Genomic DNA, 56,743 nt, shown 5'->3' on the forward strand with positions numbered 1-56,743 from the left:
TTGCGATGTTGGCCATGCTGGCCGCCGTGGACGAGGAATGGAGCCTGATGTTCCTCTGGCTTGTTGTCGCTTTCGGCGTCGATGGTATCGACGGACCATTGGCGCGGCGCTATGACGTGTCGGTCAACGCCCCGCAATATGACGGCGTGCTGATGGATTTGATCATCGACTATCTGACCTATGTGTTTATCCCGGCCTATGCGCTGTTCAAATCAGGGCTCATGCCGGGTTGGACCGGGTGGTTTGCCATCATCGTCATCACCTTCACCAGTGCGATCTATTTCGCGGACACACGGATGAAAACTAAGGACAACAGCTTTTCGGGTTTTCCGGGGTGCTGGAACATGCTGGTGATCGTCCTTTTCGCCACGCAACCGAATTTCTGGTTCATGCTTGCGCTGGTCACGGCGCTGGCCGTGGCGATGTTTTTGCCGCTGAAGTTTATCCACCCGGTCCGAACCGAACGCTGGCGCTGGATCAGCCTGCCTTGTGCCCTTGCCTGGACCTTCTTTGCCGGTTGGGCAGCCTGGGTCGATTTCCACCCGGAAAGCTGGGCGCATTGGGGGCTGGTCGTGACCTCGATCTATCTGCTGGCAGCAGGCATCGCCCAGCAGATCATTCCCGAACACGCTGCGGGTTAAGGCACGACGCCTACCTGGACCACCGCGTCAAGGCGTCTTCGTCATCCGCCTTGGCATCCACCCATCCCGTCGACCCGTCGCGCTGAAATTCCTTCTTCCAGAAGGGCGCGCGGGATTTCAGGTAGTCCATCAGGAACTCGGCCGCTTCGAAGGCTGCCACCCGATGACGCGCGGCCGTGGCGACCATCATGATCTGCGCACCGGGGCGCAGCGGGCCGAAGCGATGGATCACCAGACAATCGGCCAGAGACCAACGCGCCGTCGCCTCGTCAACGATGGCGCTGATCGCATTTTCGGTCATGCCGGGATAGTGCTCGATCTCCATCCGGTCCAGCGTTCCGGAATCGTCTCTCACGACCCCGGTGAAGCTGACCACAGCGCCGATATTCTTGCGGTCGTTTGCGAAATCCGAAAGTACGGTCCCCGGATCAAATGTGTCGGCTTGCACACGGACGGTCATATTAACCACCCGTCATCGGCGGAAAGAACGCCACCTCGCGCACGCCAGCAAGCGGCGCGTCGAAATCGGACAGTTCCTGATCCAGCGCCACGCGCAGGGCTGACAGATCCTTGAACGCTTCGGCATAACGCGGCTCGCGCGAACGCAACTCGTCCACCAGTCCTGCGACTGTGGTCGCCGTTGTTTCGACCTTTTCGCGCGGCTCGCCGATGCGCTCGCGCACCCAGGCGAAATACATGACCTCAACCATTGTCGGGCTCCTCTCGTAAAAACGGCATTGCCTTGCGGAAATAGTCCCACCCCGTGATCACCGTCAGCGCGCCGGCAATCCACAACAAGGTGATGCCAAGCCAGGCAGACCAACGCGCGGCGGCCTCATAGAACAACAATCCGATGTCATCGGAAATGGTGCCGTTGAATATGCCGTCGATGGTCGCCTGATCCATTCCCTGCATTCGGTCCAGAAGGCTGTGTTGGAAGATCCCGGTCGAAAACAGGACGGCGATGGCCACCATCTGCACAGTGGTCTTCCACTTTGCCAGATCGGTGACCTTCAAGGCACGCGCCTTGTCGCCCAAAGTCTCGCGCAGACCCGACACGAACACCTCGCGATAGATGATCAGCGCCGAGGGCAACAGGATCCACGGCGTCACCCCGGCATATCCATTGATGACCAGAAGCGCGATCAGCACCATCGCCTTGTCCGCAATCGGGTCCATCGCTGCGCCAAACAGGCTTTCCAGCTTCCATGCGCGGGCAAGATATCCATCAAGATAGTCGGTGATCGAGGCGACGATGAACAGGATCATCGCATACCAATCTGCCCAGGGACGCGCGAAATACAGAAACATCAGGGGCACCAGAGGTGCCGCGATCAGACGCGCGATGGTCAGGATGTTGGGCAGGTTCCATTTCATAGGTTTCTCCTTACCCTGTCAGCCCTTGGCATGGAAGAAGCCATAGATGGTTTCGGCCATGGTTTCGGATATTCCATCGACCGCCTTGAGGTCGTCCAGCCCCGCGCGGCTGACGGCCTTGGCGGACCCGAAATGCCCAAGCAGCGCGCGCTTGCGGGCGGCGCCGACGCCGGGCACTTCGTCCAGCGGCGTCGCGCCTTGCGCCTTGGCCCGCTTGGCGCGATGGGTGCCGATGGCAAAGCGGTGCGCTTCGTCGCGCAGCCGTTGGATGAAATACAGAACCGGATCATTCCTTTTCAACGCGAAGGGACGCTTTTTCCGTCGATAAAACTCTTCTTTGCCTTGATCGCGGTCGATACCCTTCGCCACACCAACCATCGGGATATCGGTCACGCCCAGGTCTTCCATGATCTCATGCACCGCGCTGACCTGCCCCGCGCCGCCGTCGATCAACAGAAGGTCGGGCCAGTGTTCGCCTTCGCGATCCGGGTCTTCCTTCAGCAGGCGCTTGAAGCGGCGGGTCAGAACCTCTTTCATCATGCCGAAATCGTCGCCGGGGGTCAGATCGTCGCCCTTGATGTTGAACTTGCGATACTGGCTTTTCATGAAGCCTTCCGGCCCGGCCACGATCATCGCGCCGACCGCATGGGCACCTTGAATATGCGAGTTGTCATAAACCTCGATTCGCTTGGGTGGGCCGTCTAGGTCGAAAACCTTTGCAATCCCGTCCAGCAGCCGGGTCTGCGTTGCGGTTTCCGCCATCTTGCGCCCCAGACTTTCGCGCGCGTTGCGCTGCGCGCTTGCCACCAGCTCGGACTTCTCGCCGCGCAGGGGAACCGAGATTTCCACCTTGCGGCCCAGCTTCCCGGTCAGCGCCGCGGCCATCAGATCCTGTTCGTCCAGCGGGTCGGACAGAAGGATCAGACGCGGCGGGTCTTTCTGGTCATAAAACTGCCCGACGAACGCCTGTAGCACCTCGCCCGGTCCGGCCCCTGCCCCGGTGCGTGGATAGAAGTCGCGGTTGCCCCAGTTCTGATGCGCGCGGATGAAAAACACCTGCACGCAGGCCTGCCCCCCTTCCATGTGAAGCGCGATCACGTCCGCTTCGGCCACGCCACGCGGGTTCACGCCCTGCGCCTGCTGCACTTGCGTCAGGGCCCGGATACGGTCGCGCAGGATCGCAGCCTTCTCGAACGCCATTGCATCAGATGCCGCCTGCATCTCGGCGGCCAGATTTTCCTGCATCTTCGTGGTACGGCCTGACAGGAAATCCTGCGCCTCGCGCACCAGCTTGGCATAGTCCGCTTCGCTGATTTTACCCACGCACGGACCCGCACACCGCTTGATCTGATACTGCAAACAAGGCCGCGTGCGGGTTTCAAACATTGTGTCCGAGCAGTTGCGCAGCAGGAACACCTTCTGCAACTGGTTCAGCGTGCGGTTCACCGCATCCGCGCTGGCAAAGGGGCCGTAATATGCGCCCTTTTCCTTCCGTGCGCCACGGTGCTTCTTGATCTGCGGAAACGCGTGCCCGGTGACAAGGATGTTCGGAAAGCTCTTGTCATCGCGCAGAAGCACGTTGAAGTGCGGCTTCAGCTGCTTGATCAGGTTTTGTTCCAGCAGCAGCGCCTCGGTCTCGGTCTGCGTGGTCAGAAACATCATCGACGCGGTCTGGCTGATCATCCGCGCAATGCGCGCGGAGTGCCCCGTGGGCTTTGCATAGCTCGACACACGCTTCTTCAGGCTGCGCGCTTTGCCCACATACAACACCCGCCCCTTGGCATCGAGCATCCGGTAGACGCCCGGCGAATTGTCCAGCGTTTTCAGATAGGACTGGACGACTTCATGCCCCACCGGAACCACCGGTTTGCCCTGCCCATTCGTGGTGTCTTCACCGTTCATCTGACCGCCGCCCCGATTCTTTCTGCGCCTGCAATCTTAGCGCCCTGAACACAAGAGGAAACCTGCCCACAATTTCTGTGGATAACTCTGAGGAAATGTTTTGACCATCACGGAAAATCCCTTGTATTCAGCCCGCTTCGCCAAACTGCCTATTTTTTAGGCGGCTACGTAAGTCATTGATAAATATATAAAGAATTGTAACGCTCGTGTAAATTCATGAAATCATTGCAAAAAATACGGTCTTGACCCAGCGGCAACTTCACAGGTGCACAACTTTTTGCTGGCGCATCTGTTCCCTGTCATCCCACCGGTGTTCAGAGGTCTTCGACACCGCGTATATCCGGCGTCTGCCAGGCCAGATGCTGACCGCCATCCACCGCGATCATCTGCCCGGTGACGGCGGGTGCATTCAGGAAAAACGCCAGGGCGGCGGTAATGTCCTCGACATTTGCGCCGCGTTGCAAAAGCGACCCCGACCGCTGGCCTTCAAAATGGGACTGGCTTTGCCGGGCACCGATCAAGGTGGTGCCGGGTGCGATGCCATTGACCCGCACATGGGGGGCCAGGGCCTGCGCGCCCGTTCGCGTCAGAGACCAAAGCGCGTTCTTGGCAAGGCTATAGGTCATGAACTCGGGCGTGGGCTTCTGCACACGCTGATCCAGCATGTTCACCACCAGCGCTTGCGCCCGGCTTTCGCCGGTGTCGTCGCGGGTGGCCCGAGGCGCCTGCGCCGCAAAGGCTTGCATCAGAAAAAACGGCGCGCGCAGGTTGGATGACATATGCCTGTCCCAACTGTCCTGCGTGGCGCTGGCCAAGGTGTCGTATTCAAAGATCGAGGCATTGTTGACCAGAACGGTCAACGGGCCGCCCAGAGCCTCGGCGGCGCGGGGGACCAGGTTTTCAACTTGGGACATGTCCAGCAGGTCCGCCTGTATGGCCACCGCCTGTCGCCCGATACTCTGAATGTCCCGAACCGTATCGGCAGCACCATCGGCAGAGGTCGCATAATGCACCGCCACATCACAGCCCGCACGGGCAAGTTCGATCGCCATTGCACGCCCCAGCCGCGCGCCTGCCCCGGTGATCAATGCGCGAGGTTGGATCATCAGGACATCCCCAGAACGATCATCACATAGACAACATAAAGCGCCGACAGGACGATGCCCCAGACGCGCCCCATGTGCCATTTCAGGAACACGAATGGCGCCAGCAGGACAGATGCGCCCAGCATCACCCACAAATCGAATTGCAGGATACCGCGTTCGACCGGGATTGGGCCAACCAGCGACGCAACGCCAATGATGGCCAAAAGGTTGAACATGTTGGACCCGATCACGTTGCCCAGGGCAACCTCGGCCTGGTTGCGAAGCGCGGCCATGACCGTCGTCGCCAGTTCCGGCAGCGAGGTGCCCAACGCCACCAGCGTCAGCCCGATCACCGTTTCAGACACACCGAAATGGCGGGCAATATTGGTCGAGGCATCCACCAGAAGATCCGCCCCCAAGGGCAGGCCGATCAGACCCAGCACAAGAAACAGAATGACCTTCCACCACGGCATGTCCGGGTCGGCGCCCTCGATCTCTTCCTCATCGTCACAGCAGGCGTCATTGGCAACAGCCGCGTGGTTCGTGCGCCGATGTGACAATGCCACACGAAACGCCGAGCTCAGCATCAGGCCCAGTGCCGCCAACAGCACAAGCCCCTGCATCCAGGTGATCACGCCGCCCATGCACAGGATGATGAACAACACGCTGGCGCCCATCATCTGGATATAGCTTTTACGCGTGTCGCAGGTGGCCGTGGACAGGCCCGAAATCAGCGCCGGCACCCCAAGCACCAGCAGGATATTCGCGGTGTTCGACCCGACGACATTGCCCATGGCAAGTCCCGGCACACCCTCGATAATCGCCTGGACCGAGATCAGAAGCTCCGGCGCCGAGGTGCCGAAGGCCACAATGGTCAGCGACACAATCAGCGCCGGGACCCCAAGGCGCAACGACATATTGACCGCCCCACGCACAAGGCTGTCGCCAGACAGCAACAGGATCAGAAGGCCAAGCGCGGCAAAGATCAGATCCAAAGCTCAGCCCTTTCCGTTGCAATCGCAGGGGGATTTCCCCAGCCGATACCGCCCGCAGCGCGGACATTTCATTGATTCAATGCGCCGCTGTCCGGGGTATCTGAGCTTTCCGAACATCGCCAACACACCCATGGCAACCAGAAACAGAACGACAATCTTGATGACCATTCAAAGACCAAAGCGCGCAAATTCCGCCCGCTCCTCTATGGCCGCGATCGCGTCTGCGCCAAGCTGCAAGCCGAACCGGCTGATGAAGGGACGGCGCGGGCCATGGACACGGAACCGCACCTTGTCGCCGTATTTCTCTTTCATCTTGGGAACGACGTGGCCGATCCCGTCGATCAGGCCCTTGTCAATGGCGGCGTGCCCCAGCCAGATATCGCCGGTGAACAGGTCTTCGTCTTCGGGCAGCTTGCCCATGCGGCGGGTTGTGACTTGCGTCTTGAAGGCGGCGTGAATGTCTTCCTGCAACGCCTTCAGGCGCTTGATGTCATCCGGTTTTTCCGGCTGGAACGGGTCCAGCATGGATTTCGATTTTCCTGCGGTGTAAACGCGACGCTCGACTCCGATTTTTTCAATCAGGCCCGTCAGGCCGAAGCCTGCCGAAATCACCCCGATGGATCCGAGAATGGAGCTTTCGTCGGCATAGATTTCATCTGCTGCGGTCGCCAGCCAGTAACCGCCTGATGCGGCCACATCTTCGACGAATGCGTAGACGGGGATCTCTCGTTCAGTCGCAAGCCGGCGCACACGGGCGGCAATCAGGCTGGATTGCACCGGGCTGCCGCCGGGCGAATTGATCACCAACGCCACCGCCTGTGGCTTGCCCTTGCGAAACGCCCGCTCGATCACCGGGGCAAGCGCCGCATCGTTCAGTTGCCCACGCGCACCCGTGGCGATCACACCCGACAGGCGGATCACCGCGACCAGCGGCGGCTTCTTGATAAACGGAATATAGGTCGTCATGGCTGTCATGTAGATGGCACCTCCGGCTCAAACAAGGGAGAGGGGCGACGCACATTCCCCCTGTTGCAAATCATCCATCATCAACTGCGCAACCGATAACCGGTGCGGAAGATCCAGCCGATGGTGGCAAGGCATGTCGTCATGAACACCGCAATCGCAAGCACCGACCAGCCCAGCGACACATCCGCCATGCCGAAGAACGCCCAGCGGAACCCTGAGATCAGATAGACCACCGGATTGAACAGCGTGATCGTCTGCCAGACCGGCGGCAGCATCGAGATCGAATAAAACGACCCCCCCAGAAACACCAGCGGCGTGATGACCAGCAGTGGCACCAGTTGCAACTGTTCGAAGTTCTGCGCCCAGATGCCGATGATGAACCCCAACAGCGCAAAGCTGATACAGGTCAGCACCAGAAACGCCATCATCCAGACCGGATGTGCAATGGTCAGATCGACAAAGAAATGCGCCGTGGCCAGGATGATCAGGCCGATCATGAAGGCCTTGGTGGCAGCAGCCCCTACATAGCCGATCACGATTTCGAAGAACGAAATCGGGGCAGACAAAAGCTCGTACACCGTGCCGATGAATTTCGGAAAATATATCCCGAACGAAGCGTTTGTGGTGCTTTGCGTCAGAACGGTCAGCATGATCAGGCCGGGCACGATGAATGCGCCATAACTGACCCCCTCGACCTGATCGATGCGCGAACCGATGGCGGCCCCGAACACAACGAAATAAAGCGAAGTGGACAGGACGGGCGACACGACGGACTGCATCAAGGTGCGGAAGGTTCGCGTCATTTCGAACCGATAGATCGCGGCAATCGCGTTCCAGTTCATGCAGCATCCTCCTTCACAAGATCCACGAAAATGTCCTCAAGCGAACTTTGGCGCGTCGACAGGTCCGACATATGCAGCCCCGCCTTTCGCAGATCGGCCAGCAAAGCCGTGATCCCGGTGCTGCCCGCTTGCGCGTCATAGCTGTAGACCAGCCCACCATCACCCGATACGGTCAACGGATACGCCCGAAGGCCTTCGGGCACCACCTCAATTGGTGTGTCCAATTCAATCAAAAGCTCTTTTCGACCCAGCCGCTTGATCAGCGCGGTCTTGTCCTCGACCAACAAAATCTCGCCTTTCGAGATCACCCCAATGCGATCCGCCATGGCTTCCGCTTCCTCGATGTAATGGGTGGTCAGGATGATGGTGACGCCGGTCTGCTTCAGCTTGGCCATGATCTCCCACATGTCCTTGCGCAGCTCGACATCGACGCCTGCAGTGGGTTCGTCCAGAAACAGGATCTGCGGGTCATGACACAGCGCCTTGGCGATCAGGACACGGCGCTTCATCCCGCCAGACAACGTCATGATGCGATTGTCTTTCTTATCGTGCAGACTGAGCAGTTTCAGGATTTCCTCGATCCGCGCATCGTCACGCGGACGCCCGAACAGCCCGCGCGAAAAGCGCACGGTGTTCATGACGGTCTCGAACGGCTCCAGATTGATTTCCTGCGGCACCAGCCCGATCAGGTCGCGCGCTGCACGGTAGTCTTTCACGTGGTCAAACCCGCCCACGGTGATCGTGCCCGAACTGGCCGTCGCAATGCCACAGATGATCGAAATCAGTGTCGTCTTGCCCGCACCATTGGGACCAAGCAAAGCAAGAATTTCACCCTGTTCGATCTCAAGATCGACACCTTTCAGCGCCTCATGCCCACCGTCATAGGTCTTGGTCACGCCACTGACATTCAGGATCGTGCTCATACTGTCCCCCTGTGTATCCGCAGGCCGTTTTGTTGCGCAACTGCTCGTCGCGGACCAAGCCCTTCAAATAAGCAACCCGGCGGCCCCTTCAAGACGCAAAAGCCGAACTTTTGTCTCGACCCCGCCGGCTCCTGAAAATCCGACGAGCTTTCCACCCGCACCCATGACGCGATGACAGGGGACAATGATCGGAATCGGATTGGCCCCGCAGGCGCGTCCAATCGCCTGTGCAGAATGGCCCGTTACCTCGGCAATCTCGCCATAGGTCATGGTCTCACCATAAGGGATCGCGGATATGGCATCACAAACCGCGCGCTGAAAATCCGAGCCCTCAACACAGATTGGCAGGTCAAACTGCGTAAGACGTGTGTTGAAATAGGCGCGCAGCTGGGCAATCGCCTCGGCCAACAGGGGCGTCTCTTCGCCGACCGGATCTGCGCCCCAAACAAGACGGGTAATTGCCCCGCCCTCTTCCACAACACTCAAACGCCCGACCGGGCTATCAACGACCGCGATATTCATCACCCCACCTTGCGCGCGCACCATCCGCGCTGCAATCCGCGTCTTGTCAAAAAAGGGGCACCAAAGCGCCCCTCTTTTTCTTGTCACAAATATCCTGGGGTGAATGCGCTCTGCGCAGAGGGGCAACGCCCCTCATCCCCTAACCCAATGCCTCGTCGCATCGACCGCAAGTGCCCGCATGATCATGGCTGCCCACATCCGGCAGGATTTTCCAGCAGCGCTGGCACTTCTCGCCCGTGGCTTTTTCAAACACAACGCCCACACCTTCGACTTCCGGCAGGCGGAAGGCTTCGGACGGCAGCGGGTCGTTGGTCAGCGACACGGCCGAGGTGATCGTGATATCCGCGAAGTTCACAGATTTCAGGGCCGCCAGCACATCCGCGTCACGAACATGCACCACAGGCGCGGCTTCCAAAGACGCCCCGATCACCTTGTCACGCCGCTGCACCTCCAGCGCAGCGGTCACGACCCGCCGGACCCTGCGGACACCCGACCATTTCGCGGCCAGGGGTTCATCCAGCCAATCGGCAGGTGTGTCGGGGAAATCGACCAGATGGACCGAGCTGTCATCGCCCGGGAACCGTTCCAACCACACATCTTCCATGGTGAACACCAAGATCGGCGCAAGCCAGGTGGTCAGGCGATGGAACAGGATGTCCAGAACCGTGCGCGCGGCGCGGCGATTCAAGCTGTCCACCGCATCGCAGTAAAGCGCATCCTTGCGGATATCGAAATAGAAGCTGGACAGGTCCACAGTGGCAAAGGTGAACACAGCCGAGAACACGCCCTGGAAATCAAAGGTCTTATACCCTTCGCGCACCACGTGATCGAGTTCCGCCAGACGATGCAGCACCCAGCGCTCCAGCTCGGGCATGTCGGCTGCGTCCACACGCTCCGCCTCGTCAAACCCGTGCAGGTTGCCCAGCATGAAGCGCATCGTGTTGCGCAGTCGGCGATAGCTGTCCGCCACACCTTTCAGGATCTCTGGCCCGATCCGCTGATCAACCGTGTAGTCCGTCTGCGCCACCCACAGGCGCAAGATGTCCGCGCCATATTGCTTCACGACCTGTTCTGGCACGATGGTGTTGCCCAGCGACTTGGACATTTTCATGCCCTTCTCGTCCAGCGTGAAGCCGTGGGTCACGACGTTTCTGTAAGGCGCATGCCCCTTGGTGCCGCAGGCTTGCAGAAGCGATGAATGGAACCAGCCGCGGTGCTGGTCGGTGCCCTCCATATAAACATCCGCGATGCCGTCCGGCGTCCCGTCTTCACGGTCGCGCAGAACGAACGCGTGCGTTGAACCGGAATCGAACCAGACGTCGAGCACGTCAAAGACCTGCTCCCACTCATCCGCGTTGTGGTCATTGCCAAGAAACCGTGCTTTCGCGCCGTCAGCATACCATGCGTCCGCGCCTTCTGCCTCGAACGCCTCGGCGATGCGGGCATTCACGGCGGGGTCACGCAACAGGAAGTCCTCGTCCGTCGGCAGCGCACCTTTTCTGGTGAAACAGGTCAGCGGCACGCCCCAGGCGCGCTGGCGCGACAGAACCCAATCGGGCCGCGCTTCGATCATCGAGTAAAGCCGGTTGCGGCCCGACTGCGGCCACCATTTCACCAACTGGTCGATGGAATTCAGCGCCCGTTCACGGATGGTCTTGCCCATCTCGTCCTGCCCGTCGCCAACCTCGCGGTCCACGCTGGCGAACCATTGCGGCGTGTTGCGATAGATGATCGGCGCTTTCGAGCGCCACGAATGCGGATAGGAGTGTTTGATCTTGCCACGCGCCAGAAGCCCGCCAACGGAGGCAAGCTTGTCGATCACCGCCTTGTTGGCATCCCCCTCGCCGCCCTTGCGGTTCAGGATAAAGGTGCCGCCAAAGAAGGGCAGATCGGAGCGGAACGACCCGTCATCCATCACGTTATAGGTGATGACCTGATCCAGCATCCCCAGATCGCGATACAGCTCAAATTCCTCCATCCCGTGCGACGGTGCGCAATGGACGAAGCCTGTGCCTTCCTCGTCGGTTACGAAATCGGCGGCGCGGAAATCGCGCGGCGCGTCCCATTCGCCATTCGCCCCTTCAACCCCGGCCAACGGGTGGTGCAGTGTCATGCCGGACAATTGCGCGGGCGTGACATTGCGCACGCGGCGATACATGTCAGGTTCCAGCCGGGCACGCGCCATCACGTCTGCCGCCAGCTTGTCGGCCAGGATGAACCGGTCCCCCTTGGCGGCCCAGCATTCCTCGGGGCAGTCGGTGACTTCATAAAGCCCGTAGTCGAAGTTTTCGCCGAACACGACCGCCTTGTTCGACGGGATCGTCCACGGCGTCGTGGTCCAGATCACCACATGCGCGCCGATGAAATCTTGCGCGGCTGCAGCCTTGGCCTCTGCCACCGCTGTTCGGGTCTCATCGGTTTCCTCTTCATCCGACAGCACCAGATCGGGCAAGCGGAAGTCGGTGACTTTGAACTTCACCCAGATGGCGAAGCTTTCCTTGTCATGATATTCCACCTCGGCTTCAGCCAGCGCAGTTTTCTCGACGGGCGACCACATCACGGGCTTGGACCCCTGATACAGCGTTCCGTTCATCAGAAACTTCATGAATTCTTCGGCAATCACGCGTTCGGCGTGGAAATCCATCGTCAGATAGGGATTGTCCCACTTGCCGGTGATGCCCAGACGCTTGAACTCGTCACGCTGGATGTCGATCCAACCTTCCGCGAACTTGCGGCATTCCTGGCGGAAATCGACCACGTCGACCTCGTCCTTGTCGCGGCCTTTCTTGCGGTATTGTTCCTCGATCTTCCATTCGATGGGCAGACCGTGGCAATCCCAACCGGGCACATAACGGCTGTCAAATCCCATCATCTGGTACGAGCGCACGATCATGTCCTTGATCGTCTTGTTCAGCGCGTGACCGATATGCAGGTGGCCGTTCGCATAGGGGGGGCCATCGTGCAGCACGAAGGGTGGGCGGTCACCGGCGGTTTCGCGCAGGCGGTCATAGACGCCGATTTTCTCCCACCGGGCCAGCCATTCAGGTTCGCGCTTGGGCAGGCCTGCACGCATCGGGAAATCGGTGACGGGAAGCGTCAGGGTGTCTTTGTAGTCGGGGGTGTCGGCACACATCTGTCCGGTCCTTTTCAGGCGGTTGTCGCAATATGGGGGAAGGGGCGGCGCGGATATCCAAACGCCTTGTCCCGGCGGCTCATCTGGATCAGAGCGCCGGGCATATAATTCGAATAATGATGGCCTGTGCGTGCATCATTGGGGCGTTATAGGCGCGTGGTTCGGCGGCGTAAAGCCTTGGTGGCCTGTCGACCTGTGCTGTTTTGTCCTTGCCGCGCCCCTTGGCCGACTTGCGTTTGTCGAGTATTTTACTCGGAAAAGAGGGCGCACAATGTCACAGACAGCTTCGAAGCCAAACCCACTCAGGCTTTTCGACATCACTCCGGCACAGATCGACCGGGTTCTGGCCGTGTTTTATGCGCGGATCAGGCAGCATCCCGAGCTTGGCCCCGTTTTCAACGGTCACGTGGGCGTTACGGACGATGAATGGGCCGCGCATATCGCCCTGATTTCAAGGTTCTGGCGTGGGGCTATCCTGCGGGAGCCCGGTTACGACGGCAATCCGATGCGGGTGCATATGCAAGCAGGCGATGTGAAGCCAGCGCATTTCGACCCGTGGCTGGCCTTGTTCGAAGAGGTCACAACAGAGTTGCTGCCACCGGATACGGCGCGCGCATGGATCATGCTGGCCTATCGGATCGGGCGTGGGTTGCGGATGGGTGTCGAAGACCTGTCACGGCCAGCGCAGCACGTGCCAAAACTGGGCTGACCCGACTGGATCAGACGCTCAGCTTCCGAACAGCCCCGTCAATGCGCGTTTCACGATGCCGGACACGCTGGGCCGTTTCTTCGGCCCGAAGGGCAGCGGGCGGCAGACCTCAAGCGCCGCAACCCCCACGCGGGCGGTGAGCGCGCCGTTCACCACTCCTTCGCCAAACCGGCGGCTGAGCTTGGACAGCATCCCGCCCCCGGCCAGCGACCCGATCATATCATCGCCGACAGCCACGGCCCCTGTCGCGACAAGATGCGCCATCACCGCGCGGGTCAGGCGCCAGCCGCCCAACACGCCGGACCGGCCACCATAGATTTCCGCGATCCGGCGGATCATGCGGATATTGGCGGTCAGAGCGGTGACGACATCTGCAAGCGCTATCGGTACGATGGCCGTGACCATCGCGACCTGACGGGCGGCGGCTTCGACCTCTTTGATCGCGGCGGCGTCAAGCGGGGCCAGAAGCTCGCGTTCCGTCACTGCGAACAACGCATCCACGTCGAAGGCGTCGGCTTCGCGTTCGGCCAGTCGGTCCAGCCCCCAACGTGTGTCGTCGCGCCCGCGATAAAGCTGTTTGAGCTTGTCGACCACGCCGCGCGCTTCGGTCAGGTCGTTGTGCATCATGGCCGCTTCAGCCGTGTGGTGCAGGGTATCGACGCGGCGCAAACGGGCAAAGGCCACCCATTCTTTCAGCGCGATGACCAGCAGAACCAGTATGAAAGCAGCCACCAATCCCAAAGCAGCATAGCCCAACACTGGTTGGCGGGCGATCAGGCCGGTGACGAAGTCATAGGCCGCAACGGACAACACAAATCCCATGATCGCCATCAGAAGCGACCAGAACCAGCGCGCCAGACGCGAGCGTTTGCGGCCCGCGAAGCTGATCGCGCCCTGCATCGCAGCCCCGGTGGCGTCCACCGCGGCGACCTCGGGCACTGGGGGGGCGTCCGCTGGCGAAATCGTCTGCGTGTCGTCCAGCTCGATCAGCACGGGTCCGGATTTGGGCGTCTTTGGTGTGCGCATCAGGCGGCTCTCCAACAAAAGCGGATGTCTGGAAGGTGTTCGTCATTGCCTGCTCCGTCTGTGCGGAACGCCTCGGTAAAGCCTTCGCGTCGGTAAAACCGGCAAGCCCCTGCATTGGCTTGAAACGTGTAGAGCGACAATCGTGGAACTGCGGCTTTGGCATCATCCAACAAGGCTTTCCCGATCCCGTTTCCCCGCGCGGCGGGGACCAGATAAAGCGCGTGCACCTCGCCCCCGTCGCGCGACAGAAAGCCGACGACCCGGCCCCGGTCTTGCGCCACGATGGTCCAGCCACGATCCACCAGCAGGCGCGCAAAACCCTTTTCCGAACGACGGGAATGGACGCGCGGCATCCACGGAGTCGCCGCGTTCCATCCGGTCAGGATGTTGGCAATGGCCGGGGCATCTGCCGGGGTTGCGGGCAGGATCTTCATAGCCGATCCCCGATCAGGAACTCGGCAGCCTTGTCCAGCCTGATATGCGGCGGTCCCTCGCCGGGTTTCAGCGACACGACCGCCGGGGCAAAACGCATGACCTCGTAATCCGCATCAAGCCACGCCTCGGCTCCGTTTCGGGCAGGCGACAGCAGACGCGCGGGATCGTCCGGCAGATCACCCGGATAGAACGCGGCGGTCTTTCCGCTGTCCAGAAGCCGTCCGCGCACGCAGTCCAGTGTTCGCCCGTCATGCTCCATCCGCTCTTCCACGGTTGTGCGCAGGGCAGCGATGGACATGGCGGCGGTCTTGGCGCCTGCAAAATCCGCCCGGTCGCGCGCTTCGCGCAAAAGCGCCGCGGTGATCGCGGTCAGGCGCGGGTGTTGGCTGTGATGCAGGTGGTCAGCCTTGGTGGCGGCGAACAGGATCCGCTCGACCCGCCGCCCCAGAAAGATCGAGCTGAGGAACGCATTCGCGCCGGGGCGAAAGGCGGTCAGGATCTCGGCCATGGCGCGGCGCAGATCCTCAAGTGCAGCGGGGCCGGAATGGATCGCCCCCAACACGTCAACCAACACAACCTGCCGGTCGATCTTGGCAAAGTGGTCGCGGAAAAACGGTTTCACCACGCGGGACTTGTAGGCTTCAAAGCGCCGCTCCATCTCGCGCCACAGGCTTTTGCGGGGCGTCGATGCGGGTTGCAGGATGGGTGCGAAGGTCAGCACCGGACTGCCTTCCAGATCACCGGGCAAAAGGAACCGGCCGGGAGTGCAATCGCTGTATCCATCTTCGCGTGCGGATGTCAGATATGCAGCAAACCCACCGGCAAGGCGCTTTGCCTCCATCTCGTCCAGTGCGGCTGCCCCGTCCACCCCTTGCACCATGCCCAGATAACTTGCCGCCTGCGGGCGATCGGCAATCCGCTCCAGCACCTGCGCGGCCCATTCCGTATAGCTGAGGTCAAGAAGAGACAAATCAAGCAGCCACTCGCCGGGATAGTCAACGATGTCCAGATGCACGGTGCGCGGGCCGCGCAGGCCGCCCAAGAGGCCTGAGGGTTGCACCCGGAAAGACAGGCGCAGTTCGGACGTGGCGCGGGTCGATGCAGGCCAGTGCGGCATTGGCCCCGTCATCGCGGCCAGATGCGTTTCAAAGTCAAAGCGGGGCACCGTGTCATCGGGCTGCGGTTGCAGGAACGCGGTCTGGATACGCCCTTCGGACGCGGCAAGCAGCCCGGACATACGCCCACGATTCATCAGGTTTGCCACGAGCGACGTGATGAACACAGTCTTGCCTGCGCGCGACAGGCCCGTGACACCCAGCCGGATCACCGGTTCGAACAACGCCTCGCTTGTGGCGTCGCCTATGGCCTCGATCTGTCGGGTGATGCTGTCTGCGATATCGCCAAGCCCCACGGGTGCCTCCGTCTTTCGTTCACCTGAACATATGTGCCCGGGATGCTCTGTGCCAGAGGGGAGGTTTCATTGCGACTTCCCCAGGTGACATGCCTTGCCCGCATCCCCACCGCGCGGTATGCGGAAAGCCATGCCAAGATTTGCACTGAAGATCGAATATCACGGGGCCGGGTTCGCCGGTTGGCAACGCCAGAAGGATCACCCTTCGGTGCAAGGGGCCATCGAAACGGCCCTGGCCAAGCTGCAACCGGGTGATCACACCATCGCGGCGGCGGGGCGCACCGACGCCGGTGTGCACGGGCTTGCGCAGGTGGCACATTGCGACTTGGTCAAGGATTGGGCACCGTTTCGCCTGTCCGAGGCGCTGAACTATCACCTGAAGGATCAGCGCGTCGCGATCGTTGACTGTGCGCCAGTGACCGATGAGTTCCATGCCCGCTTCTCGGCAACCGAGCGGCGCTATCTGTTTCGGCTGATTTCCCGGCGCGCGCCGCTGACGCACGAACGGGGGCTGGCATGGCATATCAAGCACCCGCTGGACGCCGATGCCATGCAGGCCGGGGCGGATCATTTGCTGGGTCGGCATGACTTCACCACCTTCCGGTCGTCAATCTGTCAGGCGGACAGCCCGGTCAAGACACTGGATGAACTGCGGGTTGAAGAAATCGAGATTCCGAATGGCGTCGAATACCGCTTTCACGTGCGCGCTCGGTCCTTTCTTCATAACCAGGTGCGCAGCTTCGTCGGCACGCTGGAGCGGGTGGGCGCAGGTGCGTGGGCACCCGGGGACGTGCGCCGCGCCCTTGACGCCCGCAACCGTGCCGCCTGTGGCCCTGTGTGCCCGCCCGAGGGGTTGTATCTGGCAGGTGTAACCTATCCGGACGATCCGTTCAGCCAGACGTGAATCGGCAGTTTTTCCCGGCGTGCAGGGTCTTTTGTGACGCTCTTCCCCCATGTTTCCCCTTATCTCAACGATCTTGCGGGCCTAGTCTCAGAACAGATCAGATCTGGGAGGTACGAACATGAGTCTTGTAGGAACGCTGGCCAAAATGGCCCTTGGCGCGGCCATCGCCAAGGGCGTCTCGAGCATGAGCAAAGGCGCAGCCCGACAGCGCCCCGCATCCAATCCGGGCAGCGGCAGCATCTTTGGCAGCGATCATTCCCCCGAAGGTGGTCTGGGGGATTTGTTGGAAAACCTGACCGGCGGGTCGGCGCGCACGCCTCAAAGCTCGGGGCAAGGTTCGGGCGGCGGGTTGTCGGATATTCTGGGCGGTCTGGTGAACCCTGGAACCGGGGCACAATCGGGGCGCGGGTCGGCGGGTCCGGGTGGCGACCTGATGGAAATGCTTGGCGGGATGCTGGGCGGCGCACGCGCAGGCGGTGGCACGGCAGGGGGCGGTTTGGGGGGCTTGCTGGAAAGCCTGTCGGGCGGCGGCGCACCTGAACGGGGGCCTGCCAGCCCTGCCCCCGGCTCGTTGGGGGACGTGCTGAACGACGCGTTTCAACATGGCGGCGCCCCGCAATCGACCCCGACCAAGGAACAGGAAGATCAGGCCGCCGTTCTGCTGCGTGCCATCGTGCAGGCCGCCAAATGTGACGGACGCATCGACGAACGCGAAAAAGACGCGCTGATGCAGCATCTGGGCGACATCTCTCCGGACGAAGCAGAGGTCGTGAACGACGCCTTCCGCCGTCCGGTCAGCGTGGACGGGCTTGTGCGCGACGTGCCGCGCGGGATGGAGGCACAGGTCTATGCCATGTCGCTGGTCGGCCTGGACCTGGACAGCCAGGCCGAGGCGAAATACCTGCACGAACTGGGCCAGGCACTGGGCATAGATGCCCGTACCGCCAATGCCATTCACCAGCGGATGGGCGAGCCCGCGCTATATGGCTGATCACGTTGGACAAGACGCGTTGACCGCCCTTCTCATCGGGGCAGTCAATCGGCTGTCGGCAACGTCCCATGACGGGCCAGCGCCACCACATCCTGAACCGCTGCGCGAATGTGGTGATCACGCGTCCGATGGTTCGTGAAGGCCGCGCGCAAACAGGTCACCCCACCCAGTTCGGTGGTCGAAAAGACCGCGCGCTGATCCAGTTACAGCGTGGTGGCGATCTGGCGGTTCAGGCTCGACTGGTCCTGCTCCGACAGATCAGGGCGGGCCGTGAATACGCAGATATTCGAGACGATCGGCGCCACAAGCGCCATTCCCTGTGCCTCAACCAACGCCCCCAGCAGCGCCGCCTGTTCGCAATTGCGGGTGATTGCCGCGGCAAAGGCCTCTTCCCCGAACATTTCCAGCGCACACCAGACTTTCAGCGCCCGATTGCCGCGCGACAGGTCGATGCCAAAATCGCAGAACCAGCGATCCCCACCCGACAGCCCGTCCTTTGACCCTTGCAGATATGGCGGGCGGATGGCGAAGGCGGCGCGGTGGTCGGCCTCGTCCGCGATCAGGGCCAGACCGACGTCGTATCCGACATACATCCATTTGTGAAAATCCAATGCAATACTGTCTGCCCGTCCGATCCCGTCGGTCAGACTGTGCCACGGATCGCCCGCCAACCGCGTCCACGCCCCGAAGGCACCGTCCACATGCAGCCAGATACCCTGCGTCTGCGCCAGATCGGCAAGCGCGTTCAGGTCATCGAACTGGCCCAGATCGACCGACCCGGCAGTGGCAACGATGGCAAGCGGCAGGATGCCTTTTGCGCGATCCTTGTCGATCGCAGCCCGCAAGGCCTGCACATCCAGCACGCCATCGCAGGTGGGGATCAGACGCAATGCCTCATGCCCAAGTCCCAACAACTCGACCGCCTTGCGCGTTGCGTTATGCACCCCGTCCACGGCGTAAACCGCCATCGGGGCCGTGGCACCTTTGGCGCGCAGGTCCGGAAGGGCGCGCATGCGGGCTGCCTGCAAGCACAGGACCGTTGCCTGCGACGTGCCGGTGACCAGAACCCCACTGGCCGCATCCCCCATCCCCATCCTGCGCCGCGTCCAGTCGATCACGGCCGCCTCCATCGCGTTTGCACCATGGTGCCGCCCGCCAACATTGGCGTTCATCGCTGCCCCCACCAGCCCGGCCATCAGGTCCGACGGCAGCCCGCTGCCCTGCACCCAGCCCCAGAATTGCGGATGGGTGTTGCCACTGTGATACGGCATGACTTCGTCTGCCAGACGCGCCACCAGATCGCCGCCTTGCCCGATCGCATAGGCCTCCTGCAGTCCGTCCGGCGGGGCCTGCCACGGGTGATCTTCCGCCCGCTCCATCCGGTCAAGGCAACGGTCCAGCAGATCATGCATCTGACCGCGAAAGGCGTGCCAATCGGCTGGCTCCAGCATGTTGTCACCTTCGCCCCCTTGGGTTTTCGCCTGCTCGTCCACCTGCTGCTCCCTCCCTCAATGCCGGAAAAACCGGCGTTTCTTTCCATCAAGCGGTGCGCCCGGCCTTTTCCCTGTCGGGGCGCTCTGTCATACTATGTCAAACAGCAAAGCAAAGCAGCATGCAGGGCGATACATCCATGAGCAACGACCTATTGGCCAGCCAGGGCCAGGATACCTATGATGCCTCTTCGATCGAGGTGCTGGAAGGTCTTGAACCTGTGCGCCAACGCCCGGGCATGTATATCGGCGGCACCGATGAACGCGCGCTGCATCACATGGTGGCCGAAATCCTCGACAACTCGATGGACGAAGCCGTCGCGGGTCACGCCACCCGGATCGAGGTGGAGCTGCACGCGGATTATGCCGTAACGGTCCGCGACAACGGGCGCGGCATCCCGATTGATCCGCACCCCAAGTTCCCGGACAAATCGGCGCTGGAGGTGATCTTGTGCACCCTGCATGCGGGCGGCAAGTTTTCCGGCAAGGCCTACCAGACCTCGGGCGGGCTGCATGGCGTGGGCTCGTCGGTGGTGAACGCCCTGTCGGATACGATGGTCGTGCAGGTCGCCAAGAACAAGGAACTGTTCGAACAACGGTTTTCGCGCGGCATCCCGCTTGGCCCGGTCGAAAAGATCGGCGCGGCCCCCAACCGGCGCGGGACCGAGGTGACATTTCACGCGGATGACGAGATTTTCGGGCACCACCGTTTCAAACCGAAACGCCTGTTCACGATGGTGCGCTCCAAGGCCTATCTGTTCTCGGGCGTCGAGATCCGCTGGAAATCGGCCATCGACGATGGCGAAACCCCGACCGAGGCGACGTTCCACTTCCCCGGCGGCCTGTCCGATTACCTGAAGGAAACGCTGGGTGGCGCGTCGGTTTATGCCGACCAACCTTTCGCCGGCAAGGTCGAATTTCGCGAACGGTTCAATGAACCCGGATATGTCGAATGGGCAATCAACTGGACGCCCTCGCGCGATGGTTACATCCAGTCCTATTGCAACACCGTACCGACCCCCGAAGGCGGCACCCATGTCACCGGCTTCTGGGCCGCGATCCTGAAAGGCATCAAGGCGTATGGAGAGCTGGTGGGCAACAAGAAGGCCGCCAACATCACCCGCGACGACCTGATGACCGGCGGCTGCGCGCTGGTGTCGTGCTTCATCGCCGATCCGTCCTTCGTGGGGCAGACCAAGGACCGCCTGTCGACCGAAAGCGCCAACAAGATGGTCGAACAATCCGTGCGCGACCATTTCGACAACTGGCTCGCGGCAGACACGAAATCGGCCGGTGCGATCCTCGATTTCCTTGTGCTTCGCGCCGAGGAACGTCTGCGCCGCAAGCAGGAAAAAGAAACCGCCCGCAAAACCGCAACCAAGAAGCTGCGCCTGCCCGGCAAGCTGGTCGATTGCTCTGCCACCAACCGCGAAGGGACCGAACTGTTCATTGTCGAGGGCGACAGCGCCGGCGGGTCCGCCAAGATGGCGCGCGACCGCAAGACGCAGGCGCTTCTGCCCCTGCGCGGCAAGATCCTGAACGTGCTGGGGGCGGCGTCATCGAAACTTGGCACCAATGCGGAAATCAGCGACCTGACACAGGCGCTGGGGGTCGGGCTGGGCACCAAGTTCAACGTCGATGACCTGCGCTATGACAAGGTCATCATCATGACCGATGCGGATGTCGACGGCGCGCATATCGCGTCACTTCTGATGACGTTCTTCTTCACCCAAATGCGCCCGATGATCGACGCAGGGCACCTGTATCTGGCCTGCCCGCCGCTGTTTCGCCTGACGCAGGGGGCCAAGCGGGTTTACTGCATCGACGAGGTCGAGCGCGACGCATGGCTGGAAAAAGGTCTGGGCGGCAAAGGCAAAATCGACGTCAGCCGCTTCAAAGGTCTGGGCGAAATGGACGCGAAAGACCTGAAAGAAACCACGATGGACCCGGCGTCTCGCAAACTGATCCGGGTCACGATTGACGAGGATGAACCGGGCGAAACGGCAGCGTTGGTCGAGCAGTTGATGGGCAAGAAACCCGAGCTTCGGTTCCAGTATATTCAGGAGAACGCGAAGTTCGTGGAGGAGTTGGATGTTTGAGGGGCAAATTTATCAATGATAGAATGCCCGAATAAAAACATTCTGAAGCTAGACCAAATAGCTGCAGAACTAGAAAAAAGACTTACTGCTTCGCTATGGGAAGTGGCCTTTATGGATGCGGTAGTCGGGAACGAAAGAGTTACCACAGTCATCAACGGTTCCTTTTCTGGGCACGCCTTAGATACTGCTGTTCAGGCTGTCATCAGCAATGTGGTCATGTTCGTTTGCAGGAACCTGGACAATCATGGGAGTTCGCTTCCGATGTTCATCAGATCCATTCAGGGCATGGAGCAACACATTGAAAACGCTCGACGACAAGCACATCCCGATTGGCCGGAAGATTTTCTTGAGATCGGAAAAGTCGGTTCTTCAATCGAAAGTCTTGCCGAGAATGTCGAACGTGCGTTGAAAAGTCCTGAGTTCGATGCGGTAAAGATCCATCGCGACGAGATTCTGGCACATCATCTCGAGAACGTCAGCGGCCACCGCCGAAAGCTCGAAAGGTCTGGCTACGAAGTGGAAAAGGTGAACTACAGACAAGTAATTAACCTTGCAAATCAATGCGCTAGACTCACCGAAGAAGCAGTAAGAATTTGGACATTTCATGTGGTGAACTGCGAAGATCAGTTGAGTGTAGCAAAGCGATACTGTTATGATTTTTGGGATTTGATCCCCGCATTATCCGAACTCGAGAAAAACCGCAATTCGGTCAAGGAAATATGACTAGGGCAGCGCCCGACCCTGGGTGGGCGCCCAGTATCCTCTCGAGAGGCACCCGCTCACAACCACCGCACCCGCTCAGCATTTTGAAATGTCGTAAAAGCGCCCTCCCGTGGGGAGGGTCGGGCGCTGCCCGGCGGTGCCGCCGGGCGTAAGGTTAACGTCAGGTCCTACCCCTGCACACTCTCCAAATACTCCGCCAGCCTAACCAGCGCCCCCGGCGTCGGCGTTTGCACGCCTTTTTCGTCCACCCAGACCTCCATTTCGCTTTCCAGATAGGCGCCGAATTCGGGCATCGGGCCACGGTGGCTGCCTTGGGCGTAGCCGTCGATGGTGGACATGACATAGCGCGCGGGGAATTTGCCGCCGTGGCGGGCGGTCAGGGTGGTCAGGTCGGGGGCCCCCGCCATCGCGCCGCCCTTGGCGTCCGCCCCGTGGCAAGACGCGCAGTTTTCCGCAAAAATCTGCGCGCCGGTTTCGTCCGTCACGTCGATCTTGTCGGTGTTTGCGGTGAACAGCCCGTCGGGCGCGCAGGCGGCAAGCGTCAGGGTCAGGGCGGGGATGATCAGGGCGGTGCGCAGCATGGAACCTCGCAGCATTTGAAAGGGGTTGCGCAACCCTAGCACGCCGCCCGGCAGGTTCAACCGGAACAGGGGGCAATGCCGCTGCAATCCGCCTATTTCAGCACCAGATCCGAGATCTGCCCGCGGGCAATGGTGTCGGTGTCATCGCTGTCGGACGACACGGCCAGCGCGACCAGCGCGCCGGGCTCGGTGCCGAAGGCGCGACGGAAGTCGGCGGCCAGATCGACGTTTTCGGCGTGGCCACCCGTGCCGGATGGCCGCAATACCACGGTTTTGCCACGCGCGCCCAGATAGGGCGACGGCAACACCGCCCCGCGCCCGTGATCGCCGCCCCAGACATAGACCAGCACCCGCCCCTCGGGATTTTTCAACAGGCGGCGTAGGTTGCGCGTGCCCTTCACACGCTGCGCCTCGGCTTCGGGAAGGAAGGCGAAATAAAGCGCAAGGTTTCGGTCATCCCCGCCCTTCTGGCGCAGATCGGTTGCGGGTACGGTTTTGTCCACGGACCAGCGCCATTGCGCCGACCGAACGTTCCAATCGCGTTGATCCAGCAGTTTGTAGGTGATCGACACGGCACCATTGGCCTGAACGCTCAGCGCCTTGTTGGAATAGGTGAAATCCACATCGGCAAACCGGGCAAACCAGTGTTGCCGCCAGTCGCCAAACCCGACCGGCCCGGCGGTCGCCGCCTGCACACATAGCACGGCAGCGAAAAGCGTGGTGATCGTCAGAAGACGCATGAGGCACTCCGATCCTCTGGTGACAAGAAAGGAGTTTGCCAGAAGGGTTGCGTGGCGCAATGGCTCTGTGTGACGCGTCACGCGAATGTCAGGGATCGCGAGCGGTCAGACGATCACGCCCGCATCCAGCCGCAGCGTCCGATCCATCCGTGCGGCAAGCTCAAGGTTATGGGTGGCGATCAGGGCCGACAGCCCGGTGTCGCGGACAAGCTCCATCAACGCGTTGAACACCGTATCTGCAGTGTCGGGGTCAAGGTTGCCGGTGGGTTCGTCCGCCAGCAAAAGCGCGGGACGGTTCGCCAGCGCCCGGCAGAAGGCGACGCGTTGCTGTTCGCCGCCTGATAGTTCTGCGGGCCGGTGGGTGGCGCGGGTGTCGACCCCCACGCGCGCCATCAGATCCATCGCGTGATCGCGGGCGGCTTTGTCACCCACACCATTGGCAAGCTGCGGCAGGACGATGTTTTCCATCGCGGTGAACTCCGGCAGCAGGTGGTGGAATTGATAGATGAACCCGACCTCGTTCCGGCGCGCGGCGGTGCGTCTGCGATCCGACAGCGCCCCCATATCCTGCCCGTTGATCGCCACCTGCCCCGCATCGGCGGTGTCCAAAAGCCCGGCGATGTGCAGAAGCGTCGATTTGCCCGAGCCAGAGGGGGCGACCAGCGCGAAGACCTCGCCCCGTGCGATCTGAAGGTTAGCCCCGCGCAGCACCCGGATTTCACCGGGCGTGCCTTCGTTATAGGTCTTTTCGATGCCTGACAGGTGCAGAACGGGATTACTCATAGCGCAGCGCCTCGACCGGGTTCATCCGGGCCGCTTTGCGTGCCGGAAAAAGCGTAACAAGAAAGGACAGGGTCAGGGACAGGCCCACGGCGGACGCCACGTCCCAGAACTCCAGCTTGGCGGGCAGGCGATAGATGCCGCGGATCGACGGATCCCACACCCCGCCCCCGGCAAAGTAGTTCACCGCCGAAAAGATCGCGTCGATGTTGATCGCAAACAGGCAGCCAAGGATGACCCCCGCGATGGTGCCGACAATCCCCGTCAGCGACCCGCACAGGAAGAACACGCGCAGGATCGACCCTTCGGTCAGGCCCATGGTGCGCAGGATGCCGATGTCCCGCCCCTTGTTCTTCACCAGCATGATCAGGCCCGAGGTGATGTTCATTGACGCGATCAGAACCAGCACGGACAGGATGATGAACATCACGTTGTCTTCCATATCCAGCGCGCGCAAAAACGCACCAGAGCGGTCGCGCCAGGTCCAATAGGAGGAAGGTTCTTCCGTTGCTGCCAGAATATCCTCAATCAACCGGTCCACACGTTCGGGGTCTTCGACAATGACTTCGATCTGATCGGCAGCCCCTTCGCGGTTGAAGAAACTCTGCGCCTCGGCAAAGGGCAGATAGACGCGGGTGCGGTCAATGTCCCAGCGCCCGGCGGTGAAAATATAGGTCACGTCATAGGCATTCACCCGCGGGCTGGTGCCGAACGCCGTTTTCACTCCGTTGGGCGAGATAATCTTGATCTTGTCCCCCAGCCCGATGCCAAGCTCGGCCGCCACGCCAGACCCGATGGCGATGCCTTGTTCGAACGCGGTGATGTCGCCCAGAAAGCTTTCGGGCTTGGCCACGCGCGGGATCGCCAGTAAATCGTCATAAGAGATGCCAAACACCTCGACCCCTGCATTATTCTGACCGGCATTCGCCATCACCTGCCCTTTGATCAGGGGCGCGGCGCGTATCACGCCGGGAACTTGGGTGATGCGGTCTGCCCAGCCATCAAAATCGGTGATCGTCCGTTCGACCTGCCCGTTCTCGTTCACATAGCTTTGGGCGAACACCTCGACATGGGCATTGGCGCCAAGGATCGTGTCGACAAACTCGTCACGAAACCCGGTGCGCACAGCCAGCGTGATGATCAGGGCGGCAACGGCCAGCGTGATGCCGATCAGGCTGATCCAGGTCATCGTGCTGACGCCCCCATCGGCGCGGCGCGCCCGCAGGTATCGCCAGGCGATCTGCCACTCGAACCGTGAAAACGGGGCTGTGTGTTTGGACACCTGTGACTCCTGACCTCTGATCTTTCGCGGCAAGTTGGGGGTTCCGGGGGGCAACGTCAAGCCAAGGGCGGCGCGCAGGCTTTCTTTCGCGCGACCAGCCCGCCCCGATTAACCTGTGGAGAAACAATCGTTTTCTGTGGACAACTGCTTCCCAGGCGAAAGTTTGTCTTTACAGGGATGTGGTGACCTGACACCATATCTAGTAAGGGCAAGGCGCGCAGAACGCCGAACCTAGTACAGGCATCAAGCTTTAGTGGCTGCATGTGGCGCCAATCCGACCACCTGCCACCCGCCGCAAAGCCAACAAAGGGAAGGACAAGAAAATGTCCGCCACCGAGCAGTTCATCGAAAGCGACGATCTTCACCCGATCGACATTGTCGAAAGCATCGCCGAACATCACGCGTGGGAATTCGACCGCGTGGCCGACGACCAGATCGCAATGGCGGTCGAAGGACAATGGCGCACCTATTCGATCACGCTGGCCTGGTCGCCCTATGACGAAACCCTGCGTCTGATCTGCACGTTCGAGATGGAGCCGCCGGAACACAGCCTGCCCCGGCTGTATGATGCGCTGAACCGCACCAACGACATGTGCTGGACCGGGGCCTTCACCTACTGGCATGAACAACGGCTGATGGTCTATCGCTATGGCCTTGCGTTGAACGGGGGGCAAACTGCCAGTCCGCAGCAGATCGACCAGCTTATTTCAAGCGCGGTGGCAACCTCGGAACGCTTCTATCCCGCCTTCCAACTGGTGTGCTGGGCGGATCGCAGCGTGGACGACGCGCTGCAGGTCGCCATTGCCGAGGCTTATGGCCGGGCCTGATCCGGCCATATGACAGGTTCTGAAAGGCTCGGCTTCGGTCGGGCTTTTTTACTGGCCCGTTGCCCGATCCACGCGCTATCCATGGCGGCAACAAAGGAGGACCCGACATGAGCGACGGACACATGAACGAGCTTGAGGCGCGCGGCCTCGTGCTTCTGGGCTGTGGCAAGATGGGATCAGCGATGCTGGAAGGCTGGCTGGCGCAGGGGTTGTCCCCGACATCGGTCTGGGTGAATGATCCCTACCCGTCCGATTGGCTGTCGGAAACAGGCGTTCATCTGAACACGACACTTCCCGACGCCCCGGCCATCGTTTTGGTGGCGGTGAAGCCGCAGATGATGGCCGACGCGCTGCCGACGCTGGCCGAATACGGCAACGGCGACACGCTGTTTCTGTCGGTCGCGGCGGGCACCGCGATTGCGACCTACGAAGCGATGCTGGGCGATCAGACCCCGATCATTCGCGCCATGCCCAACACCCCCGCCGCCATCGCGCGCGGCATCACGGCAATCTGCGGCAATCGACACGCCACGGCCGCACATCTGAACTTGGCCGAGGCGCTTCTGTCCGCCGTCGGACAGGTTGTGCGTCTGGACGGGGAACATCAGATGGACGCGGTCACGGGTGTGTCCGGTTCCGGCCCGGCCTATGTCTTTCACCTGATCGAAACGCTGGCCGCCGCCGGTGTGGCGCAGGGGCTGTCGCCCGATCTTGCCATGCAGCTTGCCAAGGCAACCGTGGCAGGCGCGGGCGCTCTGGCGATGCAGGCGGATGATGACCCCGCACAGTTGCGGGTCAACGTGACCAGCCCCGGCGGCACGACCGCCGCCGCGCTTGAGGTGTTGATGAATGAAAAAGACGGCTTCCCCGCGCTCCTGAACCGCGCTGTCGCCGCCGCGGTCAACCGTTCAAAGGAGCTTGCCAATGGGTGATCTGAGTTTCGACGATTTCCTGAAAGTGGACATTCGCAAGGGCACCATCACCCGCGCCGAACCGTTCCCCGAGGCACGCAAGCCCGCCATCAAGCTGTGGGTCGATTTCGGGCCGGAGTTGGGCGAAAAGAAAAGCTCGGCCCAGATCACGGCACATTACGCGCCGGAAACGCTGGTGGGCAAAGAGGTTCTGGCCGTCGTCAACTTCCCCCCGCGCCAGATCGGCCCGGTGATGAGCGAGGTTCTGGTGCTGGGCCTGCCTGACGAGAACGAGGATATCGTGCTGCTGACCCCCGACAAAACGGTGCCCAATGGCGCAAGGATGTACTGATGCGGCTTTTCATTTCGCGCCCCCTGCCCGACACCGTGATTGATCGCGCCCGTGCGGGGTTCGACGTGACTCTGCGCACCGACACCACATCCATGTCGCAGGACGAGATGGTGACAAGCCTGCGCGACTTCGATCTGGTGTTGCCGACGCTAGGGGATTTTTATTCCGCCGATGTGTTTACGGTCGCAGGCGACATCCGCGCCAAACTGTTGGCCAATTTCGGCGTGGGCTACAATCATATCGACGTGGACGCCGCCCGCGCACATGGCGTGGCCGTGTCCAACACGCCCGGCGCCGTCACAGATGCCACCGCCGACACCGCCATGACCCTGATCCTGATGACAGCACGTCGCGCGGGTGAAGGCGAACGGATGGTGCGCGCGGGCCGATGGGAGGGGTGGCACCCGACGCAGATGCTGGGCTTGCACGTCACAGGCAAGACCGTGGGCATCATTGGCATGGGCCGGATCGGCGAAGCCATCGCCGCCCGGTGTCACCATGGCTTCGGGATGGATGTGGTTTTCTTCAACCGCTCGCCCAAATCCCCGCCCTTCCCGGCGCAACAGATGGACAGCATTCAGGACGTGGCGCGCGCCTGCGACATTCTAGTGATTGCGGTGCCCGGCGGCGTGGATACCCGGCACCTGATCGGCGCAGGCACGTTCGCTGCAATGCAACCCCACGCCTTCCTGATCAACATCGCCCGCGGTGAGATCGTGGACGAAGCTGCCCTGATCGCGGCGCTTGATGCCGAGCAGATCGCCGGTGCCGGGCTGGACGTTTACGAGTTCGAACCCAAAGTGCCGGACGCTCTGATCGCCCGTGAAGACGTGACGCTGCTGCCCCATCTGGGCACCGCCACGCTTGAGGTGCGAACCGCAATGGGCATGTTGGCACTGGATAATCTGGAAGCATTCGCCGCAGGCAAGCCGCTGGTCAGTCCCGTCTAGGGTCAGCCCCGGTGGCGATATCGCCCACCGCCTCGCGCCAGTGTCGCCGACACAACGAGACATAGCTTTCGTTCCCGCCGATCTGCACCTGATCGCCTGCGGTCATCACGTTGCCTTCCCCGTCTTGGCGCACAACCATCGTGGCCTTTTTGCCGCAATGGCAGATCGTGCGCACCTCGCGCATTTCATCGGCCAGCGCCAAAAGCGCCGCCGAACCGGGAAACAGGTTGCCCTGAAAATCGACGCGCAGACCATAGCACATGACCGGAACGCCAAGGTCATCGACCACGCGCGCCAGTTGCCAAACCTGATTGGGTTCAAGAAACTGCGCCTCGTCAATGAATACGCAGGCGCATGGCCCCGCCTGCAAGCGCGCGCCGATCTTCTGAAACAGATCTTCACCAGCCGTGAATGTATCGGCCCCGGACCCAATGCCGATCCGGCTGCCGATGCGCGCTTCGCCCGCCCGGTTGTCCAACTGTGCGGTGATCAAATAGGTCTGCATGCCACGTTCGCCATAGTTATGGCTGGCCTGCAGAAGCAGGGTCGATTTGCCTGCATTCATCGTCGAATACTGAAAATAGAGTTTTGCCATGCACCGGAATTACGCGGCGGCGGGCCTGCAATCAAGACCAACCGTGCGTTCGCGTCGCGGCGAAAAGGGGGCCACAGGGACGAATTCGTTACCGAGATCTGCGGGTCGAAACCCTGGGGATGGAACGGACCTCAAACTCACTACGGGTGTCCTGCTGGCACTGATCCGATCAGTCGACCGAACCCCCGTCATAACACACATGACGGCCCTTTCCGCGCGCTGGCGCGACTTGCGCCAAGCACTCGATAAACTCACCAACTTGCCACGGTTCAATAAAGCCATTCCATTGCGCGCAGATTAATGGGAAAAGAAATGCGGTTTTCCCCGCAAGTTGATGCGGACGCGACGAGGTGACGAACATGGACAGTATTGGCAGCTATCTGAAAAAGCACACCGAGGCTCTGGTCAAGGATGTTGGGCTTGAAGCCGCCTGCGAGCTTACCGGCAAATCGAAAGCAACGCTGGGTCGGTACTATTCAGACAGCGACGAACACGCGGATCGCTTCATGCCCGTCGACGCGGTGGCCCTGCTGGAAGAGGCCGCCCGCTATCCACACGTAACCGGCGCGCTGGCCGAGCTGCGCGGCATCACCATGTCCTATGATGCCGAGCGCAAGAACACGCAAGGCGGGGGCGTCAATTCGGACGTGATCGCCCTGTCGCAGCGGTTTGCGATGCTGATGGGCGAATATCAGCAATCCATCGAAGACGGTGTGATCACCATCAACGAAGCCAAGCGCCTGTTGCGCGAAACACTGGCACTTCAGCACGTGCTGATCGACATGAAACTTCATCTGGAAGCGGAAAGCGGCAGCTAGGGCGTCAGCCCAGCAAGATCGCCAACCACGCCACAGCGCCCGCCATCGCCGTCAGTACAACGAATGCGCTGGCGGCATCTTTGGCCTGCGCGGCCAAGGGGTGCGTCTCCGTCGTGATCAGATCGACCGTCCGTTCGATGGCCGTGTTGATCAGTTCGGACGCGACGACCAGCAACGACAGCGCCAGCAGCAAGGCGCGCTCGGCCCCCGTCAGATCAAGCCACAGCGCAAGCCCGCAGGACAGCAGACAGACGACGCTCCACTGCCGCACCGATTTTTCCGATTTCCAGGCCATGCGCAATCCGGCCCACGACCAATTCCACCTTTGCCACCAACGTTTCAGTTCAGATTTGATCAACCCTGCGCCTCCGGTTGCGTGTTGGCAATGTAATGGTCCACGCAATCCTGCACCCGGCGAAAGCGGTCGCCACCCAGCTTGGTGCCACCAAACCAGCGCGTGACCACGATGATATGCCCATGCAACCCCTCGCGTTCCAGCATCCGCAGTATGACCAGACCCGCCCCGGCCTCTCCATCGTCGCCCTTGACCGGGCCTTCGTCGGGCAGGATTGCCGCCCAGGTGTTGTGCGTGGCCTTGGCAAAGCGCTTGTCGCGGGTCAGCTCTTTCAAAAAAGATTTCACGTCACCGCGCGATGCCACCGGCCCGCCCGACACGGCATATTTCGATCCCCGGTCCGTCAGAAATCCGCTGAATTGCTGCACTTGCTTCCCCCTGCTTTGCCCCGCAGCCAAACGTGACGCTGGCCTTTGGCGTCTGAACGCGTAAACTCGACCCATGTTTACCATTGAGCACGAATTTGATGCCACTGTCGTCACCCTTGTTGACGAAGGCAGCGAGCATTTGAACGAAGATGTCACGATCAACGCCTTTGACGACTGTGTCACGCTGGAACAATGGGATTCGCGCACGGACCTGGTGCACCGGATCACGCTGTCGCTGGCGCAACTCAGGGATCTGACCGCCGCGCTGAACCTGCCCGAGGGGATATACCGCTCGACCCAGGTCAAGGACGGCTGAGCGTCCGCCCCACCGCATCCTGCCACGCTGCATAGCGTCGGTCGCGGGTTGCTGCGTTCATCCCGACCTCGAACCGTTTGTCCAGCGCCCAGCGTTGGGCGAACCCGTTCTGGTCCGGATAGATCCCCGCCTGCATCCCCGCCAGCCATGCTGCGCCCAGCGCTGTGGTTTCCAGGACGGTCGGGCGATCAACCGGCGCCCCTGTGATGTCGGCCAAGAATTGCATGGTCCAATCCGATGCCGCCATGCCACCATCGACGCGCAATACCGTTTTCGCCTGCACGCCCATATCCGCCTGCATCGCATCCAGCAGGTCACGGGTCTGGAACCCGACGCTTTCAAGCGCGGCGCGGGCAAACTCTTTCGGGCCGGACCCGCGCGTCAGGCCGAACACCGCCCCACGACAGTCCGCATCCCAATAGGGCGCACCCAGGCCTGTGAAAGCCGGGACCAGTATAACCTCCTGTTCTGGGTCGGCGCTGGCGGCCAACTCGCCCGTTTGGGCGGCGTCGTTGATGATCCCCAGCCCGTCGCGCAGCCACTGCACCGCTGCGCCCGCAATGAAGATCGAGCCTTCCAGCGCATAGGTCGTCTTGCCGCCGAATTGATAGGCAATCGTGGTCAGCAATCGGTTGGATGAGGCAACAGGTTCATCCCCGGTGTTCAAAAGCGCAAAGCAGCCGGTGCCATAGGTCGATTTCATCATGCCGGGCGTGAAACACGCCTGCCCGATGGTGGCCGCCTGCTGATCGCCCGCCACGCCCATGATCGGGACTTGCCCCCCCAGAAGGTCGGTAGTGCCGTAATCCGCGGCGCAATCCAGAACCTCGGGCAGCAGGGACATGGGGATGTTCAAAAGGTCACAGATATCTTCATCCCAAGCGCCGGATTTGATGTCGTATAACATCGTGCGCGCGGCATTGGTCGCATCCGTGACATGGCGCGCACCACCGGTCAATCGCCAGATCAGGAACGTATCGACCGTGCCGAAGGCAAGCTCGCCCGCTTCGGCACGGGCACGCGCGCCATCCATTTTGTCCAGTATCCAGGCCAGTTTCGTAGCCGAGAAATAAGGATCCAGCAACAACCCCGTGCGTTCGGTCACAAGCGCCTCATGCCCATCTGCCTTCAACCTGGCGCAGATCTCGGCCGTGCGTCGGTCCTGCCAGACAATCGCATTGCAAACCGGTTTTCCGGTGGCTCGATCCCAGACCAGCGTCGTCTCGCGCTGGTTTGTGATGCCAATGGCCGCAACCCTGATCTCGCCCGCGGCGTCGCGACAGGTGTCACGCACGGTCTGCCAAATCTCTTCGGGGTCATGCTCGACCCAGCCCGATGCGGGATAATGCTGTCGAAACTCCTGCTGCGCACTGCGCACTGGCTGCATGTCACGATCAAACAGAATTGCCCGCGACGAGGTTGTTCCCTGATCAATGGCCAGTATATGTGTCATTCCGCCCTCCCGTCACATCGGATGAGAATCGCTAGCACTCCACATAGCCCCTGTCACGCCCCATTGTCTCCCGAGTTACTTATCGCCCATGTCGATCAAGCGGCAATGTGAGGAGCCTCCGGCGGGGATATTTGAAACAAGAAAAAGAGAGGGGGTCGCCCTCTCTTTCAAGCTTGCGCTTTTCCTTGTGCGGTCATCGGCGTCCCCGCCTGTACCGCCCCTTGAGCATAGTGCGCGAGGGTTAACAAACCGTTGCGCCTTTTCTTGTTTTAAATATCCCAGGGGAGGCCGGCGCTCCAACGGAGCGTCGGGCGGGGGCAGCGCCCCCTTTTGCGATCAGTAGCTATACTCGGCATAGATCCGGCTCAGATCGCCATTCCATTCACCGTCATACTTCGCCAGCAGCTCACAGGCGGGCGAGCGGCCTTCCTCGACGCTTTCCTGAAGGGCGTTCAGGAAGTGGGTCTCATCCGGGACAAGCCCTGCGTTTCCAGCGCGGGCGCGAGCTTTCAGGCCGGCTTCGGCGATTTTGACCGCTTCACGCGCGAGGTCCAGCAGCTTTACGCCGCCAGCCTCGCCTTGCAGGCCTTTGACCGAGGCTGCGACCCGAAGCCCTTCGCGGGTGTCCGCGTTAAGGTTTTTCACCAGATCCCAAGCCGCATCAAGGCTGCCCTTGTCGTACATCAAACCGACCCAGAACGCAGGCAGGGCGCACAGGCGGCGCCACGGGCCACCATCGGCGCCGCGCATCTCCATATATTGCTTGATGCGGGCCTCGGGGAAGATGGTGGTCAGGTGGTCGGCCCAATCGGACAATGTCGGCGTCTCGCCGGGCAGCGCGGGCAGTTTGCCTTGCATGAAGTCGCGGAACGACTGGCCCAGCGCGTCGATGTATTCGCCGTCGCGATAGACGAAATACATCGGCACATCGAGGGCGTATTGCACGTAACGCTCAAACCCCATGCCGTCCTCGAACACGAACGGCAGCATTCCGGTGCGCGCCGGGTCCAGGTCGCGCCAGATGCGCGAGCGCCAGGATTTGTGGCCATTGGGTTTGCCTTCGAAGAAAGGCGAATTGGCGAACAGCGCGGTGGCAACGGGTTGCAAGGCAAGCGCCACACGGAATTTCTGCACCATGTCAGCCTCGTCCGCGAAGTCGAGGTTCACCTGAACGGTGCAGGTCCGGTACATCATCTGTTTGCCGTGTGTGCCGACCTTGTCCATATAATCGGTCATCAGTTTGTAACGCCCCTTGGGCATCACTGGCATCTGGTCATGCGTCCATTCTGGCGCCGCGCCCAAACCGATGAAGCGCGCACCGATCCCATCGGCGACATCTTTCACTTCGCGCAGGTGTTCGTTCACTTCGTCACAGGTCTGATGGATGCTGTCCAAGGGCGCGCCGGACAGTTCGAACTGCCCACCCGGCTCAAGGCTGATATTCGCCCCGTCGCGTTCAAGGCCGATCAGGTTGCCCGCCTCGCGCACCTCGGTCCAGTTGAAGCGGTCGCGCAGCCCTTCCAGCATCGCCAGAATGGACCGCGGCCCCTCATAGGGCAGCGGGTTAAGGGTGTCTTGACAATAGCCGAACTTCTCATGCTCGGTCCCGATCTTCCACGCATCACGCGGTTTGCAACCGTCTTCCAGAAATTGGGCAAGTTGATCTTGGTGGGTGATCGGTCCGCCGCCGGACTGAGGGATGGACATGGGCGTCTCCTGCGTGTGTGCGCGCCTTTTGGGGGTTGTTCAGTGGTGGGCCAACGGGCCGGAACTGTCAATGCAGCTTCGCGACGCCGCGCTGCCAGATCACGACGGTGTCATTGGGCGGTTGGTTGGCGGCGCGAATGGCTGCGTCGATATTGGCGCCGGGCAAGGCGGTCAGCGCATCGAACAGCGCCTCGGCCCCTTCGGCGCGCACCGGAATGAACAAGATTTCATTGCCTGTACGAAAGCGCCAGACCGCCAAGCCAGCACGGTCGGTGGCTATTTCGATCCGACCAACATCATCCAACGATGCGAAACCGCCGCCGACGGGGGCAAGATAGGTGATCTGGCGTTCATCGACCTGCACCACTCCCACACCGCCATGACCTGCACGAATACGCGCGTGACGCAGTCCTGACCACAGAATCGCAGCCCCAACCGCGGTGATGGTCAGCCCGATCCATTTGATTGCCCCCAGCGATCCCCAGGCCCACCACAGACCGAAAAGGATGATATTGGCCCCAATCAGTGCCTCGCGATAGCGCGTCAGGGTGGCCAGGGCGTCTGCCCGCACAAAGCTCATGCCTCCCCCACGGTAAAGGGCTCTTTCAAGATGGCCAGATGGTATGCGCCGACACGCGCAAACCCGATCGCCTCATACGCACGACACGCGGGGGCGCTGCTGGCAAACAGAACCGCTTCCTGAACGCCCTCGGCCCGCGCCTCCGCCAGATGCAGCGCCACGGCCCGACGTGCGTAGCCGTTCGAGCGCAATGCAGCAGGGGCATACACCGCACCGATCTGCACCATATCAGGCAACCGGGCATTGAAAGCCGTCATCGCAACAGGTCGATCATCATGGATCAAAAGCCGCGTCTGACCGGCCAGGATGGACCTCTCGGCCCGCTCTTCTGCCTCGGCCGCCACGCGCGCGGGCGTGCTCATCCGCAATTCGGTGACATAGTCGCGATGCCAGTCTTCCAGCAGGGCGCGATCTGCTTCAACAGGGGCGCGCAAATGACCCGGCCCCTCTGGCAGGATGAGTGCGTCGAGGGAAAGGCAATACAGCGGCTCAACATCGTCCAAAGCATAGGCACACCCATCCAGCCCAAGGAACGCGCGCCCCGTCGCGACCTGTTGCGCATCGCCGGTGATCCCCAGGATGCTTTGCCCCGTCATGCTGTCACGAAACGCGATCCAGTCGGCGTCGGTCGCATCCGCCGCCTGCATCATGACAAATCCGCCGTTCGACCGGCCGAAAACCGCCCTGATGCCACTGGCGTCTTCGCTCAGCCAATATGTCGTGGCGCGCGATGCCGCAGACCTGGCAAGCCCGTATTCCAGAAGGTTGGATCGCAGGAACATGCTTGTATCAGCGTGCCGCGCCAAAAAGGCATCAATCGCAGCCTCATCCCCCGGTCGGGCCTTGCGGATCACGTCCAGTCCCCCAAGACCTGCTGCCACAAGGTCATCGCCGCGACGGCTGCGGTATCGGCCCGAAGGATACGCGGGCCAAGGCTGACGGGATGGGCAATGTCCATCGCGCGGAGGCGTTCGCGTTCCCGATCGGAAAAGCCGCCTTCAGGCCCGATAAAGATCGCCCAGCGATGCCCACTGGCCGCTGTCAGTGTTTCGGCAGCACCGACCAGAGCTTCGTCACAGAACATGATTTGGCGATCGTCCGGCCACGCATCCAACAGTTTGTCCATGCGCATCAGGTCCACGACCTCGGGCACATAGGTGCCGCCGCATTGTTCGGCGGCTTCAACGGCGTGGGCTTGCAGGCGGTCGCGCCGGATGCGTTCGGAGTTGGTAAACTCGGTTTGCATCGGCTGGATCAGCGCCGCCCCCATCTCTGCCGCCTTCTCAACGATGAAATCGGTGCGCGCCTTCTTGATCGGCGCGAAACACAGCCACAGGTCGGGCGGCATATGCAAAGGCCGCGACTGGGCCTGACATTCCAGCACGCCCTTGCGTTTGCCTGCCTCGATGATCTCTGCCGGGAACTCTCCGTCCCGGCCATTAAACAGGGCCACGACATCGCCTTCACCAAGGCGCATCACCCCGAAAAGATAATGCGCCTGTTCGCGGGACAGCGAAACGGTTTGCCCCTCGGCCAAGGGGTGATCTACATAGAGCCTGACTTTCGCCTGTTTCATGAGGGAAACCTATGACCCAAAACGCCGATATGCCAGAGCCAAAAGGACGCGTGTCCGACGCCTATTCCGGCAATTGGGTCGACCATCGCGCCCCGGCCTGTAGCCGCCCCTATCTGCGCCTGAGCCGCGCGGACAGGCCCATCGGCACCTGGCTTCTGCTGCTGCCTTGCTGGTGGGGCGTGTTGCTGGCGGCCAATGTCACCGGCCGGTTCGGATGGATGGACGTGTGGATCATGGCAGGCTGTGCCATCGGCGCCTGGCTGATGCGGGGGGCGGGCTGCACCTGGAACGACATTACCGACCGCGATATTGACGCACAGGTTGACCGCACACGCAGCCGCCCTATCCCCTCTGGTCAGGTCACGGTACGACAGGCGGCAATCTGGATGGCGGCACAGGCGCTGATCGCGTTTTGCATCCTTCTGACATTCAATACGGCGACGATCCTGCTGGGCATCGTCTCGCTCGTGCCGGTCGCCGTTTATCCTTTCGCCAAACGCTTTACGTGGTGGCCACAGGTCTTTCTTGGCATTGCTTTCAACTGGGGCGCGCTTCTGGCCTGGACGGCGCATACCGGCAGCCTTGGGGGGCCCGCGGTGGCGCTTTATGTCGCAGGCATCGCCTGGACGCTGTTTTATGACACCATCTATGCCCATCAGGACACCGAGGACGACGCGCTGATCGGGGTCAAATCCACCGCCCGTCTGTTTGGCGACAACAGCCGAAAATGGCTCTTTCTGTTTCAGGTGCTGACGGTCAGCCTGATGGCCCTTGCCGTTGTTTTGGCATTGGTTCCGGGCGAAAATGTCCTGTCCCTGGCCGTCGCACTGGGGGGTGTATGGTTTATGGGCTGGCACATGATGTGGCAGCTTCGGCAGTTGAAAACGGATGATCCCGCGACCTGCCTGTACCTGTTCAGGTCCAACCGAAATACCGGGCTGATCCCTGTGCTGTTTCTCGCCTTTGCGATCCTGCTGTGATTGCACAGGGCTGCGACACGCCGTAAGAAGCATGGGATTCACAAGAAAACGGACGCCTTTCAGTATGCGCCTTTCGCAAGTATTTCTGGTTCCCGCCTCGTTCTTCATCGCTGCATTGGTGTCGCTTCTCGCTGCCAACCTTGCCGTGTCCACGATCGAGCGGACATCGCAAGACGGTGTCCGGGACGAGCTGTTTCTGCAAGGCCATGAATGGGCCAGTGTCGAAGCCGATGGGCTTCAGGTGGTCCTGTCCGGCGTCGCCCCCAGTGAAACGGCCCGGTTTCGCGCGCTTGCCGCTGCCGGGCAGGTGGTCGATTCCACCCGCGTCATCGACAATGTGACCATCCCGGCGGCCGAAGCGATCAAACCGCCGCGTTTCTCGATCGAGATCCTGCGCAATGATGCGGGCATTTCGATGATCGGGCTGATCCCGGCGGCGTCCGACCGCGACGGCCTGAACAGCGACGTCAAGGCGATCGCACGCGATTCGCATGTCACCGATCTTTTGGAAACCGCAGATTATCCGGTGCCGCCCAATTGGGACGAGGTGCTGGCCTTCGCGGTTTACGCGCTTGAAACCCTGCCGCGGTCGAAAATCTCGATGGATGCGGACAAAGTGGCCATCACCGCGCTGGCCGACAGCGAGGAGCAGAAAGCCAAATGGGCGCGTGATCTGAAACGTTCAGCCCCCCGTTCGGCGCTGCTGTCGATCGACATTTCCGCCCCGCGCCCGGTGATCACACCCTTCACACTGCGGTTCCTGATTGACGAAGACGGACCGCGCTTTGACGCCTGTTCCGCCCATACAACCGTCGGGCGGGCGCGGATTGTATCTGCCGCGACCGAGGCGGGCCTGACGAAAGCCGCTAACTGCACCATCGGGCTGGGCGTGCCATCACCGGATTGGCCCGACGCGGTTGAAACCGGCATTCGCGCGGTCAGCGAGCTGGGTGGCGGGTCAATCACATTCTCGGACGCGGATGTGACCCTTGTTGCCCCCGACACCACGTCGCAGGCCACGTTTGACCGCATCGTGGGCGAATTGGAAAACAACCTGCCGGACTTGTATTCCCTGCATTCGGTCCTGCCCGCACCCGTCAAGATCGACGGCAGCGGCGAAGGCAGCGGGCCACCAGAATTTGTCGCCACCCGCAGCCCCGAAGGGTTGGTGCAGATGCGTGGCCGGCTGACAGACGAAACCCTGCGCAGTGCGACTGAAAGCTTTGCCCGCGCCAAGTTCGGATCCGGCAACGTCTATCCAGCAACGCGGTTGGATGGTGAATTGCCGAACGACTGGCCGACCCGTGTTCTGGCCGGGTTGGAGGCCCTGTCTTTCCTGTCCAGCGGATCGGTCGTCGTGCAACCCGAAGTCGTGGACATTCGCGGCGTCACAGGCGACCCGGATGCCAGCGCCTCGGTCTCGCGCGTCCTGAGTGAAAAGCTGGGCGCATCGGAGAATTTCCAGGTCGATGTTGAATACCAGGAGAAGCTCGACCCGCGCCTGGCCCTGCCCACCCCCGAGCAATGCGCCGAAAGCATCAACGCCATCATGGCGAAACAGAAGATCACATTCGCCCCCGGCTCGGCGAATATCGAGGCAACCGCCGCCGGCACCATCGACGAGATTGCCGAGATCATGAAGGATTGCGCCGATGTGCGGATGGAAATCCAAGGATACACCGACAGCCAGGGACGCGAGGAAATGAACCTGGCGCTGTCACAAAGCCGCGCGCAGGCGGTTCTGAACGCTCTGCTGACCCGGCGTGTTCTGACTACGAACCTGACGGCCAAGGGCTATGGCGAAGCGGATCCGATTGCCGATAACAGCACCGAGGACGGGCGCGAAGCCAATCGCCGGATCGAGTTCCGCCTGCTCGACACCACCGTGTCTTCGGAGGGCGCGACGGATGCCGATGATACGGCGGACACGACCGATACGGGCGCGGAGCAGCAGGATACGGACGCGGCCGACGCTGCCACAGACGACACCACCCCGACCGGTGCCGATACCGATGCGGACACAGACGAAAACGGCGCGCCTTCTTCAGACGAGGACGCGGAAGCAGACCCCGACACACCGCCCTTTAGTGGTGTGGATGTCATCACGCCCGAAACCGACGACACCCGCCCCCAACCGCGCCCCGAACGCTAGGCCTCCAGACAAGGACTTTTTACGATGAACAGAACCGAGTTTATCATCGTCACCGCCATCATCCTGTTTGTGGCCTTCGCGCTTGGATGGTTCGCCCACTGGCTGATCCACCGCTTCGTTCAGGTTGCCGGAAGCGACATGGACGAGTTGGACAAAATGGCGCAAGCCCTGCACGAAGCCGAGGAAACGCGCGATCAGGCGATGACCTATCTGCAGCAGCGCGAAGCGGAAATGTCCAACCAGCTTCAGCAGACGGAAGCCGAGCTGAGCGCCGCCATGGATGGCCTGCGCGATGCGCGTCAAGAGGCGGGCGAGTTGCGCGCCTATATCGAACGGGTCCAACAGGGCAACTGACCACGACGATCTGCCTGCGGGCGTCAGATGTCCTTTACCAGTCGCAATGCGTCATAGATCGCAGCGTGCGTGTTGCGTGCCGAGACCGCGTCCCCGATCCGAAATAACTGGAACTTGCCCTCCGGATTGGTGCGGATGGTTTGCGGGCGCCCTGCGATCAGGGCATCGTGATTCACCTCACCACGATTGACGGACTGTTCTTTCAGATCAAAATACAGATCCGCCATCGGCATGGTGCCATAATTGACCACCACCTGATCATAGACCGCGTCGCGCGTATGTTCCGAGTAATCCGTGCCGATGGTGACCCGCAGGCGGTTGCCGTCGCGGACGATCTTCAACAGCCGTTCAGCCACCGTGAACCGCACGCCCCTGGGCTGCATCGCCCGCATGTAAGGCACAAGGTTCATTGCCATGATATCGGGGGCAAAAACCCGGTCGGGGGTCATGACCTCGACCTGCGCCCCTACCCGTGATGCCATCTCGGCCGCCTGCAACGCCGGGTGATCTCCACTTTCGTCATAGATCAGCACCTCGCCAGCGCATTTCGCATCACCTGCGATCACATCCCACGCGCTGACCGCCAGAGGCTGTTCGCCCGTGGTCTCGAACAGCTCGAGGTTCGGCAGCCCCCCGGTGGCGACGATCACCACATCCGGGTCCAGCGCAGTCACATCTGCGGCCTCGGCCCAGGTGTTGAAATGGAACTGCACATCCCGCGCCGCACATTGCGCCATACGCCAGTCAATGATCCCGATCATTTCACGACGCCGAGGGGATTGCGCGGTCAGGCGCACCTGCCCGCCGGGGTCAGGCTGCGCCTCGAACACCGTGACCGCATGCCCCCGTTCCGCCGCCACCCGGGCGGCTTCAAGCCCCGCAGGTCCGGCCCCCACCACGACCACTTTCTTTTGCTCGGCGGCAGGCGCGACGACATGCGGCATGGTCAGTTCGCGCCCCGTGGCCGCATTGTGCATGCACAGCGCATCCCCCGCCTGATAGATCCGGTCCAGGCAATAGGTTGCGCCCACACAGGGGCGAATGTCCTCCTCGCGCCCTTCGATGATCTTCTGCACGATATGGGGGTCGGCCATATGTGCACGGGTCATGCCGACCATGTCCAACTGCCCCGAGGCAATCGCGTGCCGCGCAGTGGCCACATCCGGAATACGCGCGGCGTGGAAGGTGGGCATGCCCACCTCGGCCCGCACCCGCCCGGCAAAATCCAGATGCGGCGAGGCAGGCGCGCCCTGAATGGGGATCATATCCGTCATCGCAGGGTCGGTGTGAATGCGTCCCCGGTTGATGTTCAGGTACTGCACCTGCCCGCTGTCACGCAGCATCCGGGCAATTTCCAACCCCATCTCAGGGTCAATGCCCCCCGCCTCGACCTCGTCCGGGGCAAAGCGTACGCCCAGGATGAACTCCTGCCCGACGCGCGCGCGCACGGCGTCAATGACATCCAGCGTCAGCTTCATCCGCGCTGCCAGATCGCCACCATAAGGTCCCTCCAGCCGGTTGGTCAGGGGCGAGATGAACTGGTCCAGCAAATGCCCATGGGTCATGATCTCGACCCCGTCCATGCCGCCCTCTTTCATACGCTCGGCCGCATCCGCGAAATCCGATATGATCCGCGCGATGTCCCAATCCTCGGCCAGTTTCGGGAACGCCCGATGCGCCGGTTCCCTGTGCGGCGTCGAACAGACAGGCGGCAGCCAGTCGCCCTTGTTCCACCCGGTACGCCGCCCCAGATGGGTCAGCTGGATCATACAGGCCGCCCCATGCTCATGCACCGCATCGGTCAGGTTCCGGATCCACGGCACAACCTCGTCCTTATAGGCAAGGATGTTGTTGAAGACGGGCGGGCTGTCCTTGGACACCGCCGCCGACCCCGCCGTCATCGCCATGGCAATCCCAGCCCTGGCGCGTTCGGCATGGTAGGCCGCATATCGTTCCTTGGGCATCCCGCCTTCGGGATAGGCCGGCTCATGGCTCGTCGTCATGATCCGGTTGCGCAGGGTCAAATGACCCAGTTGATAGGGCTGCAATAACGGATCGTTCGACATCTTCCATCCTTTCACGTGCGCCATGCCGGCTTTTTTCTTGTTTCAAATTTCCCGGGGGACGCCGAAGGCGGGGGGCAGCGCCCCCATCTTCTAGTACCAGGCATCCTCCATCGACGCTTTCCGGCGTGCCACGAAATCCTTCAATGCCTCGTCCACGGCCACATCCATCGGGGGCATTTCATACGCGGCAAGCTGCGCCTTCCAGCGCGTATTCGCACGGCTGGCCATGTCGACCGCCCCCTGTTCGTCCCAGGTTTCCCAGGGCTGGTTGTCGTCCAGAGCGCTGTCGTAATAGGCGGTCTTGTAATGGCGCATCGTGTGTTGGGTCGAAAACAGATGCTCGCCCGGCCCCTGTTCGGCCAGCGCGTCGAAGCCCAGCGTATCCTCGTTCACCGCAACACCGTCCAGATAGGCGTGCAACGCGCCGCACAGATCGAGGTCCAGCATGAATTTCTCATAGGACATGGACAGCAGCCCATCCAGAAACCCCGCCGAATGCAAAAGGAAGTTTGCCCCGCAATGGATTGCAGACATCATCGACATCATGCTTTGCTGCATCGCCTGCGCATCCGGCAGCTTCGAGGTCGAGAAGTTGCCCGCGCAGCGCAAGGGCAGATTCAGCCGCCGCGCCAGTTGCCCATATACAAGGCTGCCCAACGCCGGTTCCGCTGTTCCGAAGGTGGGCGATCCCGACCGCAGGGACATCGAACTGAGGAAACTGGCCAGCACGACCGGCGCACCGGGGCGCTCCAACTGCGCAATCGCGCAGGACACCATGCTTTCGGCCAGGCATTGCGCCACAGATCCCGCCATGGTCAGGGGCGACACTGCCCCTCCCAACAGAAACGGCAGATGGATCGACCCCTGCCCCGCCCGCGCGTATTCACGAATGCCTTGCGAGGTTACACCGTCGATCACCAGGGGGCTTGTCGTGTTGAAATTGCCCATGATGACGCAATTCCGGTCGACGTAATCCGCCCCGAACAGGACGCGGCACATTTCAACACTGTCCGCAGCGCGCTCTGGCGCGGTGATCGACCCCAGAAACGGCCGGTCGGAATACCGCATATGGGCATAAACCATGTCCAGATGCCGCTTGTTCACCGGGATGTCGGTGGGTTCGCAGACCGTGCCGCCGGAATGGTGCAGCCACGGGCTGGCCTGCCCCAGCTTCACGAAATTCTGGAAATCCCCAAGCGTGCCATAGCGCCGCCCCTTGTCCAGATCCATCACGAAGGGGCTGCCGTAGGACGGCGCAAAGACGACGTTGTCGCCGCCAATCTCGACTGAACGGGCCGGGTTGCGGGCGTGTTGGGTAAATTGTGCAGGCGCAGATTTCAGGATCTCGCGGATCAGGCCGGGTGCGAATTTGATGGTCCAGCGTGCCGGGTCAAGTTGCGTGACCTCTCCGCCGGCGCGTCGAAACATCTCGACCGTGTCCGGGTCATCGCGAAACTCGATCCCGATCTCGGCCATGATGCGGTCAGCGGTGGCGTCGATCCTGTCCAGCGCCTCGTCACCCAGGATGTCGTATGTGGGAATGGCGCGCGTGATGTACGGGCGTTCAAGGTGCGGGTTTTGCCCCGGCGAGCCGTCCCGCGCCTGACGCCTGCCGCGCCCGCGGCGGGGGGCCAGTCCTGTGTCGCTCATCGCATCCTCCCAGTTACGAGTCGCATCTGACATAGATGTCAGCACATTTGACAGTTGCGTCAAGTTTAATAGAATGCCCGTATGAATGAAATGACGTCCCCCCGCCCCCGCGCCTCGGAACAGATGTGGCTGGATGAGGCCATGGCATTGCTGATCGAGGCAGGTGTGGATGCCGTGAAAGTCATGCCGCTGGCCAAACGTCTTGGCCTGACACGCACCGGGTTCTATCACCATTTTCGTGACCGGGACGCGTTGCTCAGCGCGATGATCGCGCGGTGGGAAGACAAGAACACCGGCAATCTGGTGGCGCGTTGCGAAGCCTATGCCGAAACCATCTGCGAAGCGATGTTCAACCTGCAGGATTGCTGGTTCAACCCGTCGCTGTTCGACGCGCCGCTTGACAATGCGATCCGCCATTGGGCGCGGCAGGATCCGGCATTGAAGCAGCGGCTTGATGATGCCGATGCGCGCCGCAAACAGGCCGTGTCGGACATGTTCCGCCGTTTCGACTATGCCGAGGATGACGCCGAGGTCCGGACCATGGCGATCCTCTACACGCAGGTCGGCTATATTTCGATGAAGATCGAGGAAGACCCCGTGGCTCGGATCGAACGTGTGCCGGCCTATGTGGCGCTGTTTACGGGCCAAACCCCGACGGCGGCCGAGATCGAAAGGTTCCGCGCCAGAAACGGATATTGAATCCAATATGGGCTGGCGCCGTCTTTCCGTCCATGCTCAAGTGATTCCATTGCGAACAGAACGATGTGGCAGGGGAACGCGGGCATGGTGCCAAACATACTTTTCATCATGTATGACCAGTTGCGGTTCGATTACCTTAGCTGTGCCGGACACCCGACCCTCGACACCCCAAATTTCGACCGTGTGGCCGCGCGCGGCGTTCGGTTTGACCGCGCCTATTGCCAGTCGCCCGTCTGCGGCGCCAGCCGGATGAGCACCTATACCGGGCGCTATGTCTCGTCACACGGGGCGTCGTTCAACAATTTCCCGCTGAAGGTCGGCGAAATGACCATGGGTGACCATCTGCGCAAGACGGGGATGGACTGTTGGCTGATCGGCAAGACCCATATGAAGGCCGATGCCGAAGGGATGGCGCGGCTGGGCCTGTCACCGGACAGCGTGATCGGCGCACGTGTTGAAGAGTGCGGATTTGATGTCTGGGTCCGTGACGATGGGCTTTGGGCAGAAGGACCGGATGGGTTTTATGACCGGAAACGGTCGCCCTATAACGAATACCTGAAATCCAGGGGCTATCCGTCCGACAACCCGTGGCATCACAATGCCAATGCGGGTGTCACGGATGCGGGCGACATCGCCTCCGGCTTTCTGATGATGCACGCAGACAAGCCCGCCAATATCCGCGAAGAAGACAGCGAGACCCCCTGGCTGACGCGGCGCACGATTGATTTCATCGAGGCGCAGAAAGGCAACGGGCCGTGGTGCGCCCATGTCAGCTTCATCAAGCCGCATTGGCCCTATATCGTGCCCGCGCCGTATCACGACATGTATGGCGTGGATGACATCAAACCCGTGATCCGGTCGGACGCCGAACGCCGCAACCCGCACCCGGTTTACGGTGCCTACATGGATGGCGGCATTGGCACGGCCTTTTCGCGCGACGAGGTGCGCGAGACCGTGATCCCCGCCTATATGGGGCTGATCAAGCAATGTGACGACCAGTTGGGGCGGCTGCTGGATTACCTTGAGGACAGCGGGCAAGCCGACAACACGGTGATCGTTCTGACCTCGGATCACGGCGATTACCTTGGCGATCACTGGTTGGGAGAGAAAGATCTGTTTCACGACCCATCGGTGCGGGTGCCGCTGATCATCGCCGACCCGCGCCCTGCCGCCGATGCCACGCGCGGCACGGTCTGCGACAAGCTGGTGGAACAGATCGACCTGGCCGCCACCTTTGTCGACATGGCCGCAGGCGAGGTGCCACGACACATTCTTGAAGGCCGGTCACTGGTGCCTGTTCTGGAAGGGAAAAACACCGCGTGGCGCGAATTTGCGATCAGCGAATATGACTATTCGACCTCGGGGGCGGCGACCCGGCTGGGGCTGGACCCAAAGGATTGCCGCCTGTTCATGGTCGTGACCGATCGCTGGAAGATGATGCATGCCGAAGGCGGCTTTCGCCCGATGCTGTTTGACTTGCAAAACGACCCCGACGAGTTGGTCGACCTGGGCGCATCGGATGATCATGCCGACATCATTGCGGCGCTTTATGACAAGCTGTTTGAATGGGCGCGGCGGCAATCCCAGCGCACCACGGTAACGGACGCCCAGATCGTGGCACGGCGCAAGGGCGGGGCGGGTCGTGTCGGGGTATTGTTGGGGCTTTACGGGGACGAAGATATCCCCGCAGAGTATCTGACCGCCTATACCGGCAAAGCCACACCCGCGGACACGGGCTGAGCGTGCGGCTGTTTTCCACCAGGAACCGTCCGGTACATCTGGGGCCTTATCCGCTGAAAGGGTTGACGCGCGAAATCGTGGATCACGGTCTGACCGACCTGCTCCCATTGACCCCGGTGCGTTTTGACCGTGCCGAACAACCGGACAGCATCGTCAATGCAATGGCCCCGTATCAGGCGGCACTGGACGCGATACGGGACGGCGACGTGAACCCGGCGCGGGCCACCATCCCCGATGATCCCACCGCGCGCGCCGAGCATCTGAAAGCGTTCGGGTATTTCTCGGACGCGTCCATGGTGGGTATCGCGGATCTGAAGGCCGGTGATTTTCTCGGCGAGCCGATCGTGAACCCGGACACTGAGGCGCTTGTCACATCGCTCCTCGGCCGTGAAGTACGCACTTTGGCGGCGGGGATCGACGCGTTGATGGCAGAGTTGCGTGACAGCCTTGGGGCATCGCCGCGCGAGATCGGCAGCCACCGGCACGCTTTGGTTTTTCTCTATGAATATCACCGCGACCCCAGACCGGATGAGCCGGGGGCCGCTTGGATCATGGAGGCGCAGGCACAGCGGGCCTGCCTGCTGGCAGCCGAGACGGCCATTGTCATCGCCAACTACCTGCGCCTTCTGGGGTTCGACGCCAAGGCGCATACCGGGGCGGCGACGGATGTTGATTTGAACCGTCTGGCGGTGACGGCTGGGCTGGCCACTGTCGAAGGCCAGGAGGTTGTCGCCCCATGGATCGGCCCACGATTTGGACTGGCCGCCGTCACGACCGAGATGCAGTTGACGCCCGACAAGCCCCTTGCCGCCCTTTCGAAACAACCATGGCACGAAATCAACGGTCCGGCGTGGTGGCTGGGGACACGGAGTGCGAAATCCGCATTGAACCGCGATCCTTATGCCAAACGCGACTACGTGATGGGCGCCCACCCGTTCGAGCGTCTGAAGCGGGTTGATGCGCCGACTACCTATATCGACGAGCCCAATGTTGCCCGCGTGCCAAAACGCGCAGACATGTTCGCCCGCGCGCAGTTCGGCGACATGGGCAAACATCTGCAAGACAGTTCGACCGGTGGGATGCATGTGCGCAAAGCGGCCCCCAGCTATGCCCAGCGCCGCGCCCTGGGGGTGTTGACCCCGTTGCAGGACGGCCCCGTCGCGGATCAAGCCAACCGCCCTGACGACCCGATAGAGAACGCCGCCGCGCTGAAGGCCGCCTGCTATTTCCTTGGCATCGACGCCGTTGGCACCAGCCGCTGCCCCGACTGGGCATGGTACAGCCACGACGCCACAGGGGTTGAAATCGTCCCGTCCCATGATCAGGCGATCTCAATGATCGTCGATCAGGGGTTTGAGACGATGGAGGGCGCATCCGGTGACGACTGGATCGCCGTCAGCCAGTCCATGAGGGCCTATCTTCGGTTCTCGCTGATCGGCGGCGTGATCGCGCAGCACATTCGCAACCTTGGCTATTCCGCCAAAGCGCACACCGTGATGGACGGGACCGTGCTGCAACCGCCCTTGCTGTTGCTGGCGGGCCTGGGCGAGGTCAGCCGGATCGGCGAGGTTATCCTGAACCCCTATCTCGGCCCGCGCCTGAAATCGGGCGTGGTGACGACGGACATGCCCATTGCGCATGACAAACCCATCGACTTCGGCCTGCAACAGTTCTGCGAAGCCTGCAACAAATGCGCGCGGGAATGCCCGTCGGGGGCGATCACGGCCGGACCGAAACTGATGTTCAACGGGTACGAGATCTGGAAGTCCGACAGCCAGAAATGCACAACCTATCGCGTGACCCAACCCGGCGGGGCAATGTGCGGGCGTTGCATGAAAACCTGCCCCTGGAACCTTGAGGGTCTGTTTGCACAGGCTCCGTTCCGCTGGGCGGCGTCGAACCTGCCGGGTGCGGCCCCGGTCTTGGCCCGGCTGGATGATGCGGTCGGCAACGGTGGTCTGAACGACACCAAGAAATGGTGGTGGGATCTGAAGCTTGGAGAGGATGGCGGCTATCACCCGACCGACGACCCGGTGAACCGCCGCGACCTCAGCCGTGATCTGGATTTACGCTACGAGGATCAGACGCTGGCGGTCTACCCCGCCCCTCTTGCGCCACCACCTTATCCCTATCCGTTCCCGATGGACCGCGAGGCGGGCATCGCGGCCTATCAGGCGTTGATCCCGGCCAGCGAATACCGTGCGCGGCTGGCATCCGGGGATATGACGATGATCCACCGCTATTCCATTCCCGATGACGCCCCGGTACTGCAATTGCTGGTGAAGCGCGTTGAACAGATGGCGGAAGGAGTGACGAAATACGAGCTCGCATCGCTTGACGGAACGCCGCTGCCGGAATGGACGGCGGGCGCGCATCTGGATGTGCTGGTTTCGCCCGAATACCTGCGCCAATATTCGCTGTCCGGCGATCCATCGGACCGGATGACCTATCAGATCGGCGTCCTGCGCGAACCGAACGGGCGCGGCGGATCAGACCTGCTGCACAGATTCTTTACCGAGGGCCGCAAAGTCTTTGTCGCAAAGCCAATCAACCACTTTGAACTTGATGAAAGCGCCACCAAGACCTTCCTGATGGGCGGAGGGATCGGCATCACGCCGATGATCGCCTTTGCCCACCGGCTGCATGCCATCGGTGCGGATTTCGCGCTGCACTATTCGGTCAGCCGTCGGGCAGAGGCCGGGTTCCTGGCCGACCTCGCCGCGGTGCCATGGGCGGATCGCGTGCATCTGCATGTCTCGGACGAAGGCACACGGGCTGATTTCGATGCGATTCTGACCGGCGCGCCTGATGGCGCCCATGTCTATTGCTGCGGCGCGGATCGCTACATGAGCGCAGTGATGGACGCCGCCGAGCGTCAGGGCATTCCCGAACCCGCCCGGCATCTTGAATACTTCACCCCGCCTGAACAGCCGGAATATGAGAACCATCCCTTCGCCCTGACACTGAAGGATGGGCGCCGGATCGAGGTGCCTGAGGACCAAACTGCCGCCGAGGCGCTGAATGCGGCAGGCATTCATGTGGACGTGAAGTGTTCAGACGGGATCTGTGGCGTCTGCAAATGCGGCGTGCTCGCGGGCGAGGTGGAACACCGTGACTTCGTCCTTTCCAATGCCCAGCGCGCGCGCAGCATGATCCTGTGCCAAAGCCGCGCCGCCGATCCGGGTGGCGAGATCGAAATCGACCTATAGAAAGACACGAACCAGAAGAGGACATGCGGTGGAAACACGACGGGCGGTGATGGAAGATGCGGCAGACATCAGCATCTTCCTGAAAGAACTGGCAGACCTTGGGAAACGAAGCCGACCGTGGGACGAAGCGTTCGTTCGTGATTACTACATCAACAATCCCGATGGCATTCGATGCAGCGTGGCAGTGGACGACGATGGTACGATCCTTGGGATGCAGGCCCTGTCGCTTGCGGTGCCTGACAACAACTATGGGGTGACGCCCGGTTGGGGCATCATCGGCACGCATGTCAAACCAAATGCAGCCCGGCGCGGTGTCGGAAAAGCCCTGTTCGCCGCGACGACCAAGGCGGCTCGGGATGCAGGCCTCATGCATATCGACGCGACCATCGGGGCCACAAATGCCGAAGGGCTGGGGTATTATGAGGCGATGGGATTTCGCACTTACAGGACGAAGGACGGTGCAGTCTGCAAAAGGTTTCGCGTCCCTCAGGGCGCTGACTGATCCAGCCCGGCGCTAATCGGCATGGGCGACTTCTTTCGGTAGGGTCAGAATGAACGTGGTGCCGTCAGGGCCGGTCTTCTCCAACGCCAATGTGCCCCCGTGTCCGCGCGCCAGTTCGGCGGCGATGGCAAGCCCAAGGCCAGATCCGCCACGGCGGTTGGTGCCGGCAAAGGGTTGGAACAGATGGTCCTGCGTGGGCTTGGGCAGGCCCGGCCCGGTGTCCGCCACCCGGATTTGCCAATCATCCTTGGTCTCGGTCGCCTGCACGGCGATCTCGCCGGGTTTGCCGGTGGCCACGATCGCCTGACGCGCATTCCGCACGAGGTTAGACAGGATCCGGTAAAGCTGTTCCGGGTCCGCGCGCAGGGTCATGCCTGTTGGGATGTCCTCGGCAAAGGACACGTCATGATCGCCCGCCGCCAGGCGTTCACTGTCAAAGATGTCGCCTGCAAGATCCGCCAGAACCACCCATCCCAGCGATGGCGCAGGCTCTTCCGCCTTGCCGAAGGTCAGGGTGTTCTCACAGAGGCTGACCGCGCGTTGGATCGAGTTCACGAGCTTCGGCCCCACCCGTTTCACCATCGGATCCTTGCTGCTTTCCATGCGATCCGCGAAAAGTTGGGCGGTGGTCAGGATGTTGCGCAAATCGTGGCTGATCCGGGCAACCGCCCCGCCAAGCTGCGCCAGCCGTTCCTTTTGCTTCAGCGCCCCGGTCAGATCGGTCTGAAGGCTTTTCAGGGCCAGCTCCGCTTCGCGCAGCTCGGTCACATTGGTGCTGGGCTGGATAATCCGGCGCGCGTCTTCGGGGTCGATGGCATAGTCCTTCATGTTGCCCACCACCCGCTTGATCGGCCGCACCATGAGCGAACGCACCGCGACAAACAAAAGCCCCGCGGTAATCACCGAAATGACCGCCGACAGATAGAAGATGTTTCGGCCATATTCCAGCATCGCGCTGCGCAGCTTGCCGGTCATCATCGTGATCTCGATCACCAAGCCGCCTTCGCGCACCGGGTCGCCGATCACGCGGATCACCTCGGGTTCGGGGGTGAACAGGCGCGCCATGGCGTCTCGGATCAGGGAAAAGGGTGTCGACTGGCGCAGATCGAAACTTTTGTCGACCGGTTGCGGCATGGGCGAGGCCAACATCAACTCGCGCACTTCATCGCGGCGCAGAACGACGTTATAGACCTCGGCGTTTTCCAAGAGCTCGGCCTCCAGTTCCGGAGCGATCATGTCGTCGGCCAGAAGCACAAGCGATGCAATCTGCGCGCGCTCCAGCCGGGTGCGCAGGTAATCTTCGCGAAACCGCGCCACCGACGGCACGAAGATCAGCACTTCGGCCAGCATGACGAACAGGGTCGTCAAGATCAGGAAACGGCCAGACAGGGTGTTGAACACGGCGCGCGCTCCGCTGTTTTCACATCACGGTACGGCCCGTTGCACCAGACCGACAATCCGCTTGATCCAAGGGTTATCAAACAGTCGCGGCGAGAAATAGGCCCCCGCTGCACGTTTGCTGACTTCCGCCATCGTGGGATAGGGCGCGACCATCGCGGCGATCTGGCTCATTTTCAGGTTATTGGCCAGCGCCAGCGCCCAAAGATTGATCATCTCGCCCGCGTCCGGCCCGACGATGGATGCGCCCACCGGGCGGCCCTTGACCACCATCACCTTGATCAGACCGTTGGTTTGTTGGGTGGCGATGGCGCGATCATTGCCCGTGAAATCGAACCGGGCGACCTCAACCTTGTCGCCATGTTTTTCGCGCGCTTCGGCTTCGGTCAGACCGATTTGCGCCAGTTCGGGTGATGTGTACGTCGCCCACGGGATGTGGTCCGTGCGTTGCTTGGATGGCAGTCCAAACAGCATAGACCGGATGATGACCCCCGCGTGATACCCCGCCACATGGGTGAATTGCAGCCCGCCCGCCACATCGCCAATGGCATAGATCTTGCGGTTCGTCGTGCGAAGGCTGTCGTCCACCTTGATGCCTGCACGCGTGGGTTCAATACCTGCGGCGTTCAGGTTCAGCTTGTCGGTGTTGGCTTTTCGCCCCACCGCCACCAGAAGGTGCGAGCCTTTAAAGACGCGACCGTCCTTCACCTCGACCTCAATCGCGCCAGCTTTGCCACGCACTTCGGCAGCCATCGCCTCCTCCTCGATAGCGATGCCCTCATCTCGCAGGGCATCCAACACCTGTGCCGCCATTTCCGGGTCGTCCTTGCCCAGCGCCTTGGCGCCTTCGATCACCGTCACCTCACAGCCCAGCCGCCGATGGGCCTGCGCCATCTCCAGTCCTATCGGACCACCGCCAATGATCAGCAGGTGTTTGGGCTGTTCCTTCAGGTCAAAAAGCGCTTCGTTGGTCAGATACGGCACCTTGTCCAGCCCCGGAATCTGCGGCACCAAAGGCGATGATCCGGTGGCGATCACGAAGCGGCGTGCTTCGATGATGTGGTCGCCTGCCTCGACCTCGGTTTCTGATGTGAATCGCCCGTACTCCTGAATGACACGCACACCCAGCCCTTCGAACCTCTCGACCGAATCGTGCGGCTCGATGGTCTCGATGGTTTTCTTGACATGGTCATGGGCATCGTCCCACCCCATCCCGACCTTTGCCGCGTGCAGCAGTGCCTTTGACGGCACACAGCCATAGTTCAGGCAGTCCCCTCCCATCTTGTGGCCTTCCAGAAGCACCACGGACGCCCCCATCTGAACTGCGCCAGAGGTCACCGACAATCCGCCAGACCCGCCGCCGATGACGCAGAGGTCGACCTTGATCCGTTCGGCCATGTCAGGTTCCTTTCCGGAAATGCTTCAGCACCATGGGCAGCGCAGCCAGTGCCGCCAGACCCAGCATGGGTAACAGAATGTGAGGTTCAAAGATGATGCCCAGGTCGGGCGTTTCTTCTCGGGCGAACACCTCACTCAGACCTGCACCGACCGAGGTATAGACCAAGCCACCTGGGATGATGCCCAGAAAAGTCGAAATCACAAAACGATGCAGCGGCACGCCGACAAGGGCCGGGATCAGATTGGCGACAAAAAAGGGAACCGCCGGGACCAGCCGGATCAGAAACAGAACCGACCACTGGTTCTCGTCGATGCCATCCTTGATCGCTTTTATCTTCCCTTCGCTGGTCTCCATCCGCGCGGCCAGCTTCTCGCCCAACCCCCAGCGGGCGGCCAGAAAGATGATCGTGGCCCCGATCGTGGCCGCCGTGACATTGAACAAGACACCGGGAAAGGTCGCGAAAAGGAAGCCGCCGGTCAGCGTGGCAATGGTCGCGCCGGGAAGCGAGAAACCGACGATCACGACGTAAGCCAGGATAAAGACAAGCACCGTCATCAGGTAATTGGCATCCCGAAACGCCAACAGCGCCTCGCGGTTCTGCGCCAGCGTCTCAAAGCTCAGGTAGTCACGCAGAGTGAATGCCCCGACAAGCGCCACGATGGCGATCGCGATCAGCGGCAGACGGCGCAGCATGGGATGCTGGGCCTGTTTCCGCGTCTGGGAGTTCTGTTCGGTCATCATCATCTGCGTTTCCGCGGCAAGGGCGGCAAGACGCCGCGTTGATCTGATCAGAGGATGGGGGGAAAGCCGCCCCTTGCCCACCCCCATCACGCGTGGTTGAACGGGGCTGACAAAATCGTTCCTGCCTGTAACAAAGGCTGAAAATTTCTGTCATCTGGCATTTGACTCGCCCGTCAATGCCCCCTATAGACCGGACTTCGAATGACACACGCTCCGAATCCACCGGGATTGGGGGCACATGACGGAGACGGGCGATGAAACGCACCTACCAACCTTCGAACCTGGTTCGCAAACGCCGCCACGGCTTCCGTGCGCGTATGGCAACGAAAGCCGGTCGCAAGATTCTGAACGCACGTCGCGCACGTGGCCGGAAGTCGCTGAGCGCATAAGCGCCGGGGCTGCAGGCATGTCTGCGCCCAAAGCTGACAACACGAAGACCGCCGGGGCCGAAGGGCCTGCGGCGGTTTCCGTTTGGGCGGACGGTCCGGATCTGGTCACCCTGACCCAGCGGCGGGACTTTCTGGCCGCCGCGCGGGCCAGACGCGCCCCCGCCCCCGCCTTTCTGCTGCAAGGCCGCAAGCGCCGGGACACGGAACCCGTGCCATCTGCGCAAATCCGCATTGGTTTCACCTGTTCCAAAAAGGTCGGCAATGCTGTCGCCCGCAACCGTGCCAAACGCCGCTTGAGGGCCCTTGCCCGTGAGGTTCTGCCGATCCATGGCCTACCCGGTTGGGACTACGTGCTGATCGGTCGCGCTGAAAAAACCGCCGGTCGTGATTATGTTGATCTGACAGCGGACCTTGTCCGCGCCATCAACCAGATCCACACTCCGCGCCAGAAATCATGACCCCCGCCGCTTATCTTCTGTCCCTGCCCATCCGGGCCTATCGTCTGGTGCTGAGCCCGTGGGTCGGCTGGAGCTGTCGCTATCAACCCACTTGCAGCGCCTATGCGCTTGAGGCGCTGCAGACGCACGGCGCGATAAAGGGCGGCTGGATGGCCGCCAAACGGATCGCACGCTGCAACCCGTGGGGGTCGTGCGGTTATGACCCGGTGCCGGGCACGGATTGCGATCACAACCGACCCGACTGAGCCGGATGTTGCCGAATCGCCACATACTGCGGCATTCGGAACACATTTCTTGAAATCTACGGTCACCGCACTAAAACGACACCACCTGAAACGCTCGCAACAGAAGGAGGCGTTACATGACCAGCACCAGCGCACGTCCTTTCGCCTGCCGCGTTACGGGTCTGTGGGGCATATCCGCCTCGTAATCCCCGGATTGCGCGCCTAACGGCCCCGCAAAACCGCCCGAACGGGCTTGCCGACATTTCTGACACCCGACCTGACGCGACGCCCTGGCTGTGTCCGCGGCAGGCTGCGGTATCGGCGTGTCCTTCCAACCATAATTCCAAACACGAGGGCCGGTATGCCTACCGGTAACCAACCCATGATGGACTCCAACTTCCAATCCGAGCCTTTGCGGCTCAACGATCTGATCGACGATCTGGTCGCGCGGCATGGCATGTGGCGTGTCGTCCGCGTCCTGATTGCACGAATTGCAAGCCCGCGCGCCCGGCGACCGCTGACGGACAACCTGTCCGATCACCTGCGGCGGGACATCGGGCTTCCGCCCAGCCACCCTCCACCAAATGTGCCTGAACCGCGATTCTGATCAATCAGCCCCGCAGTTCCGGCTGCGGGGCAGCGTTCAGAAAACGTTTGACCTCAAGTCAGGTTGAGGTCCGACAAGACATGATCATCGCAACAGGAGATCGAAAATGACCGACACATTGTCCCTTCCGCCCCGCCCTCGAAAAACACCTTTTCGGCTTGAGGCGACACTGGTCGGCCTGATCCGCAGGCATGGCCGGTGGCGTGTGATCCGAGCTGCCCTGTTCGCCCGACCTCGCCGGCCGCTGTATCTGGATGATCTGCCTCCCGGCCTTCGCCGCGACATGGGGCTTCCCGCGGATGGGCGCGCCAAGGCTCATCCCTGGCACGACCTGCGTTAGGCGGCGCGCTTCGGTGCGCAGCCAAACGTCTGAACGCTTGCCAGAGGCCCCCAAAATGCTTAGACGCCCGCTCATGACCGATCTCATGCCCGACCAATTGGACGACATTCATCCGCTGTTTCACGGCGCGCCTTCCAGCACCGAGTTCAAGAAGCTGCGCAAGCGTATCATACGCAATGTGCGCGAGGCGCTGGACCAATATGGGATGGTCGAGCGCGGGGCGAAATGGCTGGTCTGTCTGTCTGGTGGCAAGGACAGCTACACGATGCTGGCCGCCCTGCACGAGCTGCAATGGCGGGGTGTCTTGCCGGTCGAGTTGCTGGCCTGCAATCTCGATCAGGGCCAACCGGGCTTTCCCGCGACCGTCCTGCCCGAGTTTCTGCAAAAGATGCAGGTGCCACACCGGATCGAATACGAAGACACCTATTCCATCGTGATGGACAAGATACCGCAAGGCCGCACCTTCTGTTCGCTCTGCTCGCGTCTGCGCCGGGGAAACCTTTATCGGATCGCGCGTGAAGAAGGCTGTTCCGCCGTGGTGTTAGGCCATCACCGCGATGATATTCTGGAGACTTTCTTCATGAACCTGTTTCACGGCGGACGGCTGGCCACAATGCCGCCGAAGCTCGTGAACGAAGAAGGCGACCTGTTCGTCTATCGCCCCCTTGCCCATGTGGCCGAGGAGGATTGCGAAAGATTCGCGACCCAGATGAACTATCCCATCATTCCCTGTGACCTGTGCGGCTCGCAGGACGGATTGCAGCGTCAGCAGGTGAAAAAGATCCTAGACGGGTGGGAGGCCAACTTTCCCGGCCGTCGCCAGATCATGTTCAAGGCCTTGATGAACACGCGCCCCAGCCACCTTCTTGATCCGCAACTGTTTGATTTCAAAGACCTGACGCTGGCGACAGCGCAGGATGCGGACAGCGATACAAACAATTCGCGGTAATATTCCGTCGTTCATTAACCTCTGATTGACCACACGTTCCTACTTTGTCCCAAGGCAAGGGGTGCCGACGCGTTGCCGCCTTGCACGTATGACGCGCGACAAAAGGAACCTGTCATGGCGATCGTTCAGGGTGCTGAGCAAGTGAAATCAAGTATTCGCGCGGTCTTGAAGGCTCCGCATCTGGCGGCATTCCTGCCCGCCACGATGATCTTTGCATACTGGTATGGTGGCGAATCCCTGATGGTGCTGGTCGCCATCCTGTTTCCGGGGCTTTTGGCCATTGGCGGCGCGGTGACCCGGCCGGCGACCGCTTCACCGCGAAGGATCGACGCAGTCACAGGGTTGCCCAAACGGGACAGACTGCTGGAACATCTGGATCGCGGGTTTGAACCCGACGCGGCATTCGAAAAATCCTGTCTGGTTCTGGAAATCGACGATTTCGAGAAGCTGACTCAGCAACTCGGTCGTGCGGGAACCGAACATATCTGCCGCACCGTCTCAGACCGGCTGCGGTCCGCGCT

58 protein-coding genes (2 of these 58 cut by a window edge) are annotated in these 56,743 nt (G+C 61.4%); 26 read left to right on the forward strand and 32 right to left on the reverse strand.

The genetic code is table 11. The features are described from left to right. On the forward strand, positions 1-641 hold the 3' portion of the coding sequence (locus tag IE188_RS11030; RefSeq protein WP_191286543.1) for a CDP-alcohol phosphatidyltransferase family protein. Its footprint begins 58 nt before the window's first position; 641 of the gene's 699 nt are visible here — the last part of the coding sequence; the start codon falls outside the window, past its left edge; the stop codon is at positions 639-641. 10 nt (positions 642-651) lie between these two features. On the opposite strand, the gene IE188_RS11035 is transcribed toward IE188_RS11030, so the two are convergent. The 11 genes from IE188_RS11035 to ileS form a co-directional block, all read right to left on the reverse strand. Beyond that, positions 652-1,101 (reverse strand): molybdenum cofactor biosynthesis protein MoaE, encoded by a 450-nt coding sequence (locus tag IE188_RS11035; RefSeq protein ID WP_191286544.1) that lies wholly within the window; start codon positions 1,099-1,101, stop codon positions 652-654. A 1-nt stretch (position 1,102) separates the two neighbouring features. After that, positions 1,103-1,351 (reverse strand): molybdopterin converting factor subunit 1, encoded by a 249-nt coding sequence (gene moaD, locus IE188_RS11040; RefSeq protein ID WP_191286545.1) that lies wholly within the window; start codon positions 1,349-1,351, stop codon positions 1,103-1,105. After that, entirely contained in the window at positions 1,344-2,018 is a 675-nt protein-coding gene (pgsA, locus tag IE188_RS11045; protein ID WP_191286546.1) for a CDP-diacylglycerol--glycerol-3-phosphate 3-phosphatidyltransferase, read from the reverse strand. Before pgsA ends, moaD begins: the two co-directional genes overlap by 8 nt. A gap of 18 nt (positions 2,019-2,036) precedes the next feature. Next, the gene (gene uvrC / locus IE188_RS11050; RefSeq protein ID WP_191286547.1) at positions 2,037-3,920 is read right to left on the reverse strand and encodes an excinuclease ABC subunit UvrC; all 1,884 of its coding nucleotides are present in this window, start codon (positions 3,918-3,920) and stop codon (positions 2,037-2,039) included. Between the two features lie 314 nt (positions 3,921-4,234). Next, complete coding sequence (locus IE188_RS11055) at positions 4,235-5,026, reverse strand: SDR family oxidoreductase (protein ID WP_191286548.1); 792 nt, start codon at positions 5,024-5,026, stop codon at positions 4,235-4,237. Then, the gene (locus tag IE188_RS11060; RefSeq protein WP_191286549.1) at positions 5,026-6,000 is read right to left on the reverse strand and encodes a calcium/sodium antiporter; all 975 of its coding nucleotides are present in this window, start codon (positions 5,998-6,000) and stop codon (positions 5,026-5,028) included. Before IE188_RS11060 ends, IE188_RS11055 begins: the two co-directional genes overlap by 1 nt. A 168-nt stretch (positions 6,001-6,168) precedes the next feature. Beyond that, complete coding sequence (locus IE188_RS11065; protein ID WP_191286669.1) at positions 6,169-6,966, reverse strand: S49 family peptidase; 798 nt, start codon at positions 6,964-6,966, stop codon at positions 6,169-6,171. A gap of 80 nt (positions 6,967-7,046) precedes the next feature. Then, positions 7,047-7,808 carry an ABC transporter permease gene (locus tag IE188_RS11070; RefSeq protein ID WP_191286550.1) on the reverse strand — a complete coding sequence of 254 codons (762 nt, stop codon included), beginning with the start codon at positions 7,806-7,808 and terminating at the stop codon, positions 7,047-7,049. Beyond that, complete coding sequence (locus tag IE188_RS11075) at positions 7,805-8,731, reverse strand: ABC transporter ATP-binding protein (RefSeq protein ID WP_191286551.1); 927 nt, start codon at positions 8,729-8,731, stop codon at positions 7,805-7,807. The genes IE188_RS11070 and IE188_RS11075 overlap by 4 nt, the downstream gene beginning before the upstream one ends. A 63-nt stretch (positions 8,732-8,794) precedes the next feature. Further along, the gene (locus IE188_RS11080) at positions 8,795-9,253 is read right to left on the reverse strand and encodes a methylated-DNA--[protein]-cysteine S-methyltransferase (RefSeq protein WP_191286552.1); all 459 of its coding nucleotides are present in this window, start codon (positions 9,251-9,253) and stop codon (positions 8,795-8,797) included. 139 nt (positions 9,254-9,392) lie between these two features. After that, the gene (gene ileS / locus IE188_RS11085; RefSeq protein WP_191286553.1) at positions 9,393-12,386 is read right to left on the reverse strand and encodes an isoleucine--tRNA ligase; all 2,994 of its coding nucleotides are present in this window, start codon (positions 12,384-12,386) and stop codon (positions 9,393-9,395) included. 271 nt (positions 12,387-12,657) lie between these two features. Here ileS and IE188_RS11090 point away from each other — a divergent pair, with 271 nt between their 5' ends. After that, positions 12,658-13,095, forward strand: a complete 438-nt coding sequence (locus tag IE188_RS11090; RefSeq protein ID WP_191286554.1) for a group III truncated hemoglobin — start codon at positions 12,658-12,660, stop codon at positions 13,093-13,095. 18 nt (positions 13,096-13,113) lie between these two features. Here IE188_RS11090 and IE188_RS11095 read toward each other — a convergent pair whose 3' ends face one another. The 3 genes from IE188_RS11095 to IE188_RS11105 are packed head-to-tail and all read right to left on the reverse strand — an operon-like array spanning position 13,114 to position 15,967. Next, positions 13,114-14,121, reverse strand: coding sequence for a YcjF family protein (locus IE188_RS11095; protein ID WP_191286555.1), 1,008 nt, complete (start codon positions 14,119-14,121; stop codon positions 13,114-13,116). Then, the gene (locus IE188_RS11100; protein ID WP_191286556.1) at positions 14,121-14,555 is read right to left on the reverse strand and encodes a GNAT family N-acetyltransferase; all 435 of its coding nucleotides are present in this window, start codon (positions 14,553-14,555) and stop codon (positions 14,121-14,123) included. Before IE188_RS11100 ends, IE188_RS11095 begins: the two co-directional genes overlap by 1 nt. Further along, complete coding sequence (locus tag IE188_RS11105) at positions 14,552-15,967, reverse strand: YcjX family GTP-binding protein (protein ID WP_191286557.1); 1,416 nt, start codon at positions 15,965-15,967, stop codon at positions 14,552-14,554. The genes IE188_RS11100 and IE188_RS11105 overlap by 4 nt, the downstream gene beginning before the upstream one ends. A 130-nt stretch (positions 15,968-16,097) precedes the next feature. Between IE188_RS11105 and truA the strand changes: the two genes are divergently transcribed. Both truA and IE188_RS11115 read left to right on the forward strand, forming a co-directional pair. After that, a complete protein-coding gene (truA, locus tag IE188_RS11110) occupies positions 16,098-16,871 on the forward strand; it encodes a tRNA pseudouridine(38-40) synthase TruA (protein ID WP_191286558.1) in 774 nt (257 codons plus the stop codon). A 118-nt stretch (positions 16,872-16,989) separates the two neighbouring features. Continuing rightward, entirely contained in the window at positions 16,990-17,862 is an 873-nt protein-coding gene (locus IE188_RS11115; protein WP_191286559.1) for a DUF533 domain-containing protein, read from the forward strand. Between the two features lie 203 nt (positions 17,863-18,065). Here IE188_RS11115 and IE188_RS11120 read toward each other — a convergent pair whose 3' ends face one another. Then, the gene (locus tag IE188_RS11120) at positions 18,066-19,355 is read right to left on the reverse strand and encodes a pyridoxal phosphate-dependent decarboxylase family protein (RefSeq protein WP_229836742.1); all 1,290 of its coding nucleotides are present in this window, start codon (positions 19,353-19,355) and stop codon (positions 18,066-18,068) included. A 137-nt stretch (positions 19,356-19,492) separates the two neighbouring features. Between IE188_RS11120 and parE the strand changes: the two genes are divergently transcribed. Both parE and IE188_RS11130 read left to right on the forward strand, forming a co-directional pair. Next, positions 19,493-21,451 carry a DNA topoisomerase IV subunit B gene (parE, locus tag IE188_RS11125; protein ID WP_191286560.1) on the forward strand — a complete coding sequence of 653 codons (1,959 nt, stop codon included), beginning with the start codon at positions 19,493-19,495 and terminating at the stop codon, positions 21,449-21,451. A 15-nt stretch (positions 21,452-21,466) separates the two neighbouring features. Beyond that, positions 21,467-22,174 (forward strand): AbiU2 domain-containing protein, encoded by a 708-nt coding sequence (locus tag IE188_RS11130; protein WP_191286561.1) that lies wholly within the window; start codon positions 21,467-21,469, stop codon positions 22,172-22,174. A gap of 167 nt (positions 22,175-22,341) precedes the next feature. Here the strand turns inward: IE188_RS11130 and IE188_RS11135 are convergent, their stop codons facing one another. The 4 genes from IE188_RS11135 to IE188_RS11150 all read right to left on the reverse strand — a co-directional run bounded on the left by IE188_RS11135 (position 22,342) and on the right by IE188_RS11150 (position 25,557). Continuing rightward, the gene (locus IE188_RS11135; RefSeq protein WP_229836744.1) at positions 22,342-22,755 is read right to left on the reverse strand and encodes a c-type cytochrome; all 414 of its coding nucleotides are present in this window, start codon (positions 22,753-22,755) and stop codon (positions 22,342-22,344) included. A gap of 92 nt (positions 22,756-22,847) precedes the next feature. Beyond that, positions 22,848-23,495: a DUF3047 domain-containing protein gene (locus IE188_RS11140; RefSeq protein WP_191286563.1), complete on the reverse strand. Its 648-nt coding sequence runs from the start codon at positions 23,493-23,495 to the stop codon at positions 22,848-22,850. 105 nt (positions 23,496-23,600) lie between these two features. Then, on the reverse strand, positions 23,601-24,278 hold the full coding sequence (locus IE188_RS11145) for an ABC transporter ATP-binding protein (RefSeq protein WP_191286564.1): 678 nt from the start codon (positions 24,276-24,278) through the stop codon (positions 23,601-23,603). Next, positions 24,271-25,557 carry a lipoprotein-releasing ABC transporter permease subunit gene (locus IE188_RS11150; protein WP_191286565.1) on the reverse strand — a complete coding sequence of 429 codons (1,287 nt, stop codon included), beginning with the start codon at positions 25,555-25,557 and terminating at the stop codon, positions 24,271-24,273. Before IE188_RS11150 ends, IE188_RS11145 begins: the two co-directional genes overlap by 8 nt. Before the next feature lie 323 nt (positions 25,558-25,880). Here IE188_RS11150 and IE188_RS11155 point away from each other — a divergent pair, with 323 nt between their 5' ends. The 4 genes from IE188_RS11155 to IE188_RS11170 all read left to right on the forward strand — a co-directional run bounded on the left by IE188_RS11155 (position 25,881) and on the right by IE188_RS11170 (position 28,597). Then, positions 25,881-26,384: a type III secretion system chaperone family protein gene (locus IE188_RS11155; protein ID WP_191286566.1), complete on the forward strand. Its 504-nt coding sequence runs from the start codon at positions 25,881-25,883 to the stop codon at positions 26,382-26,384. A gap of 107 nt (positions 26,385-26,491) precedes the next feature. Then, positions 26,492-27,316, forward strand: a complete 825-nt coding sequence (gene proC / locus IE188_RS11160) for a pyrroline-5-carboxylate reductase (RefSeq protein ID WP_191286567.1) — start codon at positions 26,492-26,494, stop codon at positions 27,314-27,316. Further along, on the forward strand, positions 27,309-27,647 hold the full coding sequence (locus tag IE188_RS11165) for a tRNA-binding protein (protein ID WP_191286568.1): 339 nt from the start codon (positions 27,309-27,311) through the stop codon (positions 27,645-27,647). The genes proC and IE188_RS11165 overlap by 8 nt, the downstream gene beginning before the upstream one ends. Continuing rightward, positions 27,647-28,597: a 2-hydroxyacid dehydrogenase gene (locus IE188_RS11170; protein WP_191286569.1), complete on the forward strand. Its 951-nt coding sequence runs from the start codon at positions 27,647-27,649 to the stop codon at positions 28,595-28,597. Before IE188_RS11165 ends, IE188_RS11170 begins: the two co-directional genes overlap by 1 nt. Here IE188_RS11170 and IE188_RS11175 read toward each other — a convergent pair. Then, positions 28,584-29,192, reverse strand: a complete 609-nt coding sequence (locus IE188_RS11175) for a thymidine kinase (protein WP_191286570.1) — start codon at positions 29,190-29,192, stop codon at positions 28,584-28,586. The two genes, IE188_RS11170 and IE188_RS11175, sit on opposite strands and share 14 nt — an antisense overlap. A 359-nt stretch (positions 29,193-29,551) precedes the next feature. On the opposite strand from IE188_RS11175, the gene IE188_RS11180 reads away from it, so the two are divergent. Further along, entirely contained in the window at positions 29,552-30,010 is a 459-nt protein-coding gene (locus IE188_RS11180; protein ID WP_191286571.1) for a hypothetical protein, read from the forward strand. Positions 30,011-30,014: 4 nt separating this feature from the next. On the opposite strand, the gene IE188_RS11185 is transcribed toward IE188_RS11180, so the two are convergent. Beyond that, positions 30,015-30,368 (reverse strand): diacylglycerol kinase, encoded by a 354-nt coding sequence (locus IE188_RS11185; RefSeq protein WP_407648234.1) that lies wholly within the window; start codon positions 30,366-30,368, stop codon positions 30,015-30,017. Next, positions 30,365-30,733, reverse strand: coding sequence for a YigZ family protein (locus IE188_RS11190; RefSeq protein ID WP_229836746.1), 369 nt, complete (start codon positions 30,731-30,733; stop codon positions 30,365-30,367). The genes IE188_RS11185 and IE188_RS11190 overlap by 4 nt, the downstream gene beginning before the upstream one ends. A gap of 73 nt (positions 30,734-30,806) precedes the next feature. Here IE188_RS11190 and IE188_RS11195 point away from each other — a divergent pair, with 73 nt between their 5' ends. Further along, entirely contained in the window at positions 30,807-31,049 is a 243-nt protein-coding gene (locus IE188_RS11195) for a hypothetical protein (protein WP_191286574.1), read from the forward strand. Here IE188_RS11195 and glpK read toward each other — a convergent pair. The 5 genes from glpK to IE188_RS11220 form a co-directional block, all read right to left on the reverse strand. Beyond that, positions 31,036-32,502, reverse strand: a complete 1,467-nt coding sequence (gene glpK / locus IE188_RS11200) for a glycerol kinase GlpK (protein WP_191286575.1) — start codon at positions 32,500-32,502, stop codon at positions 31,036-31,038. The two genes, IE188_RS11195 and glpK, sit on opposite strands and share 14 nt — an antisense overlap. 336 nt (positions 32,503-32,838) lie before the next feature. After that, the gene (locus IE188_RS11205) at positions 32,839-34,209 is read right to left on the reverse strand and encodes a glutamate--cysteine ligase (protein WP_191286576.1); all 1,371 of its coding nucleotides are present in this window, start codon (positions 34,207-34,209) and stop codon (positions 32,839-32,841) included. A gap of 67 nt (positions 34,210-34,276) precedes the next feature. Next, positions 34,277-34,789: a hypothetical protein gene (locus IE188_RS11210; protein WP_191286577.1), complete on the reverse strand. Its 513-nt coding sequence runs from the start codon at positions 34,787-34,789 to the stop codon at positions 34,277-34,279. Beyond that, positions 34,786-35,670: a GNAT family N-acetyltransferase gene (locus IE188_RS11215; protein ID WP_191286578.1), complete on the reverse strand. Its 885-nt coding sequence runs from the start codon at positions 35,668-35,670 to the stop codon at positions 34,786-34,788. The genes IE188_RS11210 and IE188_RS11215 overlap by 4 nt, the downstream gene beginning before the upstream one ends. Then, a complete protein-coding gene (locus IE188_RS11220) occupies positions 35,640-36,365 on the reverse strand; it encodes a 16S rRNA (uracil(1498)-N(3))-methyltransferase (RefSeq protein WP_191286579.1) in 726 nt (241 codons plus the stop codon). Before IE188_RS11220 ends, IE188_RS11215 begins: the two co-directional genes overlap by 31 nt. Before the next feature lie 11 nt (positions 36,366-36,376). Between IE188_RS11220 and ubiA the strand changes: the two genes are divergently transcribed. The 3 genes from ubiA to IE188_RS11235 all read left to right on the forward strand — a co-directional run bounded on the left by ubiA (position 36,377) and on the right by IE188_RS11235 (position 39,851). Beyond that, positions 36,377-37,345, forward strand: coding sequence for a 4-hydroxybenzoate octaprenyltransferase (gene ubiA, locus IE188_RS11225; protein WP_191286580.1), 969 nt, complete (start codon positions 36,377-36,379; stop codon positions 37,343-37,345). Positions 37,346-37,409: 64 nt separating this feature from the next. After that, positions 37,410-39,497 carry an OmpA family protein gene (locus IE188_RS11230; protein ID WP_191286581.1) on the forward strand — a complete coding sequence of 696 codons (2,088 nt, stop codon included), beginning with the start codon at positions 37,410-37,412 and terminating at the stop codon, positions 39,495-39,497. A 24-nt stretch (positions 39,498-39,521) separates the two neighbouring features. Then, positions 39,522-39,851 (forward strand): hypothetical protein, encoded by a 330-nt coding sequence (locus IE188_RS11235; protein ID WP_191286582.1) that lies wholly within the window; start codon positions 39,522-39,524, stop codon positions 39,849-39,851. Positions 39,852-39,874: 23 nt separating this feature from the next. Here the strand turns inward: IE188_RS11235 and IE188_RS11240 are convergent, their stop codons facing one another. Continuing rightward, positions 39,875-41,917 (reverse strand): NADH:flavin oxidoreductase, encoded by a 2,043-nt coding sequence (locus IE188_RS11240; RefSeq protein ID WP_191286670.1) that lies wholly within the window; start codon positions 41,915-41,917, stop codon positions 39,875-39,877. A gap of 90 nt (positions 41,918-42,007) precedes the next feature. Continuing rightward, positions 42,008-43,567, reverse strand: a complete 1,560-nt coding sequence (locus tag IE188_RS11245) for a trimethylamine methyltransferase family protein (RefSeq protein WP_191286583.1) — start codon at positions 43,565-43,567, stop codon at positions 42,008-42,010. A gap of 81 nt (positions 43,568-43,648) precedes the next feature. Between IE188_RS11245 and IE188_RS11250 the strand changes: the two genes are divergently transcribed. The 4 genes from IE188_RS11250 to IE188_RS11265 all read left to right on the forward strand — a co-directional run bounded on the left by IE188_RS11250 (position 43,649) and on the right by IE188_RS11265 (position 49,717). Continuing rightward, on the forward strand, positions 43,649-44,266 hold the full coding sequence (locus IE188_RS11250) for a TetR/AcrR family transcriptional regulator (protein WP_191286584.1): 618 nt from the start codon (positions 43,649-43,651) through the stop codon (positions 44,264-44,266). 84 nt (positions 44,267-44,350) lie between these two features. Beyond that, a complete protein-coding gene (locus tag IE188_RS11255; protein WP_191286585.1) occupies positions 44,351-46,006 on the forward strand; it encodes a sulfatase-like hydrolase/transferase in 1,656 nt (551 codons plus the stop codon). Next, positions 46,003-49,215 (forward strand): reductive dehalogenase, encoded by a 3,213-nt coding sequence (locus IE188_RS11260; RefSeq protein WP_191286671.1) that lies wholly within the window; start codon positions 46,003-46,005, stop codon positions 49,213-49,215. The genes IE188_RS11255 and IE188_RS11260 overlap by 4 nt, the downstream gene beginning before the upstream one ends. Positions 49,216-49,243: 28 nt before the next feature. Beyond that, positions 49,244-49,717 (forward strand): GNAT family N-acetyltransferase, encoded by a 474-nt coding sequence (locus tag IE188_RS11265; protein ID WP_229836748.1) that lies wholly within the window; start codon positions 49,244-49,246, stop codon positions 49,715-49,717. Positions 49,718-49,729: 12 nt separating this feature from the next. Here the strand turns inward: IE188_RS11265 and IE188_RS11270 are convergent, their stop codons facing one another. The 3 genes from IE188_RS11270 to IE188_RS11280 are packed head-to-tail and all read right to left on the reverse strand — an operon-like array spanning position 49,730 to position 53,258. After that, on the reverse strand, positions 49,730-51,118 hold the full coding sequence (locus tag IE188_RS11270) for a sensor histidine kinase (protein ID WP_191286587.1): 1,389 nt from the start codon (positions 51,116-51,118) through the stop codon (positions 49,730-49,732). 24 nt (positions 51,119-51,142) lie between these two features. Further along, positions 51,143-52,513, reverse strand: coding sequence for a dihydrolipoyl dehydrogenase family protein (locus tag IE188_RS11275; RefSeq protein WP_191286588.1), 1,371 nt, complete (start codon positions 52,511-52,513; stop codon positions 51,143-51,145). Position 52,514: 1 nt separating this feature from the next. Further along, positions 52,515-53,258 carry a TVP38/TMEM64 family protein gene (locus IE188_RS11280; protein ID WP_229836750.1) on the reverse strand — a complete coding sequence of 248 codons (744 nt, stop codon included), beginning with the start codon at positions 53,256-53,258 and terminating at the stop codon, positions 52,515-52,517. 251 nt (positions 53,259-53,509) lie between these two features. On the opposite strand from IE188_RS11280, the gene rpmH reads away from it, so the two are divergent. From rpmH to IE188_RS11315, 7 genes are all read left to right on the forward strand, one after another. After that, positions 53,510-53,644: a 50S ribosomal protein L34 gene (rpmH, locus tag IE188_RS11285; RefSeq protein WP_005980833.1), complete on the forward strand. Its 135-nt coding sequence runs from the start codon at positions 53,510-53,512 to the stop codon at positions 53,642-53,644. Between the two features lie 17 nt (positions 53,645-53,661). Next, on the forward strand, positions 53,662-54,102 hold the full coding sequence (gene rnpA, locus IE188_RS11290) for a ribonuclease P protein component (protein ID WP_191286589.1): 441 nt from the start codon (positions 53,662-53,664) through the stop codon (positions 54,100-54,102). After that, positions 54,099-54,347 (forward strand): membrane protein insertion efficiency factor YidD, encoded by a 249-nt coding sequence (gene yidD, locus IE188_RS11295; RefSeq protein WP_191286590.1) that lies wholly within the window; start codon positions 54,099-54,101, stop codon positions 54,345-54,347. Before rnpA ends, yidD begins: the two co-directional genes overlap by 4 nt. Before the next feature lie 340 nt (positions 54,348-54,687). Continuing rightward, positions 54,688-54,933 (forward strand): DUF1127 domain-containing protein, encoded by a 246-nt coding sequence (locus IE188_RS11300; RefSeq protein WP_191286591.1) that lies wholly within the window; start codon positions 54,688-54,690, stop codon positions 54,931-54,933. 106 nt (positions 54,934-55,039) lie between these two features. Further along, the gene (locus IE188_RS11305) at positions 55,040-55,273 is read left to right on the forward strand and encodes a hypothetical protein (protein ID WP_191286592.1); all 234 of its coding nucleotides are present in this window, start codon (positions 55,040-55,042) and stop codon (positions 55,271-55,273) included. 85 nt (positions 55,274-55,358) lie between these two features. Beyond that, on the forward strand, positions 55,359-56,222 hold the full coding sequence (gene ttcA, locus IE188_RS11310) for a tRNA 2-thiocytidine(32) synthetase TtcA (RefSeq protein ID WP_191286673.1): 864 nt from the start codon (positions 55,359-55,361) through the stop codon (positions 56,220-56,222). Positions 56,223-56,336: 114 nt separating this feature from the next. Next, a protein-coding gene (locus IE188_RS11315; RefSeq protein WP_191286593.1) for a putative bifunctional diguanylate cyclase/phosphodiesterase crosses the window boundary here: on the forward strand, positions 56,337-56,743 show its beginning. Its footprint extends 1,126 nt past the window's final position; the window shows 407 of its 1,533 coding nt (coding positions 1-407); its start codon is at positions 56,337-56,339; the stop codon falls past the right edge of the window.

The sequence above is a fragment of the Aliiroseovarius zhejiangensis genome, from assembly GCF_014656375.1.
Taxonomy (GTDB): Bacteria; Pseudomonadota; Alphaproteobacteria; order Rhodobacterales; family Rhodobacteraceae; genus Aliiroseovarius; species Aliiroseovarius zhejiangensis.

Coding starts and splice junctions, on each gene's coding strand:
- IE188_RS11075 (WP_191286551.1), bottom strand. CDS start 8,731: ATGAGCACGATCCTGAATGTCAGTGGCGTGACCAAGACCTATGACGGT.
- IE188_RS11090 (WP_191286554.1), top strand. CDS start 12,658: ATGTCACAGACAGCTTCGAAGCCAAACCCACTCAGGCTTTTCGACATC.
- IE188_RS11115 (WP_191286559.1), top strand. CDS start 16,990: ATGAGTCTTGTAGGAACGCTGGCCAAAATGGCCCTTGGCGCGGCCATC.
- rpmH (WP_005980833.1), top strand. CDS start 53,510: ATGAAACGCACCTACCAACCTTCGAACCTGGTTCGCAAACGCCGCCAC.
- IE188_RS11250 (WP_191286584.1), top strand. CDS start 43,649: ATGAATGAAATGACGTCCCCCCGCCCCCGCGCCTCGGAACAGATGTGG.
- pgsA (WP_191286546.1), bottom strand. CDS start 2,018: ATGAAATGGAACCTGCCCAACATCCTGACCATCGCGCGTCTGATCGCG.
- IE188_RS11035 (WP_191286544.1), bottom strand. CDS start 1,101: ATGACCGTCCGTGTGCAAGCCGACACATTTGATCCGGGGACCGTACTT.
- rnpA (WP_191286589.1), top strand. CDS start 53,662: ATGTCTGCGCCCAAAGCTGACAACACGAAGACCGCCGGGGCCGAAGGG.
- IE188_RS11070 (WP_191286550.1), bottom strand. CDS start 7,808: ATGAACTGGAACGCGATTGCCGCGATCTATCGGTTCGAAATGACGCGA.
- ttcA (WP_191286673.1), top strand. CDS start 55,359: ATGCCCGACCAATTGGACGACATTCATCCGCTGTTTCACGGCGCGCCT.
- IE188_RS11210 (WP_191286577.1), bottom strand. CDS start 34,789: ATGAGCTTTGTGCGGGCAGACGCCCTGGCCACCCTGACGCGCTATCGC.
- IE188_RS11300 (WP_191286591.1), top strand. CDS start 54,688: ATGCCTACCGGTAACCAACCCATGATGGACTCCAACTTCCAATCCGAG.
- IE188_RS11165 (WP_191286568.1), top strand. CDS start 27,309: ATGGGTGATCTGAGTTTCGACGATTTCCTGAAAGTGGACATTCGCAAG.
- ubiA (WP_191286580.1), top strand. CDS start 36,377: ATGACCCAAAACGCCGATATGCCAGAGCCAAAAGGACGCGTGTCCGAC.
- IE188_RS11130 (WP_191286561.1), top strand. CDS start 21,467: ATGATAGAATGCCCGAATAAAAACATTCTGAAGCTAGACCAAATAGCT.
- IE188_RS11275 (WP_191286588.1), bottom strand. CDS start 52,513: ATGGCCGAACGGATCAAGGTCGACCTCTGCGTCATCGGCGGCGGGTCT.
- IE188_RS11230 (WP_191286581.1), top strand. CDS start 37,410: ATGCGCCTTTCGCAAGTATTTCTGGTTCCCGCCTCGTTCTTCATCGCT.
- moaD (WP_191286545.1), bottom strand. CDS start 1,351: ATGGTTGAGGTCATGTATTTCGCCTGGGTGCGCGAGCGCATCGGCGAG.
- IE188_RS11205 (WP_191286576.1), bottom strand. CDS start 34,209: ATGTCCATCCCTCAGTCCGGCGGCGGACCGATCACCCACCAAGATCAA.
- IE188_RS11135 (WP_229836744.1), bottom strand. CDS start 22,755: ATGCTGCGCACCGCCCTGATCATCCCCGCCCTGACCCTGACGCTTGCC.
- IE188_RS11280 (WP_229836750.1), bottom strand. CDS start 53,258: ATGATGATGACCGAACAGAACTCCCAGACGCGGAAACAGGCCCAGCAT.
- ileS (WP_191286553.1), bottom strand. CDS start 12,386: ATGTGTGCCGACACCCCCGACTACAAAGACACCCTGACGCTTCCCGTC.
- IE188_RS11155 (WP_191286566.1), top strand. CDS start 25,881: ATGTCCGCCACCGAGCAGTTCATCGAAAGCGACGATCTTCACCCGATC.
- uvrC (WP_191286547.1), bottom strand. CDS start 3,920: ATGAACGGTGAAGACACCACGAATGGGCAGGGCAAACCGGTGGTTCCG.
- IE188_RS11080 (WP_191286552.1), bottom strand. CDS start 9,253: ATGAATATCGCGGTCGTTGATAGCCCGGTCGGGCGTTTGAGTGTTGTG.
- IE188_RS11145 (WP_191286564.1), bottom strand. CDS start 24,278: ATGAGTAATCCCGTTCTGCACCTGTCAGGCATCGAAAAGACCTATAAC.
- IE188_RS11100 (WP_191286556.1), bottom strand. CDS start 14,555: ATGAAGATCCTGCCCGCAACCCCGGCAGATGCCCCGGCCATTGCCAAC.
- IE188_RS11065 (WP_191286669.1), bottom strand. CDS start 6,966: ATGACGACCTATATTCCGTTTATCAAGAAGCCGCCGCTGGTCGCGGTG.
- truA (WP_191286558.1), top strand. CDS start 16,098: ATGCCAAGATTTGCACTGAAGATCGAATATCACGGGGCCGGGTTCGCC.
- IE188_RS11240 (WP_191286670.1), bottom strand. CDS start 41,917: ATGTCGAACGATCCGTTATTGCAGCCCTATCAACTGGGTCATTTGACC.
- proC (WP_191286567.1), top strand. CDS start 26,492: ATGAGCGACGGACACATGAACGAGCTTGAGGCGCGCGGCCTCGTGCTT.
- yidD (WP_191286590.1), top strand. CDS start 54,099: ATGACCCCCGCCGCTTATCTTCTGTCCCTGCCCATCCGGGCCTATCGT.
- IE188_RS11195 (WP_191286574.1), top strand. CDS start 30,807: ATGTTTACCATTGAGCACGAATTTGATGCCACTGTCGTCACCCTTGTT.
- IE188_RS11055 (WP_191286548.1), bottom strand. CDS start 5,026: ATGATCCAACCTCGCGCATTGATCACCGGGGCAGGCGCGCGGCTGGGG.
- glpK (WP_191286575.1), bottom strand. CDS start 32,502: ATGACACATATACTGGCCATTGATCAGGGAACAACCTCGTCGCGGGCA.
- IE188_RS11305 (WP_191286592.1), top strand. CDS start 55,040: ATGACCGACACATTGTCCCTTCCGCCCCGCCCTCGAAAAACACCTTTT.
- IE188_RS11235 (WP_191286582.1), top strand. CDS start 39,522: ATGAACAGAACCGAGTTTATCATCGTCACCGCCATCATCCTGTTTGTG.
- IE188_RS11175 (WP_191286570.1), bottom strand. CDS start 29,192: ATGGCAAAACTCTATTTTCAGTATTCGACGATGAATGCAGGCAAATCG.
- IE188_RS11245 (WP_191286583.1), bottom strand. CDS start 43,567: ATGAGCGACACAGGACTGGCCCCCCGCCGCGGGCGCGGCAGGCGTCAG.
- IE188_RS11180 (WP_191286571.1), top strand. CDS start 29,552: ATGGACAGTATTGGCAGCTATCTGAAAAAGCACACCGAGGCTCTGGTC.
- IE188_RS11095 (WP_191286555.1), bottom strand. CDS start 14,121: ATGCGCACACCAAAGACGCCCAAATCCGGACCCGTGCTGATCGAGCTG.
- parE (WP_191286560.1), top strand. CDS start 19,493: ATGAGCAACGACCTATTGGCCAGCCAGGGCCAGGATACCTATGATGCC.
- IE188_RS11140 (WP_191286563.1), bottom strand. CDS start 23,495: ATGCGTCTTCTGACGATCACCACGCTTTTCGCTGCCGTGCTATGTGTG.
- IE188_RS11220 (WP_191286579.1), bottom strand. CDS start 36,365: ATGAAACAGGCGAAAGTCAGGCTCTATGTAGATCACCCCTTGGCCGAG.
- IE188_RS11170 (WP_191286569.1), top strand. CDS start 27,647: ATGCGGCTTTTCATTTCGCGCCCCCTGCCCGACACCGTGATTGATCGC.
- IE188_RS11255 (WP_191286585.1), top strand. CDS start 44,351: ATGGTGCCAAACATACTTTTCATCATGTATGACCAGTTGCGGTTCGAT.